Below are 57,671 nucleotides of genomic sequence, written 5' to 3'. Positions count from 1 at the left end.
GGAGCGTTCGACCACGGCCGAGGGCGCAATATACACCGGCGGCAGCACAATGGAACCGTCCAATTGATAGTGAAGCGCGCTCTTGCCGAGCAGGTGGCGGTTGGTTTGCAGAAGGGTTTCGACCTTGCCGCAGTCAAACCAGCCATCGACAGGGACCGCGCGCATCCGGCTGCCGCGTTCGACCATCAGCTGCAGGGCGTCGGTCATCTGAATCTCCCCCGCGCTGGTCCGGGCGGAACCAATGACATCCTTCAGGCAGCGGCGCAGAAGCCCGGTTGAGTGGATGCCGTAGAGCCCGACCACCGCCCACTTCGACGGAGGGTCGGCGGGTTTTTCCACCAGACGGGTGATGTAACGGCCATCGGTCTCGATCACGCCGAAGCGGCGCGGGTCATCGACCTCCTTGACGCCGATGGCATCCTCCGGCCCGGTCACGAAGGAGCCCAAATCGACATCGAGGATCGTATCGCCGAGAATGATCAGCACCGGGTCGTCATCGGGCGTGTCCTCGAGCGCGAGGTGCACGGCATACCCCAGGCCGAGCAGTTCGGCCTGCTGGACGAAGCGGACATTCAGATCATAGCGGGTCCGGACATACTCCTCGATCTGGTCGCCGAGGAAGCCGACGACCAGCCGGATGGTACCGAGGCCGTCGACGGCGGCGATGCGATCGAGGATATGACCGAGGATCGGCTTGCCGGCTACTGGCAGCAGCGCCTTCGGAGCGGTGTGTGTGTGCGGGCGGAGGCGGGTGCCGACGCCGGCGGCGGGGATGATCACGTTGGTCATGCGTCTGTCCGACTGGCCCAGTACCGCGGGCCAGTCGGACAGATTGCGCAATTCGCAGACCCATAACAAGCGGATTATGGGTCCGGGCTCATGACCGGTCGGCTACGCCGCTTTGGGACGGGCGACATCCCAGCGGCGCATCAGGTGGCGGACGCCGCCTTCGGTGATCCCCAGATCGCGCGCCGCGGCGCGTTGGTTCCATACGTTGCGTTCCAGCGCCGCCCGCAGGGCCTCGCGCGAGACCCGCGCGCCGACATTGGGCTCATGGATGATGTCAATCTGCTCCAAAAGCCGCATCGCCCACTCGGCAAACTCGGGATCGGAAGGGCGCTCGGCGATCGCCACCAGGCGATGGATAAACGAGCGCAGTTGGCGCACGTTCCCTTCCCAGTGTCCGTTGTAGGCGCGCTCGACCCACAACTGCATGTCCAGACACGAGAGATCCGAGACCGGCACTCCATACTCAACCAGGAAATGACGGATGAGCGGGAGGATGTCGCCGCGCCGTTCACGCAGAGGCAGCAGATGCAACGGCGCGCCGGCCAGGCGAAAGTACAGATCCTGCCGGAATCGTCCGGCGGCCACCGCCGCGCGCAAATTCTCATTGGTCGCCGCGATGAAACGGACATCCAGGGTCAACGGTTCGGTCTGCCCCACCGGACGGATCCGTTGCGAATCGAGCAGCTCGAGAATCTTGGCCTGGAACGGCAGCGGCAGGTTGCCGATCTCGTTGAGGAACACCGTGCCGCCATTGGCCGACTCCATCAGTCCGATCTTGTCGGCCGTCGCGCCGGTGAAGGCGCCCTTGCGATGGCCGAAGACCTCGCTTTCCCAGAGTGATTCCGGGATGCAGGACAAGTCGATCGGCACAAAGGGGCCGTCGCGACGCGGGCTTTGGGCGTGGACATAGCGCGACAACTGGTCCTTGCCGACGCCGGTCTCACCGGTGATCAGGACGGCGATATCGACGCGCGCCAGCCGGTCGGCGAGTTTGAGCGTGTCGCGGGTGCGGCTGTCGGCGCTGATAAACAAGGCGGAGCCGACGGTGTCGGTGGCGCGGGCGCGAATTTCACCCACACGACCCTGCAGGAGATCCTGGGCGGCGCCGCGGGCCTCTTCGATCCAGCGCTCGACGCCGGTTTCGCCGAAGAGCCGTTCGGCCTCGGCCAGGAAGGCGTAGCGCTCGCGGCGGGAAAAGACCGTCGACTGACCGGCGGCCAGGCATGACTTGGCCCACTCCAGCCGCGCGCCGATGGTGCGCAGCAAGTCGACTGACTGCTTAAAGGCGGCGCGGGCCTCGGGATTCTGATCGAGCCGGTGGTGGGCTTCGCCGAGCAGGCGGTAGATCACGCCCTCTTCAAAGCGCTCGCCCACGCGCCGGACGGATTCAAGCGCGCGGTGGCATTCGGCGACCGCTTCGGGGAAATCGCCCTCGGCCAGCCGCACTTCGGCCAGCAATCGGCGGGATTGGCCAACGACCGACTCGTCACGGCTGGGTCCCGATCCGATGGCGATGCCGCGGGCCAACTGTTCGGCCGCCGCCTTGAGGTTGCCTTCCCGCAGTTCCAGTTCGCCCATGTACTCACACCAGGCGCCCTGCTCGCGCAGATGCGGCGAGTCGAAGACCGCGGATTCCAGAGCGCGCAACGCGGCGCGTGCGCCGGTGTGGTCGCCATCCTGAATCCGTACGAAGGCGGTGAGCAGGTCGCTGCGCATGACGTTGAGCGGATCGGACACCTGCGCCAGCGCTTCGCGATTGTCGGTCAGCGTGGCCAGCGCCTTCGGAATCTCGCCGCACAGGGCGAAGGCCTTGCCGAGGTTGTAACGTCCGACCGCGACCCAACGCGGCCGCGCGGCGGTGTCGGCCAGTGCGATACACTGCTCATAGGCGCGCACGGCGTCGGCAAGTTCCGACCGGTCGAAGTGGATGTTACCCAGCCAGTTCAAACTGCGGCAGGCGCCATCGGTGTCGCCGGCGCGCTTGTACGCGTACAGGGCGATGCGCGCGTTCTCCAAGGCCTCGTTGGTCTGGCCAAGGTAGAACTGCGCGATCCCCATGATCAGCGAGCCGCGCGCGTAGAGCGCATGCTCGCTGGAGACGCCAAGAGTTTCCAGAAGCGGTCCGCAGATCTCCAGCGCCCGACGCTGTTCGCCCAGGAATGCCAGGCACTCGCCCTCGATCAGTCGGAGGCGGACAGTGTCCGTCGCCGGATCGCCGCTCGCCTGCGCGAGCGCCGATTGGACGAGGGCCAGGGCGCGTTGATACTGGCGGCCGGTCAGAAACGCTTCGGCGTCATTCGCCAGGTTTGTCATGTGGGCCTCCGCCATTAGCGCGCTCCAGTCTTGGTCGAGGGAAGTTGCTGGGAATGCGACCCGGACAGGTGCTGGCCGGAGAGGTCCAGACGGAAGACATAGGACTGGGACAGTCCCAGGCCAAAACGCAGCACAACAATGCCGGTCGATGCCGTGGGCGCGGACACCGCCGCGGTGAGCCGGCCGGTGTCACCCGCCGGGTGGCCCCGCCGCACGGTGATGGTCTTGCGATTGCGTGCCCAAGCCGCCGGCGCGACCAAAAGCGCGCACAGAAGCGACACGAGCATGACTCGTAGGAGCATCCTGTTCATGGCGTACCTCACTGGATCAGGTGTAATGTCGACGCTGCACCTACCACTGTGCAGACAATGATTTGCGGTATGAAGGGTCCGTAAATTATGGATGCAAGGGTGCCATCATCCAGTAAATGGGCTTTCCCGTTTTTGTCAAGCCTCCGCGGGCGCCCGTGGCGGCTGCCGACGGGCCGGCCGGTGCGTGGAAGAACGCTTGCGGCTGCGTAGCGCTTCGCACGGGGTGCGTAGCACTACGCACTCCGGCGTGGGTTTCTGCGCGCTACGGGTCCGATCCATGGACTCCTCTCGAGAACTGAGCGCAATCCTCTGACTGGCATTCATGCAGTTAGAGGGATTCCCAGCGATCAATCGCAGAATTGTGCATGATGGGTCTTGTTCGGCACGACATTTGTTGATGCGGAACACGGGGAGCCCGTTCCGGGCGTGTCTTCGGGGGAGCGAAACGTTCCCTCACCACCCTGCCGCCGGTCAACTACCACGGACGGTCCCGTCGCCGGCGGCAGGGAAATTCTTTTTTATCCTCAGGTCAATTGCCATATCGTGCACCACCAACGCCGGATGACCGGCAATGGATTGGCAATGGACGCCGCCGCGACAATCATCGAGCGATACTACCACGAACTGTGGAATCAGTGGCGTTGGGACCTCATACCGGCGCTGATCGATCCGGCTCTTGTCTTTCGCGGGTCGCTGGGAACGGACGTCGTCGGTCAGGAAGGGTTCCGTCGGTACATGGAGCAGGTGCGCGCGGCCTTTCCGGACTTCCATAATACGATCGACGAGCTCATCGTTGACAACGACCGGGCGGCTGTCCGGCTGACTTACAGTGGCACGCACAGCGGCCCGATCTTTGGATTTCCGGCAACGGGCCGACCGATTCGATACGCGGGTGCTGCCTTCTTCTCGGTCCAGTCGGGACGAATCACTAAGGGCTGGGTTCTGGGAGATTTGGAGGGGCTGAGGCGGCAGTTGGCAGGACGGTGAAATCCGCCGTAATTGCCTGTCGATAAAAGGGTTGCATGACCAGGTTTTAGACAGGTCTGATTCTCGCCTTTCTTGACTTCACTGGTCAGGCGGGCATACTTGGGCCTCTCGCCGGTATTCACCGACGAGGGGAAGGACGGAAACTCACTTGGAATCCAAGCACATAGGGATACTGACGTCCGGCGGCGATGCCCCGGGGTTAAACGCGGTCATTCGCGCCATTGTGGTCAAGGCCATCAAGCACAATCGCTGGCAGGTTACCGGCATTCTCGACGGCTGGAAGGGACTGCTCAAGGGCGGCTCCACCCGTCCGATCGCACTGCGGGAAGTCTCGGGCATCATTGGTCAGGGCGGGACGATCCTGAAGACCTCGCGCACCAATCCGGTCAAAAAGGAAGGCGGCATCGACCAGGCCAAGCAGACGGTCAAGAGTCTGGGTCTGGATGGGATCATCGCCATCGGTGGCGAGGATACGCAGGGGGTCGCGCATGCCCTGTTCGAGAACGGCATTCCGATCGTCGGCGTGCCCAAGACCATCGACAACGATCTGGCCGGCACTGACTACTGCTTCGGGTTCGACACGGCGGTCAACACGGTCGTGGATGCGATCGATCGCGTGCGCACCACCACCGAATCGCACAAGCGCGTGATGGTGGTTGAGGTGATGGGCCGTCACGCGGGCTGGATCGCCCTGCAAGGGGGAATCGCCGGCGGCGCCGACGCGATTTTGATACCGGAGCGCCCGACGAACATCGATGAGTTGTGCGCGCTCATCACCCGTCGCCATGAGGGCGGCAAGGACTGGTCGATAGTGGTGGCGGCCGAAGGCGCCTCGTTGACCAAAGCCAACGGCAAGGGCGGCGAGGGCAAGCTCGTGACGCAGGACAGCGAAATCGACGAGTTTGGGCATGTGCGTCTCGGCGGTATCGGGCAGGTCCTGGCGCGCGAGATCGAGGCCCGCACCGGCTACGAGACGCGCGAGGTTATCCTCGGCCATGTGCAGCGCGGCGGATCGCCGACGGCTCTGGATCGCTACATGTGCACCCGATTCGGATTGCACGGCGTGCGCCTGATCGAACAGGGCCAGTTCGGGCGCATGGTGACATTCCGCAATAACCAGATCACCTCGGTTCCTCTCGCCGAGGTGGCGGGCAAGACCAGGACAGTGCCACCGGAACTGTTTGAGGAAGCCGCCTATTTCTTCGGATAACGAAAGCGAGGCACGGATGCGCGGTCGGAGAGGGATCCACATCGGGCTGGCGGCGATGGCCGCGATCATCGCGTTACTGGCGTGTCCCGCCGCCGCGTCAGCGCAGCGCCAAGGGGACCGTTTCGGGGTGCGTGTCGGCGCCTGGCCGCAACAGGACATCGCCGGATCGCTCGGATACGTGTATTTCCACGAAGATCCCGACACGCTCTACCGCGCCGCGGTCGAAGAAGACGGACAGATAGCCCCCTTCCTCGAACTCTACGGGCTTTTTAACGTTAAGGGGATCTGGTGGGTCGAGATTGGGGCGGGATTTGCCCAACGTAATGACGTTCAGGTCGATGGGATACAGGAGGAACCGCCGATAACACCGGTGGACCCCAAGGGGGACACATCGCAGGCCAGCAAAATCCTGTTCGGCGACGGCCGTGTCGATTTCATCCCGCTGTTTCTTGGGGCGCGGGCGATCCATGAGTTGGGCACAGCGGCTCATCCGCACAACATCTACGCCCGCGGCGGAATCTCGGTGCTGATTGCCAGCGAACAACCCAGCAACATCCACCCGCGCCTGGGGCGGAGCGTGTATTCCGAGGGAACCAAGGCGGCGCTGGGCTTTCTGATCGGCGCCGGCGGCGAATACTACCTGAGCGGCCGGTTCGGGCTGGTGGGTGACATCGCCTACCGTCTCAGCGATCTGAATTACAGCGACGATGGCAACTTCGATCTGTCGAGCCTGTGGGCGTCGGTGGGCGTGACGCTGCGGGTGCGGTAACAACAAGGAGCGGGTGTGATCAAAATCTCAGGGATCGCGTTGATGACGGCCGTGCTGGCGGCACTGCTTATGGCCGGGCCGCTGGCGGCGCAACCGATGGGCGTACCGAAGGAAGCGCGCCAGGAGCCGACACCGGGCCAGTGGGGCAAGGCGCTGGTCGGCGGGCAACTGGGGCCATGGTTCACCAGCGATCTGGGCAACGAGATCACCGAACCCAACGCCCGTCTCGATGCGTCCAACACCGCCTTCCATCTCGAGTTTTTCTACCAGCCCCACATGACGGGCATTCTCAATCTCGACTTCAGCATCGGCGCGATCAACCGCGGCGATTTGCGGGTGCGGACCGGCGAGGAGGACATCTTCGGCGATGCGACCATCTATCCGCTCAGCGCCGGCATCATCCTCTACCCCATGGCCAAACGGACGCAACAGAAGCTCCAGCCCTCGTTGCGCGCCGGCGGGTCGCTCGTGGTCGGGACCGAGCTGTTTGAGATCAATCTGGCGCGGTCGAATCTGATCGGGTTCGACACCGAATCGCGCACGGCGCTGGGGTACTACTTTGGCGCCGGGGCCAATCTGGTCCTGTCGCCGTCGTTCTGCCTGACCGGGACGGTCAAATATCAACGCGCCAAGTTCGACAAAGAGTTATTCGGTGTCAAAGACTACTCGGGAACCATGGTGCTCATCGGAGCCGCCTACATGTATCGTTAGCCGCGTTGTGGCCCGCGCAGATCGCGGTCGGACCTGCCGCACATCACATCCCAAAAGGAGTCGGAGGAACTATGGCAATCAAAGTGGGGATCAATGGATTCGGACGTATCGGACGGTTGGTGTACCGCGCGGCGATGAACAATCCGCAGATTGACATTGTCGGCATCAACGACATCTGCGACGCCCCGACGATGGCGCACCTGCTCAAGTACGACTCCATCCATCGCCGTCTCGACGTGGCCGTGAAGGCCGACGGTGACGCGCTGGTGGTCGGCGCCAAGCGTATCAAGGTGACCGCCGAAAAGGATCCCACAAAGTTGCCGTGGAAGGAACTGGGCGCCGAGACGGTGCTCGAGTCGACAGGGCTGTTCACCGATCGTGAGAAGGCCGCGGCGCACCTGACCGCCGGCGCCAGGCGCGTGCTCATCTCCGCGCCGGCCAAGAAGGTCGACGGCACCTTCGTGATCGGCGTCAACGACAAGGACTACGATCCCAAAAAGCACATGGTCATTTCGATCGGCTCCTGCACGACCAACTGTCTGGCGCCGGTGGCCAAGGTGCTGGATGCTGAATACGGCATCGTGTCGGGATACATGACCACGGTGCACGCCTACACCAACGACCAGCGCATTCTCGATCTGCCGCACAAGGACCTGCGCCGGGCCCGTGCCGCGGCCATGTCGCTCATCCCCACCTCGACCGGCGCGGCCAAGGCCATCGGCCTGGTCCTGCCGCAGCTGGAAGGCAAACTCGACGGCGTGGCGGTGCGCGCCCCGGTGCCGGATGGGTCGCTGGTTGACTTGACTTGTGTCACCGCCAAACCGGCGACGGCGGAAGGGATCAACGCGGCGATGAAGAAAGCCGCCGAGGGTCCCATGAAGGGCATCCTCTACTACTGCGAGGACCCGATTGTCTCGATGGACATTGTGGGCGATCCGCACTCCTCGATTTTCGACGCCAGGGAGACGCGCGCCAACGGCAATCTGGTCAAGGTGTTCTCGTGGTACGACAACGAGTGGGGCTTCTCCTGCCGTGTGGTGGAGATGCTGGCGCGGATGCACGATTGAGGCGATTGACGATCGGCGATTGGCGATTGAAGAGAGACTGATGAACAAGAAGACCATTGATGACATTATCGGGCAGGTGCGCGGCAAGCGGGTCCTGGTGCGCGTCGATTTCAATGTGCCGATCAAGGACGGCAAAGTCACCGATGACACGCGGCTGGTGGCGGCGCTGCCGACGGTCCGTCGGCTGGTCGACGCCGGGGCACGGGTCATCCTGGTCTCGCATTTGGGGCGTCCCAAGAATGGGCCCGATCCGAAGTATTCCCTCCGCCCGGTCGCCGAGCATTTCAGCCGCCTGATCGGCCGGCCGGTCGGGTTTTCCGAAGATTGCATCGGTCTTAAACCCGAGAACTGCTGCCGCATCCTCAACGACGGCGACATCTGCCTGCTGGAGAATGTCCGTTTCCACGCCGCCGAGGAAAAGAACGACCCCGAGTTTGCGCGTCGTCTGGCCGCCTGCGCCGAAATATACGTGAACGACGCTTTCGGCAGCGCGCATCGGGCGCACGCCTCAACCGAGGGTGTGACCAAGTTCCTCCGCACCGCCGTCGCGGGCTACCTGATGGAAAAGGAACTCGATTATCTGGGACGTCTGCTGACCAATCCGAAGCGGCCACTCGTCGCGATCCTCGGTGGCGCCAAAGTCTCGGGAAAACTCGAGGTGTTGACCAATCTGATGAAGACGGTGGACACGTTTCTCATCGGTGGCGGGATGGCGTTCACCTTCCTCAAGGCGCAGGGCAAACCGGTCGGCAAATCGCTGGTCGAAGAGGACCTGGTGGACACCGCCAAAGGGATTCTCCGCGACGCCGAGAAAGACGGCCGTCGGATCATTCTCCCGTGGGATTGTGTGGTGGCGGCCGACCTGACACCGGAGGCGATGCACCAGATCGTTGCCGTCGAGTCGATTCCTGACGACATGGCCGGATACGACATCGGCCCGCACACGATCAAGGACTTCGACGACGTGCTCAGCCAAGCCGGGACAATCTTTTGGAACGGCCCGATGGGGGTCTTCGAGACGCCCCCATACGATGAAGGCACCAAGGCCGTCGCACAAGCGGTGGCGCATGCCACCGACCGTGGCGCGATCTCCGTGGTCGGCGGTGGCGATTCGGTGGCGGCGGTGCATCAGGCCGGTGTCGCCGAGCACATCTCACACATCTCGACCGGCGGCGGTGCCTCGCTGGAGTTTCTCGAAGGCAAGATCCTGCCCGGAGTGGCGGCGCTCAATGACAAATAGGGCGCGCGGGCCGCACGGCGACAGCGCACGGGCATGACCACATCACGGCGCGCGCCGGAGGCGTAGGCGCCCATCAGGGCTGATATGACCCGGAAACCATTTATCGCCGGCAACTGGAAGATGAACGGGGATGTCCCGACCACGATGCAGTTGTGCGCGGCGCTCCACAAGCGGGAAGCGGGCTGGAAGCATGCCGATGTGGCGATCTTCCCCCCTTATGTGTCGTTATATCCGGCCGCCGACTACCTGCGCGGCAGCCGCATCATGTTGGGGGCGCAGAACATGCATGAGGCGGCCTCGGGAGCGTTCACCGGGGAAATCTCGGCGGGCATGCTGTTGACGGTTGGCTGCCAATTGGTTATCTTGGGACACTCCGAACGGCGGCAGTTGTTCGGCGAGACCGATGCGGGGGTCAATCGCAAGGTCCAGGCGGCGTTGACCGCCGGGCTTGGGCCGATTGTCTGCGTCGGTGAAACTCTGGAAGAACGCGAGTCGGGCCAGACCGAGCAGGTGGTCGAGCGGCAGTTGGCCGGCGGCCTGAAGGACCTGACCGAAGCGCAGATGGAGAAAGTCACGATCGCCTATGAACCAGTGTGGGCGATCGGCACCGGCAAGGTCGCGACGGTGGCCCAGGCCGGCGAAATGCACCGGTTCATCCGCCATTGGCTGGCGCAGCGATTTGGCGCAACCGTGGGTGAGCGTGCACGGATCCAGTATGGCGGCTCGGTGAAGGCGGACAACGCGAAGGGATTGTTGGCGGATCCGGACATTGATGGCGCGCTGGTCGGCGGCGCATCGCTTATCGCCGACGAGTTCGACGCCATCATCCGTGCCGCGGTTTAGAGGATTGCAGAGTCATTCCGAGCGAAGCGAGGAATCTGCTTTTTTGCTTGCCAGTGGGACTGAGGAACAATTGGAGGTCGTGTGTACGGAATCTTCATCGGCATTCATCTTCTGATCTGCGTGGGCTTGATCATTTCGGTCCTGTTGCAGTCGGCCAAGGGCGAGGGTCTCGCCGGCGCCTTCGGGGGCGGCGGGATGACCGGCACGGTCTTCGGCGGCCGTGGAGCGGCGACCTTCCTGGCCAAGGCGACCACGGTGCTGGCGATCTCGTTTTTCGCCTCGGCGCTGGTCCTGTCGTTTCTGAATCCCTCGACCAGCACCGCCACTGGCGGTCTGCAGGGCGAGAGCGCGGTGCAGGAGGCGGCCAGCCAGTTGCCGCCTGTGGCGCCCGCGACGACCACAACCGATCAGACGCAGCCGGCGACGACCCAGCCGACGCCGATTGACCAGTTGAACCCGGAGCAGAATCAGCAGGCGGGTCAGACACAGCAGCAGCCGGCGCAGACGCCGCCGAATCCGACCGATTCGCCGCGATAGGTCTTGTGTGACGCCCGTGGACCTCGATGGGCGGCGGTACACACCACGTGCGCGAGTGGTGGAATTGGCAGACACGCCATCTTGAGGGGGTGGTGGGGCAACCCGTGCGGGTTCAAATCCCGCCTCGCGCACCACAGTAATGCGTTGTGAATCAACTGGTTAGCATCGCGGCGACGACATTTGCTTCGATATCTAAAAAAGAGTCAAACTTCTGCTGAAAGAGTACGAATAAGTAGTTAGCGACTCCGGAGGACTGCCTTACGCGGTTCGTTGGGCCTCGGCCCACCGGGTCTGCTTTTTTTTTGCCCTGTTTGCCGCCTCTGGGGTATTCTCCATATATGTTCCTTCTCTACGTCGACGAATCGGGACGACCTGCCATGGGACAGGGCGAGTACTTCGTCATGGGAGCCGTGGCTGTCTATGAGAACCAGGCATACTACCTTAGTGAGTCTTTCGATCGAGTGCAGGAGAAGTGGTTTCCTGATATGACATCACCGATTGAGTTCCATTCAAGCAACATTCGCGCGGGTCGAGGGACTTGGCGTCAGTTCCAGAGCAAGATGCGCGACGCGATACTGCAAGATTTGTGCCAAGCCATCCTTGATGTGAATCCGAGAGGCCTCATGCTGTTCGGAGTGGCGATGCACAAATCGTCATTTGGCCATGATGATCCAGTCGAGAAGTCTTTTCATGAGCTCTGTGGGCACTTCGACGCCTTCTTGAATCGGACAAATGCGCCTGTGGGCGCCGAAAAAGATCAAAGACGCGACCGAAATCGAGGTCTGATGGTCTTGGACTCGCAACGGTACACTGGGCACCTGGACAAACTGCTTTTGGAATACCGACGAAAAGGGACCAAGTTCGGAAGAGTAAAGAACTACGCTGACGCCCCAGCGTTTGCGGACTCGAAGACTACCCGCCTACTCCAAGCCGCGGACCTAGTCTCCTATGCGGTTTATCGAAGATACGAGGAAGGGGACGCTAAACTGCTTGACAAGCTCCTCCCTCGTTTCGACCAAGATCAGGACAAGATCCACGGACTCATGCATCTTGTGTCAAAGTGGCGTGAATGTCTCTGTCCAGCTTGTATGAGCAGGAAACTAACTTAGCAAATTTCGTAGTTGTGTTTCCTACCACGATCGATTCAGAGGTTGAGTCGCTCCTATGCCGGAGGCCTATTTCTCGACGGCCCTTGTCGTGCGATGATCCGCCCTTGAACAAGTATCATGACCGCCACAAAAGTGATTGACAGGGCCTTCGGGCCCTCTTCTTTGTATGGCAATGATTGATTCTGCTGGAGTACCTGAAGAGAATGCTCCTCAACAACCCACCGGGAAACGATGCCGTCGCCCATCATGGATGACGGTTTGGACTGCCATAGCCGCTGTTGCGGCGGTATTCGCCGCGGTAGCCGCATACCTTGTGCTGTGCAAGCCCACCATGTCGTCGCGCGAAGGCCAAGCCACTATCGGAGTCCAATTGGATAGATTCGGCCGGCTGTTGGACAGCATCGAACAAGCGTACCCGGACAGTATTGCGACTGCGAACAAGCGAGCAGGCGCTCAAGGTCTTCTTCCGACCGGTACGAGGGCGGAACTTGAGCGAAAAGCAGCATTGGAACCGCTCGCCGACTCAATCTCGGTGAGATGGCACGACATTGATGACCGCATCCGGACTGTGATGGCAGCGATGGACGAAGCCGTTGATTCGCTTGAACCAGTTGCCGAGTTCAGAGATCTGTTCTACCGAAGACATGACTTGAAGATACGCAAGGATTCACTCCTGGAAGCCCTGAGCCGCTCGATCCGTACGGCAAGATGAGTCCCACCAGGATAGTTCTCGTTAGCGCGATGGACCTGACTTTCGACTTCGCCCGCTGTCCCTGGCCATCTGATGACCCGCTTATGCTCGATTACCACGATTGTGAGTGGGGCGTGCCGGTGCATGATGACCGCAGGTTGTTCGAGTTCCTGACTCTCGAAGTGGCGCAGGCGGGGTTGTCGTGGCGGACAGTGCTCTACAAGCGCGAGAACTACCGCCGGGCCTTCGATGGGTTCGATCCGGAGAAGATTGCGCGTTACAACAAGCACAATGTCGAGTCGCTGATGAAAAACGAGGGCATCATCCGCAACCGGCTGAAAATCGAGGCGACGATCTCCAACGCGCGGGCGTTCCTGAAGACGGTCGAAGAGTTCGGCCGTTTCGACGCCTATATCTGGCGCTTTACCGACGGCCGTCCGATCGTCAACCGCTGGAAGACCACCAAGCAGATTCCGGCGTCAACACCTATCTCGGATGCCATGTCCAAGGACCTCAAGGCGCGCGGATTCCGGTTTGTCGGCACAACGATCATGTACGCGCACATGCAGGCAACGGGGATGGTCAACGACCACTTGGTGAGTTGTTTCCGGCACGCGGAGTGTCAGATCGACCCCCGGTAGGGGCGTATTGCATACGCCCCTTGCCGCGATGTGAGATCGGGCGTATGCAATACGCCCCTACATTGGTGATGAGATGATGCAGCAGAGCAGTGCCAACCCACAATTGCTTCGTCTTCGGGTCTCGGTCTTCCTCGCGGTGAGTCTGGATGGATTCATCGCGCGCGCCGACGGAGGGATCGACTGGCTGATGCGGTATGAGGACCCGGGCAACGAGGACTACGGGTTCAAGGACTTCTTCGACACGGTCGACGCGATCGTCATGGGCCGTAACACCTACGATCTGGCGTTGTCGTTCGACACCTGGCTTTATGGCGACACGCGGATGATCGTGCTCACGCACCGTCCCGTGACATCAAAACACAATGAGACGGCCTATGCGGGATCGCTGACCGACCTGGTCGAGACGCTGGGACGCGAAGGAGTGCGGCGCATCTACCTCGACGGCGGCCAGACGGTGCGTCAGGGGCTGGCCGCGGGCCTGGTCGACGACATGACGCTCACGCTGATTCCCACGCTGCTCGGCCAGGGCATCCCCCTCTTCGGCGCGGATGTCCCGGAAAGCCGATGGACGCTTGTGGGCACGAAAAGTTACGCGAACGGATTGGTGCAGGTGCGGTATGAGCGGGCGGGGTTAGCTTAGTCTAGGCATCTGTACCGGTATCGAGGTTCTGAGAGGAAATCTTCTTGCGGTAACGATTGATCGCCGCGAATACACGACGACGCCGGTTTTCGTCGTGGCAACTAGCTGCGCACTCTATGATCCCGCGCGACGTGATCAGTAACGCAGCGGCGGTCTTTGCGTCATCCGCTCGATCATCGTCGAGTCGGTAGTCGGCACGTATTCTCGCACTGTGCAGGTCCGCAAGCTGCTTCGCCGCTGTGCGTAACTCCGTGTCCCCGCAGTTGTGGAGTAGATTTCGGATTGTGCCGTGCGCTCCCGAATTCGCCACGACGGGTATATTGATGCTATTCAGGAATCTCGAACATGAATGAAACGCCCCATAGTAGCCTCTGCTGACAGCGCTTCTTATCGCCGCAGGAAGAGGTTTCTTCGCTAGGTCCTCGCCTAGCTTCTGAAATTCGGTTGGCTCCAAGTGATTCGACTCACACAATATTAAAGGATAGGCGGATGTAATCACACTTTGGCCACGATACTTCGCGTGTCCATTCAGAACTATACTCTTTGTGCGCGAGCGCGACATCTGTAACTTCGCCCATTGTCGTAAAGGAATGCAGAATCCAGACTTCGGCACTTTCTGGATCTGCTTCCATCGTGAAGTGCTCACTCCACACATTCTGAAAGTGTTTTCGCACAAGTGACTTGGAAAGCGCTATCTCGCCCCACAATCTACGAACCCCGACATAAGCGGCCACCCTGGCCGGCAGCTCTTGGCTTTGACTAATTGGCTGCAGGTCCGCCGTGATTGCACTCATCGTCACAATTGAGTCGTGGATCCGGAGGCTAGACAAGTCAAACAAGTCCTCATAGGAGGTCGCCTGTAGCGCATCGTTGTAAGCCGCCAGTATTCCAGGCTCTGAGTCGGGCGAGCGCAGTCCCGCTGAAGAGGTGCTGACAATCACACTGCGCGAATTAAGGGCTGGATGCCAGCCAAGCGAGTGAATTTGCACTCGGCTGGCCCGCTGCCGATCCGGAGTGGAAGGAGTGGTCTCACTTGTGTGGATTCTGTCCTTCATCGTCTTTCCTCCAAGTGAGTGGAAACAAGTGGAACTAGTTCTGAGAAGAGCACAAAGTCCGTAATGATCGCATCAATTCTTGATCTATCTTTATCCAACCCGATGGTCTCCAGATTTAAATTACAGGCGAACCTCGTACTCTGCTTCCGATTGAGTTGGAGTCTGAGACTCTTGTGGTCATTCAACTGCCAACGAAGGTCATTTTCGACAAGTACTGCGTTGCTCGTGCTTAAGAATCCCACTGTAGCTGAGAATAGCACTGGCGTATGAAAACTTGGTGAGAGACGTCCGAACTCCTGCATGGCTGATTGGACACTGAATTGCTCTGGTGAGCCCACATCGACATTGAAGTTCACATTCAATCCGACTCGATCCAATGGCGTATATCCCAGTACTTTTAAGTACCTCGCGCCCACTTCGAGGAATGGTGGAGGTTGGAGGTCCCTTGGGCGATCCAAACGAATTTGAAATTTAGTCAGATCGACATAGAACTGTAACTCTCCGAAACTTATCTGAGACGCTACTGGTGCGGTTTGTCCCTCTGGTTCGAATGGAGTTTGAAGTCCGCAGACGTCCTTTAGGAAGTGCGGCGTAAGAATTGCGGGATTGAATCGCCCCACACAGACCACTGATGCGAAGTTGAGTTCTATGGTTTTCCTCCTTGCCGCACGTCTACAGTAAAATATACCGTTCACAGCAATAGGTTCCAACCCCGCAGGTTCCAAATCCACAGAAGCAATACACCCGGCAATGGCCGTACCCCCATGGGCACCAAGACCTTACGGCGACTCAGAACGACATCAACAGCGAGCCCGTGCTTCCAAGTATTCCACCAGCCTCGCCATGCTGATGCGCTCCTGCTCCATCGAGTCACGATCCCGGATCGTCACGGTCTGGTCTTCGAGGGTCTGGGAGTCGACGGTGACGCAGAACGGGGTGCCGACCTCGTCCATGCGGCGGTAGCGGCGGCCGACCGCGCCCTTGTCGTCGTAGAAGACCTTGAATTTCGTGCGCAGGTCCTCGGTGATCCTCATGGCGATTTCGGGCATGCCGTCGCGGTTGACCAACGGGAAGATCGCCGCCTTGATCGGCGCGATGCGAGGGTCTAAAGAAATCACCACCCGCTTCTCCCCTTTCACCTCTTCCTCCTTGTAGCCGTCCACGAGGCAGACCAACGTGGTGCGGTCGGCGCCGGCCGAGGTCTCGATGATGTAGGGGATATAGCGCTCGCGGGTTTCCTCGTCGAAGTAGGACAGATCAACGCCCGAGGCCTCCTTGTGACGGCCGAGGTCGAAGTCGGTGCGGTTGTGGATGCCCTCGAATTCCTTCCAGCCGAAGGGGAACTCGTATTCGATGTCGTAGGCGTCCTTGGCATAGTGCGCCAGTTCACCGGGGCCATGCTGGTGGAAGCGCAGTTTCTCGCGGCGGATGCCGAGATCGAGGTAGAATTTCAGCCGTTCTTCCTTCCAATACTCAAACCACTTCTGGTCGTCCCTGGGGTCGATGAAGTACTGCATTTCCATCTGCTCGAACTCGCGCGAGCGGAAAATGAAGTTTCCGGGCGAAATCTCATTCCGGAAGGCCTTGCCGATCTGCGCGATGCCGAACGGCGGTTTGCGGCGCATCGGGCCCATGACGTTGAGAAAGTTGACGTAGATGCCCTGCGCGGTCTCGGGACGCAGATACACGACCGCGGCCTCCTCCTCGACCGGCCCCATGAAGGTCTTGAACATCAGATTGAAGTTGCGCGGCTCGGTGAACTTGCCCTCGGCGTGGCACTTGGCGGCCTTGCGCCCCTTGTAGGCCGGGCTGCCGCACTCGGCCTCGTCGATCTGGTCGAGCCGGAAGCGCGCCTTGCACTCTTTGCAATCGACCAGCGGATCGGTGAAGCCGGCGACATGGCCGGAGGTGACCCAGACCTGCGGATGCATGAGGATGGCGGCATCGATCCCCTCGATGTCATCGCGGCGATGGGTCATCGTCTTCCACCAGTGGTCCTTGATGTTGCGTTTGAGTTCGACCCCCAGCGGGCCGAAATCCCAGCAGGAGTTGAGGCCTCCGTAGATTTCGGAGGACTGGAAGACAAAGCCCCTGCGCTTGCAGAGGGAGACGATCTTTTCCATCAAGGGGTCGGCTTTCGGTGATGCCACAGGTCCTCCGGGGTGTCGGTAGAATACCAGAAAATTATTGCCTCAATCCCGAGCAATGCATGCAGGTACAAGCCTGCTCAACCAGGTCACTTCGTTGTGCGTGCCATCAATTGGAGTGTGCGCATCGTGTCATCAGCAAAGTACGCGCTGACCGCCCGGCTCTGCTTCGCGATCTCTCTCAAGATGTCTCGAAAATCCCAGAGCAGGATCCCACTTCTTGCTGCGGATTGATCCACCCCATCCGTCCAACCCCAGGTCACGATTACCCTCTGGTACTGTCCCGGCTGAAAACCGTACTCGGCGAGCGCTGCAACCACGTTTCTATCCTCAAACTTATACTCAATGAAGTAACCGAGCGTGCGTCGTTGCCCGGCCTTTTGGACCCTCTGCTTTAACAACTCCACCGAGAATGGTTTATCGGTTAGTCCTGAGTAGGACTTCGAAATCGATACTCCGCTTTCGATGTGGTACCGCGACATCCTGCCATTGGCTCTCGGATCAATTGCCAATAAGTCGATTTCCTTCTGTCCCTTGCATTTGATGTTCGGAATTGTAAACCACCCCTTTACGTATCGAACGTATGCCTCTACGATCTTCTCAGTCGTTTCCATCGTTCTTTCGCGAGCCCTGACCAAGGTCAGGGCCACCCATCGCTCAGGATGACAATTAGTGGAAAGTCGTCTATACCGCGCCCATGCGTCGGGCAAAATCGAGCGACTTGATTCGGGTGCCGCCCAGATGGTACCGGGCGAAATCCTCGACCGCCGCGGCGATGTCGTTCAGCGCGCCATTCTCCAATGCGGGCTCGCTTTGTTCTAATATCGGCTTATTCTGGCGGCGGCGCAACTCGGCCAGCGCGGCCGGGCCGAGGCGATGGGGACGGGCCTCTTCGGCGCGGCCTTCACGGCAATCGCGGCAGATGACCCGCCCGGCGGCCGCATCGAAGACCACCGTCTGGTCCGGCGCGGGCTCGCGGCCGCAGGTGGTGCAGCGGTCGAGTTCGGGACGGAACCCCAGGCAATCCAGGGCCCCGAGCAGATAGCCCCAATACTGCCGCGCCAGAGCGTCATCGGGCAGACGGGCCAATGAGATCAACGCGGCGCGCGAGAGGTCATACAATGCGGGGTCGCGTTCCTCGTAGCTGTGACGGTAGAGAAACTCGACCACGCCGAAGGCGTATCCCGCCTGCGCCAGCGAGGCGGTCAATGGCACCCAGGGCACAATCGCCCGGCAGGAGGACAGAAGGTAGATCTGCTCCTTGGGCTTCTTGTAGACCACGCACTCGGAGATGGCCAATGGCTCCAGGTGCCCCCAGAACTGCGACTTGGGCCGGAACGCTCCCTTGGCGATGACCGAAATCCGTCCCCAGGCGCGGGTGTAAAGCACCGCGATCTTGGAGGTCTCGGAGAATTTCTGAACGGTCAGGCAGATCGCTTCGGTGACTTCGGGGGCGGGCATTGCGCGCGGGCTCGCGGTGAGGACATCGCCGGCTACTTCTTTGTGTGCGCCGGACGCGGGACCAGTTCATAGACGGTCTCGCCGGGGCGCGAGAGTTTGAATTCGCTGCGGGCCACCTGCTCGATGAACAATGTGTCGGTCTCCAGCAGGCGTTTGCGGGTGTCGAGATCGACGACTTCGGCGGCCAGCGCCAGTTCCTCGGCCCGCAGTTGGTCGTGCAATTGGTGCAGCGACCGTAGACGGAGCAACCCAAGGTCGCCCGAGATCAGAAAATACAGGAACGCCGCCATCGCCGTGGCGGCAAAAGCGACCTTCGCCTTGGCCGACCACTTGTTTTCCGCCGGGCGCGGCAGACTGGAATAGGTGTACTCGCGGATCGTGACATAGCTGGCGCGACGGGCGTGCTTTTTGCGGTTAAACAGCCAAGCCATCCCTGCCCCCTGAAGGTGCGTTGTGACGGGTTGCGCCGCGGCCGCCGGTTCCCTGTTCCGGCGGCCGCGGCCCCGAATTCCTACATCTGACGAAACGCGGCGCGTCCGAGATAGACCGCGCGGCTGCCCAGTTGCTCCTCGATGCGGAGCAATTGATTGTACTTGGCGATCCGGTCGGTGCGGCAGGCCGAGCCGGTCTTGATCTGTCCGCATCCGGTGGCGACCACCAGATCGGCGATCGTCGTATCTTCGGTCTCCCCCGAGCGGTGCGAGACGACCGACGCATACCCGGCGCGTGTGGCCAATGCGATGGTATCGAGTGTTTCGGTCAGCGTGCCAATCTGATTCAACTTGATCAGAATGGCATTGGCGCAGCCGGTCTCGATGCCGCGGCGCAGCCGTTTCGGGTTGGTCACGAACAGGTCGTCGCCAACCAGTTGCAGTTCGCCGCCGAGCCGCTCGGTGACCAGTTGCCAGCCCTCCCAGTCATCCTCAGCGAAGCCGTCCTCGAGGGAGATGATCGGGTAGCGCGAGACCCAGTCGGCCCAGAAGTCGGCCAGTTCAGCCGGCGACAGCGAGCGTCCCTCGCCTTTCAGCTCGTAGCGACTGCTCTTCTTGTCGAAGATCTCGGACGCGGCGGGATCGAGCGCGAAGACGATGTCCTCGCCGGCGGTGTAGCCGGCGCGGTCGACCGCTTCCATCAGCACCGCGAGCGCCTCCTCGTTCGACTTCAGATCGGGGGCGAAACCGCCCTCATCGCCGACAGCGGTCGACAGTTTTTTTTGGCTGAGCACGCGCTTGAGGGCATGGAAGACTTCGACCCCGGCGCGGAGTCCCTCGCTGAACCGTTCGAAGCCGACCGGAACGACCATGAACTCCTGAAAATCGACGTTGTTGTCGGCGTGTTTGCCGCCGTTGAGAACGTTCATCATCGGCACCGGCAGGATCTTCGCGTTGGGCCCGCCGAGGTAGGCGTAGAGGGGCAGTCCGGCGGAGTCCGCCGCTGCCTTGGCCACCGCCAGCGACACGCCAAGCAGGGCATTGGCGCCCAGTTTGGACTTGTCGGGGGTGCCATCGAGTTCGATCAGAAACGCGTCGATGTCCGCCTGATTGAGGGCATCGAGACCCGACTCGGTCAGTTCGGGGCCGATGGTCTCATTGACCGCCTCGACCGCGCGCAATACGCCCTTGCCGTTGTAGCGGTCCTCGTCGCCGTCGCGCAGTTCCAATGCCTCGTGCGCGCCGGTCGACGCGCCCGACGGCACGGCGGCGCGTCCGATGGAGCCATCTTCCAGTCCGATGTCCACCTCAACGGTCGGGTTGCCGCGACTGTCGAGGATTTCGCGTGCGATGCAAAGATCGATAGCCGGCATGTCCCACCTGTGCGGAAGGTTTCCCTGCCCCCGCTCCCGGGTAGGACGGCAAGATTGGGGAGGACCGGCAAAGCGTCAATGATTTTCGCGGGAATGTGACACCCCGGGCGGGAATCGGCTTCGCGGCGCGTGGCGGATAAAGCAGACTCCTCGCTGCGCTCGGAGTGACAGACTGGTGTGGGATGGGTCCTGGGTGCCCTGCAGCGGCGACTACAGGAGTTGTTTGCGGCGGCGGACAAACCACTCGATCGAGAGCGCGGCGATGAAGATGGTGAGGATCAGCCAGTGATTGCCCAGCGCCAGCTCGAGTTTGCGTTCCCGTTCGACCGGCGTCAGATCGAGCGAGTCGAGCACGGCAGGGCGCTCATCCTCGGAATAGTACCGCCCGCCCGATTCACGGGCAATGGCGCGCAGAGTTCCCTCATCCAGCGACGCGAACCGTTGCTCCAGACCATAGGGTTCGATACGGAACATCCCGCCCGACAGCGGCAGGGTCTGGTCTTCGACCTTGGCGACGCCGTCGTAGCGATAGGTCCCCGGCGGCAGGGCGCTCACCTGGCCCTGAAATCGGTCACCGGCGCCGGGATTGAGAACCAAACGGACGGTGTCGCGTCCTTCTTCCGACCAGATACGGGCCGAGACTTCGGCGCGGTCGATGAAACGGTAGGCCTCGTCGTAGACCAGTCCATCGAGATTGATCGGCTCGCCGGCGTGATAGACATCCAAGTCGGTGCGCACCGCCAGTCGGTCGGCATCATCGGTGAGGGTCAGCCAGCGCAGGGCATTGCCCCAGAAATGCTCGTACTCTTCGGGCGCCAATCCGGAGGCGGCATTCTCCATCGCCCAGCGCCAGAGCGGCGCGCCGGCCACGATCAGCGCGCGGCCGCGCTTGAGCGGGCGGGTGAAGACGACCGGGGCGTCGCGTCCGGGAGACACGGCGGCGCGGACAAGGACATCGGCATCAGCGGGCAGGGTGTCAAAGAGGACAAGACTCGACCAAGGCGGACGCGTGGTCCACTGCCGGCGCGTGTCCTCCCAGGTGTTGGCGGGATCGAGACGAACCAGCGGGTGATTCTGGCGTGTGGCCATCGGATCCGATGAAAACTCGCCCATCGGGAACGCCAGCCCGCCCTGAACGAATTCGAGGGGCGGTGGCAACGCATAGGTGCCACGCGAGAACTGGTCGTTGAGCAGGATAATCGTGCCCTTGGTCGACTGCGACATGGCCTCGACATGCGGCGCCCAGTCGCGCGCCAGTTGGTCGCGCGTGGGATGCAGCAGGATGGCGATATCGATTGACTGCCACTCCGAGCCGGTGGGGATCGAGCCCTTGCCCGAGGGGCCGGCGATGTACTCGATCAGTTCGACCCGCTCCTGACGCGACAGCCAGCGGCGCAGCGCGCCATACTCCCAATCGAGCCGGAATCCGACGAGGAAAACTCGCAACTTCCCCTTCATCGCATTGATGAAGGCAGTCTTGCCGGCGGCGGGGATCACCTGGCCATCGGGGCCCAGCAGTTCGACGCGCAGATCGTGCATGCCGGGTGTGTCGTATTGACCGGTCAAGGTCAGTGGCAGACGCTGCCCCGGCCCGGCGAGGGTCGCCTGCTTCTGCTCGAGGGTCCGTCCCCGTGACGACATCCGCACGGTTACGTTTCCGGGGACGCTTCCGCCCTGCAGATCGACGGCGACTTCGAAGGCTTTGCCGGTGAAAACGACCTCCGGCGCGGTCAGCGCAGCCACCTGCGCCTGCGCCGCGCCCGGCGCGCCGAAGCCGACGCTGACGATCGGATATCCCAGACGGGCGGCGACGCTGGCCGGATCGATACCGCGATTGGAGGCGCCATCGCTGAGCAACACGGCGGCGCGGGGCGCTGTTTCGCCGGCCGGACGGCGTCGCAGTTGCTCGAGCGCGTCGCCGATCGCGGTGGCTGTCCCCAGCGAATCGGGCAGCGGGTCGGCGGGATCGCGCAACTGGTCGTCAAAGTAAAGCGACACGATTTCGGCGCGGTCCGCCAACGGGCCGGTGAGGTGTTCCTTTAAGTACCTGGCAGCGCGGGACAACCGATCGGCATCGGCGTCATCGCGCTGCGCCATGCTGGCGGAACGGTCGAAGAGGACGACGATCTCCTGTCGGTCCTGTTCGACGCGGATGGCCGACCAGAGCGCCTCGGCCAGCGCCAGAAAGAGCGCCAGCGCGGCGATGATTCGCAACGCCAGAAGCGGCGACTTCACCGGCCAGCGCAGCGGCGGCATCGTGCGCCGATAATAGAGCCACGCCGCGGCCATCGCCAACAACAGCACGAAGAGCCCCCACACCCAGTACGAGGCGGTGAAGCTGAGCATGGCGAGGAGTGGGTTCATGGAGGCGGTCGGCGGTCTGGACAGCGGGATTCTACACACCAGCGGCGGTTGCGACGACGCAATTTCCCGGGCCGGGGTGATGCGATCTACGATTGGCGGCTGACGGAATGGTTCACGACCTCGATCAGGGCGCGTTTGTAGGCCGAATCGGCCAGGTCGGCGATCTGCTCCAGCGCCAGATTGCGGAAGTTCTCGGCCTTGGCCTGGGCGTAGGCGAAGCCACCGCGCGCGCGGACAAAGTCAACCACTTCGCCGATGCCGTTGTCGGATCCTCCGGTGAGGACCCGGGCGATGTCGCGGCGCTCGGAGTCCTGCGCGTCGCGCAGGGCATAGATGAGCGGCAAGGTGACCTTGCCCGCCTTCAAGTCGTTGCCGGTGGGTTTGCCGGTCCGGGCGGTGTCGCCCCAGTAATCCAACAGGTCATCGGCGATCTGGAATCCCAGCCCGACGTACTCGCCGAACGAGCGAAAGCGCTCGCCCCACTGCTCGTTGCCGTGTGTCAGGGCGCCGGCCTCGCAGGCGGCGGAAAACAGCGAGGCGGTCTTGTCGCCGATAATGCGCAGATAGATCGCCTCGGTGGCGGCGATGTTGCCGGTTTCCTGCAACTGCAGCAGTTCGCCGACCGCGACGCGTTCGGTCGCCAGCGAAATGGTGCGCAGGATGCGGGGGTTGCCGGTGTCGACCATGACGCGGAAGGCCTTGGCGAAAAGGTGATCGCCCATCAGCACCGCGGCCAGATTGCCCCAAATGCGGTTGGCCGAGGGGCGTCCCCGCCGCTGGTCGGCGTTGTCGTTGACATCGTCGTGGAGGAGCGTGGCGGTATGGATCAGTTCGATTGCCACCGCCCCTTCGATGGTCACCTGGCGATCGGGAGTGTGGACATAGGAAGAGAGCAGATACATGGCCGGACGGATTCGCTTGCCCGGCGAGGCGAGCACATGGGCCGCCATCGCGCCGATCAGGCCGGCATGTCCCCCCAATTCCTCGGCGAACCGCTTTTCGAACTCCTCGAGTCCGCCCGAGATCAGAGTCAGCGTGTCAGCAAGCCCCTTATCCATGATTCCGCCAGACTTGCATTTAATCCACTGGCGCGATGCCAGTCAACGGAAAAGGCCCTTCGCGCCGAGAGGACGAGCGCGCACTCCATCCGATGGCGGATGAGCATCCGAACGCGCGTCAAAGGACACTCACACGGCGATTTTGACAGCGAACAATCGGCGGCGGCGCCCCCTTCGATCACATGTGAACTATTTCACCAGCAACTCCCGCGCCGGGAAGAGATGCGAACTCCTCCGACAGCGCGGTCCGGGGCATCAATCTGTCGCCAAGCGCCTGCGGCGTTCAGCTAACACCGGCCAAGTCGGCTGTTCGCTGCGGACCAACATCCGACTGACACTGGAGAAGACCTACGACATCGAGGATGAAGAAAACCGTCTGGTCATGGGCGTGGTTACCGCGTTTTAGAGGCCTGCCCGTTTACGCACGATGCGCGTCGGGGTCTCCCCTGACGCGCATCCGCGTTCTCAATGCATCCTGGCCGATCTCAATCGCAGGGATTGCAGAAATGCGTCTCCGGCGGGAAGGCGCGGAAGACGACATCAATCATGCGGACGGCGTCGATTGCGTTGGTGGCGCCGGAGCAGTCGACATCGGTGTTTGCCAACGGACAGCCGTTTGTCAATGTAACCGGGCGTCCGCGGTAAGCGACATCGATCAACATCACCACGTCAGCGGCATCGAGCACGCCATCGCAACGAGGATCACCGGCGCAGGCGCAGGCACAACGCTCGGGGTAGGAAGTGTGTCGGACATTGTATTCGTAGCCGATGCCCAACTTAAAGACGACGCCGTTGGAGGTTTCCGGGGTCATCGTGCCGACGCCCATAAGCGGCTGGCTGAATGTCGCGACGATTCGCGCCGGGATCACGGCGTACCGCTGGGCGCCCGAAAGGGCCTTGGTCTTGGTCGTCGTCGTGCCCACAAGACTGGCGCCCTGGAATTCGGAGCCGTCCATGCGGATTGAGGCGACGGCGCTGACGGCCACAGCGGCTACCAACAGGGCCGCGCCGACCGCGCCCAGCGAGCGTCGGGCCACCGTCCGCGGAGAGAACTTCGTGTCGATTGTGTTCATCACAAGGACTCCGGGGTGGCCTACTTGGGTTCGCTCATATCGTATTCGAGAACCTGCCGTGACGGTCCGGGATTGGCGACATTGTCGCCCTGCACATCCAACAGGCGCGCGGAGGCGGGAATGGTGGGATCGCCGACGGCGGCCGCGTTGATGATCGGGCCATAGGCGCGCGGGAGATAGGTCGCGGTGATCACCGGATTCCAAATCGACTTCGTGCCCTGGTTGCTGCCGTTGACGGCCTCGAGACGGAACAGGTAAGTGCCCGCCGTGGCCTTGTAGTAAGTGCGGCGTATCGAGATCGGCCACCAGGTGTTGGCCACGGCCGCCGAGGCGCCGAATCCGACGCGCTGGTAGTGGTTGATGTCGATTGATCCGCCGGCGGTCTCATCGATCTGGAAATCGAAGTAGTTCGGGTCGTTGACGTTGGTTCCGGCGAAGCGCGACTGGCCGTTGGCTTCAACAACGATATATCCCGGCGCGGGAATGCTCAGGGTGCAGACGACGACATCGCTGACGGAGAACATCGGCGTGACGTCGACATCCCCGGCGCGCAAGCCCTGCGCCAGACCGGGTTCATCGAGAATCTCGTCGTTGGAGATGGCATCATCGGGCACTTGCACTGAGGCATCACCAGCCGCGTCGGGCGCCAAGGTGATCGCATTGGCGTCGCCCTCAATGACCACCGTGCCAAGGATCGCGCCGCCGGAGGCCTGATCGACTGTCCCGACGCGGTAGGCGTAGGCGACGCTGCCGATCTTGCCGCGCGGCACATACGGGTCGGCGTTTTCGACCAATTGGATTTCCAACCAGCGATCGGGGCCGGAGAAGACCGATTCCGGCACCGGGGCGCTCAAGCCGAGGAAGGTGTTGAAGAGACCGTTCTCGGTCGGCAACGTCTGCGTTTCCTCCCACAGCGCGGTGCCGCCGGTGGCGGCATCAAAGATGCGGAATGTCAGATTGTAGACACCGTCGGGCACGACTCCTTCAACCGAATCCAGCAGGATGCCCTGGAAGTTGAGGCGCTTGGGAACCTCGGCGCGGGCCGTCGAACCGGCGGCCACGACGACCAGCACCACGGCCAGTAGCAACTTGCGCATACACATGGGGCACACTCCTCGCAGAGTCCGGACTGGCTCTGTTGGGTTGACAACGGCGAAGTACACAGAACGCTTGAGCAAGCGTGGTACGGGACAACGGATAAAAGTAATCGACTATCCAAGGCCGGCACAAGGGCTATCTGGAACAAAAATCGCGCCCCCGTGGCGTTTTGGGGATTGGGACCGGATTTGGGACAGCGGCCGGGTTTGGAAGTGAGAGGGAAAGCCATTAGATTGACCTCCATGGCCGAGCCGACACATATCGGGCGATTCGAGATCCAGAGCGAATTGGGACGGGGAGCCATGGGAGTGGTTTACCGGGCGGTGGACCCGCACCTGGGACGTCCTGTGGCGCTCAAGGTCCTCTCCCCCGGCCTGGCCGCGGATGCCGACATGGTGGCCCGGTTCAACTCCGAGGCGCGCAACGCTTCCCACCTGCTGCACCAGAACATCGCGACGGTCTTCGAGGCCGGTCCTTCGGATGTCGGCTGGTACGTGGCCTTCGAGTTGGTTCAGGGGCAGACACTGCGCGGAATCCTCGCCGGCGGTCAATTGCCGTTGCCGCGGGCCACGAATTTCCTCCTCCAGATCGCCGATGGACTGGCGGCCGCCGGGAAGGCCGGGATCGTCCACCGCGACCTCAAGCCGGAAAACATCATGGTGACCCATGATGACGTCGTGAAAATCACCGACTTCGGGCTGGCGAAGAAGATGGGCGATCCGGGGCGAACCCGGGCGGGGACCATCCTCGGCACCGCCTACTACATGGCCCCGGAGCAGGCGCGCGGCGGCGATGTCGATGGACGCGCCGACTGGTTCTCGCTGGGCGTGATTGCCTATGAGATGCTGACCGGGCAGCGTCCCTTTGACGGCTTTCACGAAATGGCGGTGCTCTATGCCATCGTGAACGATGACCCGGCGCCGGTGACATCGTTGCGCGCCGACCTGCCGGAGGGGTTGGTCGAGGCGGTCGGGCGGATGATGCAGAAAGACCCGGCCTCCCGGCTGACCGATCTGCCCACGCTGCGGACGTTGATCGCCACACCGGCGGGCACCTCCAACGCCGCGGGCATCTCCGCGGTGCGCTCAGCGCCGGCGGCGCCCGAGCTGTCGGTGCTCGTGGTCCTCCCCCTCGAAAACAAGTCTCCCGATCCGGAATTCGCGTTCTATGCCGAAGGCTTCGCCGAAGACATCGGCGCGACGTTGAGCCGCTCGCAACGCTTCAAGGTCCTGCCGCACGACCGCGTGTTGGCGGGCAGGCCATCGAGCGGATCCTCCGATGATTGGGGACGGGCGCTGGGGGCGAATTACGTGGTCTCCGGCAGTCTCTTCCGCGCCGGCGATCAATTGAAAATCCGCCTCTATCTGCGCGATCTGCGTTCCGACCATCAGGAGTGGTCGGAATCATTCTCCGGGCGCACCGACGACATCTTCAAGTTTCAAGAGGAAGTCGCGCAGAAGGTTGCCTCGGCGCTGACCGGAGGCGCGGCGGTGGCATCGGTGGCCATGGTCGGCGGCACGCGCAACGCCGAGGCCTACGACTACTACCTGAAAGGCCGCGACTATCATCGCCGCGGCGGCCAGGAGAACATCACTTTCGCCATCGACATGTTCAATCGGGCGCTGGAAATCGATCCGAAATACGCGCAAGCGAATGCGGCGCTGGCGGAATCATACACGCAGATGTACGTCATGTACTACGATCGCGACCAGCGCTGGCTGAAGAAGGCCGAAACGGTCGCCAAGACGGCGCTGATGATTGACCCCAACCTGCCGGAGGCCCATCGCGCGCTGGGGCGGATCATGATGGAGTACGGCCGCAACGAGGAGGCCATCGAGGCCTTCCAGACCGCCATCCGGCAGAAGCCGGATTTTCATGATGCCTACCGCACTCTCGCGTGGATCTACCAGGGCATGCACCGCTACGAAGACTCGATTGACTGGGGCATGAAATCGCTGCGCATGAAGCCGATGGACCGCGAGACGTACCTGCTTTTGGGGCTGAACTACCTCGATTTGCGCGACTGGGACAAGGCGCGCCATCATTTCGAGCGCGCAATCGAGCTGTCGCCCGACTACGGCCGCGCCTACCTGCATCTGGGCAATGTGCACCAGAAACTGGGCTTCCTCGAGGAGGCGGTCCGCCAGTACCGCACGGCGATGAAGTACCTGACGGATGTCAACATCTACCTCGATCTGGGCTGGGCGCTGCTGTTGCGGGGCGACCACGCCGGCGCGCGGGAGTCGTACAATACCCTGATCACGCTGGGCAAAGTCGAGTTCCTCGCTTTCTATTATCTGGGCCTCCTCGACGCGCTCGACGGCGCGACCGAGCGGGCGATGGCGCGTTTCGAGTCGACCGTGTCAATGTGCCGCAAGCAACTGTCGGGCGATCCTGACAATCCCTACTGCGTGGTGACGCTGGCGCAGGCGCTGGCCCGGCTGGGCACGCGCGACGAGGCAGTGGCCCAGGAGTCGCGCGTGGGCCAGCTGGAGGGCGGCAATGGCGCCATCACGCTGGAGCGCGCCCGGGTGTACGCCATCCTCGGCGAAGCGGTTCGTGCGCGCGAGCTGCTGACACTGGCCCTCTCGCAGCCGATGGGGCCATCCGACTTTGAAGTTTCGGTGGATCCCCACTTTGCCGGCATGCAATCGCCCGCGCCATCATCGTCGATGACCCAACAATAGCGAACGCCGACGGCCCCGATGGCACGGGGCCGTCCGGCGGGTGGACCGTCGCGGCGGTCCGCAATCAGTTCGGCTTGGAGGCCGTGGTGGCGGTGGCGGTCGACGACTTGGTCAACTGCGCCAGCGTCTTCGAAGTGTTCTCGTCGGCCTTTTTGGCGGTTCCAGCCAGATCGGCGCTGGCCAGCTTTTCGCAGGCCTCCGAGCAGCACGCATACTTCTTTCCGCCCTGGGTGACATAGGGCGTGCTGGCGGTCGGCATAAATGCCTTGCCGCATCCGCAGACGGCGATGAAATTGGCGGCCAACGCCATCTTCTGGGACTCATCCGCCTTGGCCGCGGTCGTGGTGGCGGCGGTCTTGGCGGCCTGATCTGCCGGCTTGGTGTCGCCGGCAATCACGCCCAGCGTCCCGAACGAGAGAAGTACGGCGGCGATGGTCGCGAATGTGATGAGACGACGTGCCATCGAGCTCCTCCTTCGTGCGAATGGTTGAACTCTCCGACCCCCGCGCGGGGGCCGCTTCCGATTCAGGGCATTGCACACTTCCGCGCGCAGAGAGTTCCGTAGAATTTTGACCAACGGTGGCGAGAGTGCGGCCTCCGGGCAGTGGGAGCCGGAATAGACGGCTACGCGCGGGCAGGGACCGGCGCCGATGCCGTTGTCGGACAACGCTTGAGGAAGACGGTAAACGTCGTGCCCTCGCCTTTGCGGGTCTCAACCAGAATCCGCCCGCCGCAATTGTCGACCAGGCGCTTGACCACGGCCAACCCCAGGCCGGTGCCGTTGGTCTTGGTCGACACGAAGGGTTCATAGAGCCGGGCGAGAACCTGATCGGGGATACCGGCGCCTTCATCGCAGACGGCGATGGCGGTCCAATCGCCCTCGGGCAGGATGCCGTCGGGACGATCACGGCGGGTGACGGTGTGATTGCGGATCCGGACCACAACGCGGCGGAGACCGCGCGACGATTCAAGGCCATTGAAGACCAAGTTGAGGAGAATCTGCTTGAGATGGTCGGGATCGGCTTCGACCATCACCGTGCGGTCGGCGATCTCCGCGTCCAATTCGATCGGGCCGATGCCCATCTGCTGAAAGCGGCGCCGGGTGATCTCGAACACTTCATCGAGCGCGGTGGCGACGCACACGCGACCGGTGACGACCGGCGAGATGCGCGCATACAGCAGAAAGTCGCTGAGGATCTTGTTGAGACGCGCCGATTCCTTCACGATCAGGTCCAGCAGTTGCGCATTCTCCCCGGAGACATCGAGGTCATTGCGCAACACTTCGACCGAGCCGGAGATTGCCGCCAACGGATTGCGGATCTCATGCGCGATGCCGGCGGAGAGTTCGCCGATGGCCGCCAGACGGTCCTGCCGGCGCATCTTCGCCTCGATCTCCTTCACCTCGGTCAAGTCGGCGAAGACCGCGATGACGCCGCGCGAACGGCCGTTGGCGCCGGAAAGCAGCGAGGTCGAGATGCCCACCGGCAGGGTCTTCCCGTCCGGACGATGGATCGTCAGCTCGGAGCGGCAGTCCATCTGTTGCGTGGCCAGCACCCAGTCCAAGCGCTCGGCCAGTTCCGGGTGGGCGACACCCAACACTTCACGCAGGTGGCGTCCGCGGATTTTCTTTTCGGGGATGCCGAGGATCTCTTCGGCGGCGCGATTGAAGTAGACGATGTGCCCGCCCAGATCGAGCGTGAGCACACCGGAGCGCAGGTGCTTGAGAATGTCTCCGGTTTCCAACTTGGCGATCTTGAGCGCTTCGGACGTGTGCGCCAACGCCTCGTCTTTGGAGTAGAGTCGCTCGGCGAGGTACCCGCCGGCGAAGGCGCAAAGGAAAAAGACGCAGAGGCGCAGGAAGATGGTGTAGAAGTCCTCATCCGACAATTGCCCCAGCGCGCCCCAGAACTCCGGCGACCACAGTTGGCGGGCGTGACGCCCGGCTTCAATCCAGACCGCGGTGAAGAATGCCCCTGAGGCGATGCTCGCCACCAGCAGCGTGCCGACCAGACGGTACGACAACGCCGCCGAGATGATTGTCATCAGGTACAGCGAGTTGTACGGCGAACGCATGCCGCCGGTGAAGTATACGATCATGGAGATGACCACCAGTTCCGCGGCCACCTGCAATCCCAAAATGTTCGAGGAAAGAAACGGCACGCGGAACCGGCGGCCCAACAGCACCAGGGCGACCGCGGCGGCGGTAAGCGCCGCGTAAACCCAGAGCGCGGTCTGCAGCGAAGGGGACACCGACAGGTGAGGCCAGGCGAGCGCGGCGGTGACCGCGCAGGTCACGACGCGGGTGGCCAGAATCCAGGCCGGACGTGCGCCCTGATGTTGGCGGCGGGAGTAAATCAGCATGCGCGTAATGCCCCGGCAGACCAACGGCGGCGCTCGCCGCAAAGGCGCGCGCCGCCGTCGGTTCGGATGGTCGCCACCTACTTGATCTTGCCGATGATGTCGAACATCGGCAGGTACATGGCGATCAGGATGCCGCCAATCACCACGCCCATGAAGACGATGATGACCGGCTCGATAATCGATGTCAGCGCGCTGACCGCGGCATCGACTTCCTCATCATAGAAGTCCGCAATCTTTGAGAGCATTTCGTCGAGACCGCCGGTCTTCTCACCGACCGAGATCATCTGGGTCACCATTGGCGGGAATACGCCGGTGTCGCGCAGCGGCCCGGTGATCGTGTCGCCTTCGGCGATCGACACCACCGACTTGCGGATCGCATCCGAGATGACCCGGTTGCCCGCGGTCTTGGCCGTGATCTCGAGCGCGTCGAGAATCGAGACACCCGAGGAGAGCAGCGTGCCGAGCGTGCGGGTGAAACGCGAGATGGCGCTCTTGCGGATGAGCGTCCCGATCAGCGGCGCGCGCAGCATCATCTTGTCGAAGCGCAAACGTCCCTTGTCGGTCTTGACCCAGTAGCGGAAGGCGACGGCGCCGGCAATCAGGCCGCCGAAGATGAACAGGATGTTGCTGCGGAGAAACTCGGAAATACCGAGCACCACCTGGGTGGGCTTCGGCAGTTCGGCGCCGAGTCCGGAGAACATCTTGGCGAACACCGGCACGATGTAGGTCAGCATGGCGAAGGTGACGCCGACCGCGACGATGACGATGACGGTCGGGTAGACCATCGCGCCGCGCACCTTGCGGATCAGGGCGTCGGCCTTTTCGCGGTAGTTGGCCAGACGAACCAGGATGGTGTCCAGCGCGCCGCCGATTTCGCCCGCCTCGACCATGTTCACATAGAGGTCGTCGAAGACCTTCTTGTGCTTGCCGAGCGCCTCGGCCAGCGTCGAGCCGGACGAGACCGAATCCTTCACCTGGGCGATGATCTTGCGCAGCTCGGCCGACTCCATCTGCTTGGACAGAATGTCGAGGCACTGGACCATCGGCAGACCGGCGCCGATCATGGTGGCGAATTGCCGGGTAAAGCGGGAGATGTGAATTTTCTTGATCCCCGTGCCGAGCTTGATGTGGATCTCGGAGGATTTGCGGTTGACGGTATCGACCGCAATCTTCTTCTGCCGCAACAGGCGGTCGAGTTCCGCCTTGTTGCGGGCCTTCAGTTGCCCCGCCACGGCGGTTCCGGCGGCCGTCTTTCCTTTGTACTCAAACAGAGGCACGTTCCCCTCCTAACCCGGCGCGCGCGCGGACCGAACCGGATTCCTTGGCGCGCGCGATGATGTCGTCGAGCTCCTGCGGATTCGACGACCGCGCGACCGCGTCACCGTAGGTGATCTTCCGCTGGAGGTACGCCTCCGCCAGCGACTGGTTCATGGTCCGCATGCCGTACTTCTGACCGGCCTGAATCAAACTGTAGATCTGGTGAATCTTGTCGTCGCGAATGGTGGCGCGGATGGCCGGCGTGCAGATCAGGATCTCCATCGCCAGGACGCGCCCGCCGCCGATCTTCGGGATCAGCTGCTGGGAGACGATCGCCTGCAGCACGAACGAAAGCGCCACGCGCACCTGCTCCTGCTGGTTGACCGGGAAGACGTCGATGATGCGGTTGATCGACTCGGCCGCCGAGTTGGTATGCAGGGTCGCGAACGCGAGGTGACCGGTCTCCGAAATGCTGAGCGCCGCCTCGACGGTTTCGAGGTCGCGCATCTCGCCGACGAGCACGACGTCGGGGTCCTCGCGCAGAGCGTATTTGAGCGCCGAGGCGAAGGACATCGTGTCGGTGTTGACTTCGCGCTGATTGACGATCGACGACTGATGCCGATGGAGGTACTCGATCGGGTCCTCCACGGTGATGATGTGCGAGAAGTGTTCACGGTTGATCTTGTCGATCAACGCGGCCAGTGTGGTCGATTTGCCCGATCCGGTCGGTCCGGTGATCAGCACCAATCCGCGCGGCAGATCGGCCAGTTCGGCCACGACTTTCGGGATCCCCAGGTCGTCGAAGGTGGGGATGCTGAAGGGGATCTGGCGGATGGCGATGGCCACGTTGCCGCGCTGGACAAACACGTTGCAGCGGAATCGGCTGAGATTCTCGATCCCGAACGACAGGTCGAGTTCCCAGGTTTCCTCGAAGCGCTTGCGCTGCTTCTCGTTCATGATGCTGTACGCCAGTTTCTTGGTCTGCTCGGGCGTCAGGACGTCGGCGTCCAAGCTCTGCAGACGACCATCGATGCGCAAACGCGGCGGCGAGCCGACCGTCAGGTGCAGGTCGGAGGCGCGGCGTTCGGCCATGAGCTCCAGCAATTCCCGCAGGGTCATCATAGTCAGTATTCTCTCTGTCTCCGGCGGCGCCGACCGCCCATCGGCACCTCTTTACGAGTATCGGCCGGGCCCGGGGTCTTCTTGACGGCGATTACGCCGACTCGGCCAGAACCTGCTCGAGCGGGATTTCGCCCTTTTTCATCTTTTCAATGGCCGCCATGCGCAGGGTCTGCATCCCTTCGGCGATGGCCTGCTGGCGGATTTCTTCCGAGCTGGCGCCGTCGAGGATCATGCGCTCGATCTTGCCGGAAATGGGCATGACCTCGAAAATACCGGTGCGTCCGGCCAGGCCGGTGTTGCCGCACTCGCCGCAGCCGCGCCCGACGAAGATCCGCAGCCCCTTGGCTTCCTCTTCGGTCATGTTGAGCGCCGCCAGGTGCTCGGGCTCGACCGGGATCTCCTCGCGGCAGGCGCTGCAGATCTTGCGCGTCATGCGTTGTGCCATGATCAACTTGGTGGCGGAGGCCACCAGGTAGGCCGGCACACCCATATCGACGAGACGATGGATGGTGGAGGCCGAGTCGTTGGTGTGCAGGGTTGAGAACACCAGATGTCCGGTGAGGGCCGCGCGGATGGCGATTTCCGCCGTTTCGCCGTCGCGAATTTCACCGACCATCACGATGTCCGGATCCTGACGCAGGAACGAACGCAGGGCCGCGGCGAAGGTCAGCCCGATGTCGGAGCGGACGAGCACCTGATTGATCCCCTCGAAGTTGAACTCGACCGGGTCCTCGGCGGTCATGATGTTGACATCGGGGCTGTTCAGAGTCTTCAGCGCCGAGTACAAGGTCGTCGTTTTTCCCGACCCGGTCGGGCCGGTGACGAGGATCATGCCGTACGGCAACTCGATCGCCCGCCGGAAGTTGTTCAGGGCGACCTCGGGGAATCCCAGCTTGGTCAGGTCGGTGCGCAGCGCCTCGGGGTCGAGGATACGCATCACGACTTTTTCGCCAAAGATGGTGGGCAGGACCGAGACGCGCAGGTCGATGGCGCGGTTGCGCATCTTAACTTTGATGCGGCCGTCCTGCGGCAGCCGGCGCTCGGAGATGTCCAGATCGGCCATGATCTTGATGCGCGAAACGATGGCGGCCCGGTACTTGAACGGCAGCGGCGGCGTCTCGCGCAACTGGCCATCGACGCGGTAACGCACTCGCAGCATCTTTTCGTAGGTCTCGATGTGAATATCCGACGCGCCGCGGGTGATGGCGTCCATGATGATCTTGTCGACCAGGCGGACCAGCGGTTTGTCCTGCACCTGGGACTGCAGGTCCAGATCGTTGACCTGATCCTCGGTGTCGATGACTTCGAGTTCGCTGCCCTCCTCGAGCCCCTTGATCAGGTCGTTGATGCCGGCGGCATCGGCGTAGTACTGCTCGATGGCGCGGGCGATGGCGCGCTCGGGCGAGATGACCGGCTGGATCGAGCAGCCGGTGATGAACTTGATGGCGTCGAGAACGTAGATGTTGTGCGGATCGGAAATGGCCACGACGAGCGTCTTGTTGACGCGTGAGACCGCGATGACGTTGAAGCGCCGGGCGATGTCCAACGGGATGAGGTTGACCACTTCGGGATCCAGCTCAACATCGGACAGACGCAGCGCGCCGATGTTGAGCTGACGACCGATAAAGTGGGTCAGCTCATCCTCGTCGGCGATGGCGCCGATACGGACGAGAATGTCGGAAAACTTCTCGTTGGTCTCGCGCTGCTGCTTGACGGCGGCCTCGAGTTGCTCGGGGGTGATCCGCCCCGCCTGCACCAGCATGTGTCCCAGTTCCTGCGACACGTCAGTCACCGTCCGTGGTCGTTGGAGTCATCGTGGTGGGCCGGCGGTCGGCCGGCCAAGCTCTCAATCTGTGCGTTCCCCGTCCCTGCGGGATCTCGCGCTCCTACTCCGTGAACATGCTGTCAATGCGCTCGTCGGCACTGGCGGTGAAATCCGCCGACAGGTCCGCCTGCGCATTGGCGGCCATCGTGGTCAGTTCCTTGAGCCGGTCGGCCGTCTCCTTCGCGTACAAACGCACCATGCCGATCGTTGTGCGGTCATCGAAGACGATCGCCAGGATGCAGCGGTCGCCGACCAGGCAGATGTGAATGTGGTCGCGCACACCCTGGTGGAAGAGCACGGAGAACTCCGGTTCGCCCACCAGCCGGGCGATTTCGCGGGTCGAGGCGAAACTGCCCGCCATCAGGGCCGCCAGCGCGGTGGTGTCCAGCGACTGGGTGAATCCCTGGCGCGTGATGAGATGGCCGTCCTTGTCCGCCAGGATGGCGCACTTGGCCTCGGCCTTTTTCAGCAGGCGCAACATGGCCGCGTTGATGCGGTCGATCTGCTCTTCATATAGGACAAAGGTTCCCGACGACATCCAAGACCTCCTCTAACGTCCAAACAGCCAGCCAAACAGACGATCGAACAGTGAACGATGACGGTGGCGAATACGCATGCTCTTCTGGGCCGTGATAATCGGAGGGACCGTGCGCGGTACAGGCGCCGGCGCAACGTCCGTGCCCACCCGAATTGGGCCGGACACGCTGGCCGCGACCGCGGGCGTCGCGGGTTCCGGTTGCACGGCGACGGTTGGCTCTTGCACTGCCACCGTCGGCAGCTCCACGCGGCCGGTCTTCCAGGCGTCCGCGGGCGCCGATTTCCGCAGCCGCGACACCGGGCCGGAGGACGCCAGCACATCGATGGACGGCTCCGGCGGCGTCACCAGCCCTTCGGAACGGGGCGCCGGGGCCGACTGGCCCGAGGTGCGACGCTTGGTATCTTCCAGCACGAGCTTCGTGATGCGCTTCATCGTGTCGAAGACACCCAGACCCTTGACCGCGCTGGCCTCCGTGTAGGGACGACCGTCGGGGTTAAGGGTCTTTTCCAATTCCTCGATGGTGGCGATGTCCGGCAGGTCGCGCTTGTTGTATTGGAAGACGACCGGGATCGTCGCCGGGTCGATATCGTTTTCGCGCAGGTTCTCAAACATGTTGGCCAGGGATTCGATATTCTCGTCCATCTTGGCCTTCTGCGAATCGGCGACGAAGACGATGCCGTCGACGCCGCGCAGCACCAGTTTGCGGGTGGCATTGTAGAACACCTGCCCGGGGACGGTGTACAGCTGGAACTTGGTCGAGAACCCTCCGATGTCGCCCACATGAATGGGCAGGAAGTCGAAGTAGAGGGTCCGGTCGGCCTCGGTGGCCAGACTGATCAGGTCGCCGCGGGACTTGGCCGGGACGCGGTCGTGCACGTACTGCAGATTGGTCGTCTTGCCCGACAGGCCGGGGCCATAATAGACAATCTTGCAACTGATCTCGCGGAACGCGTAGTTGATGGAAACCATAACTCCTTCGTCTCTCCGCCCCCCGTGGGTGGGTGGCCGGCTCCAGTTAGAGGCGCGACAGGGCGCCGATCGTGTTCCGGATCTCCAGGCGCACCAAACCGATATTGACACGCGGTTCGGTGGTGACCACCAGCGTGCCGATGCCGGCATCGGTCAGGAAGATCTTCTGATTGTCGGCTTCGACGGTGATCTGGGCGAAGTCGTGTCCGCCGAGTTCGGACATCGAGCGGCGCACGGTGGCCGCGATCGAGGAGGCCAGTGCGCCGAGGGTGTCGTCGTCGGTCTTTTCGTCGAGATCGGCGGCGATGACGATCCCGTCATGGCCGACCAGCATGCTGCCGGTCACGCCCATGGTCTTGTTGAGTTCCGCCAACTGTTCATGCATATTCGGCCTCCCCGGCAGCGACCAATCGGCCGCGTTCCGCCTGCAAGTGTCGGTCAATCATCTCCCGCGCACGGGTAATGCGCACATTGATCAATTCATCGGTGTCAGGCTCGGTGAGGACACCCAGCCAGAGATCACGGACCGCCTCCACGACCAGGCGTCCGCGGTCGGTGCAGATTTCCACGCGATCCGGATGACAGGAATCGCCGCCGGCCGACAGCCGACGCTGGTGGAACTCCATCATCTCCACGCTGACCGGCGCCCAGAAATCGGCGTCGCCGGTGTATTGCTGCCGCTGCCAGACGGCCAGCGGCAGACCTTCGTTGTCAACGATCCAGCAGAGGCGCACGCCGGAATACTCGCCGACGTAAGAGACCGCATCGTCGAAACTGGGCTCGTGCGTCAATCCGGCGCCCGCCATTGCCACCCGCGACGCCGAGGCGCGGGCCGGCGACGCGGTGACGGCCGCGGGTGCCGTGAACGTCGAGTGGACCGTAGCGGGCCGCGCGACGCGTGGCGCCGGGCGCACCGACATCAACTGTTCCCAGAGCGGGCTGGTCACAATCGGCGCGATCAACACCTGCGGAATTAGCGCCAGCGGATACGACCACATCAGTTCCGGCACCGTCTGACCCAAGGGCAGGCCATGCGTCCCGCCGACCGCGCATCCGGAAGCCGCGCCTACAAGCAGGCGCGTCACCACGGTGAATCCGGCGGCGACGACTCGGGTGGAAACGCCCATCCGATCCGTGGCGATGCTGAAGACGGCGATGTAGAAGGCCCACTCGAGCAATCCCACGGCCGGATTGAGATCCAGCGCGGGAAACCCGAACCGCCGCGGGTAGACCAGGACGGGGAGCAGGATCAGTCCCACAACGTATAAGCCCGTCCGCCGCAACACCGGCGTGATTGAACGATCGCGTGCATGCATTCGTGTCATGGTCGTCCTCACTGGATCGTCTCCGTGGGATGAAGGCGTTCGGCGCCGTCCAGCGCCTGTTGCCGCATGGCGCCAAAGGCGAATCCGCGCTCACCCGCCAGTCCGATGACGCAGCCGGCCATCCGGCGGCACCACCATTCGCGTTCGGCCTGTTCCACCCGCAGTTCGCAGAGGGGACCGCGGCCCTGCGCGCGGCATTCGGCGTCCACCGTCGCGAAGAGGGTTGCGCATACGCCCACCACATCCACGCCGTCGAGTCCCCTTCCGTGCTCGGCGATGACGGAGAAGGGCATCGTCTCGCCCTCCGACAGCGCGATGGCAAAGGCCTTGAGCACATGCGGACGGGCCGCCAGTTGCGCCGCCCACGTCGACCAATCGAACGATTCGGGCGTCGCCGTATTGGCGAGCGTGGCTGCGACGGTCTGGTCCCCGCGCACGTGTTGATCCGGCTCGGCCGCGCGCACGGGCGCGGCGGTGACGTCGCGCAATTGCAGGAACAGTTCGCGGAGTGCCGGATTGCCGCGATCGGTGGAGCGCAGGCGCTCCAGAATGGCGCTGGCCCCGGGAACATCGCGCATGCCGATGCGGATTTCGGCTTCGAGGTACTCCGAGGCGCGGGTGACTCCCTCGGCCGCCTCACATCGTTTCAACGATTGCAGAGCGGCGGCATGCATGCCCTGGTGGAGGAATAGCTTGGCCATCACCAGGTGCGCGGGGCCATAGTCGGGGTGGTGCTTCAGGCCGCCCTTGCAGACCGCGAAGGCCCGTCCGAACTCACCGCGTTTGCGGTACGCTTCGGCCAGTGCGGCAAACACCTGTGAATGCGGATTATCCGCCAGGATGGCCAGGCACTTCTCGATGCGTTCGTCCAATTGCGCCACGCTGAGCATGCTTGCCCTCATCTGATATAGCCCGTCACAGCTCCGCCCCGATGCCCTGGCGGGGATGTCGGCCATAGGACACTAATTGATATCGACTTGGACGGCGATGGACTTAACCCTGGCGGCAGCGGCAAAAGCGGTGAATTCCCGTGCGCCGGCCCCGGGAGGTTGAAAACCCATGTTCGCGGTGTGGGAAGAATCCCACAGCCGGAGAAATCGCGTCCCTCCGGCTGCGGGGCATCGTGGATTACGCCATGATCTTGCGCAGTTGATTGATGCCGACGAAGAGCAACAGCAACGACACCACACGCAGGGCATCGACCCAGATCGTCGTCAACGGCACGAATCCCATTTGCCCGGCGAAGAGCATCGCCTGACCGGCGGCAAAGACCAACAGTCCGACAAAGATCCAGATCCAGCCCTGAGCGACACGTCCGCCGCGAATCGCCGTATGCAACTTCAACGCCGCCAGCACACAGCCCAACGCCACCAGCAAGGCGACCGCCTGCAGGACCATCGACCCCTGCGAGACGCCGGCCGCCGTGGTTTCACCGGCCGTGTCGGCCAGCGCAGACGCGCAGGCGGTCAGCAGGCCGGAGATTGTCAACAACATGAGGCGCAACTGCTTCATGGCATCATCTCCCCTTCAGAACTGCGAAGAATTCATTGTGGAGGTCATACTTATCGCCCAGCGCGCGTTTCTGCGCCAGCAGGACCGCTAAGTCCTTCTTAATGGTTTCCGCCACGCGCCCACGGACCGGGTCGCCAAGTGTGTCGCGCACGACCCCCATCCCCTCGCGCACCAGCGCCTGCGCGGTGGAGACGGCGCGGTGGAGACGAATCGGGGCGGGAATTCGGGCCACGCACTCGCGGAAGGTCTCGGCGGCGTTGTTGCCCTCGGAATCAAGCAGCGGCGCAGCCAGTTCCCAGGGATCGTCATAGCAGGCGGCGGGCAATCGGAAGTACAGACGGTCGCCGGCGGCGCCGAGGAATTCACGCAGCGTCGCATGCACCGTCGCCAGCGCGTGCGCGTACAACTTGAAGACAAACGCGGTCAGTTCCTGTTCGTCGGCTTTCTGCTTGGCCGCTCCGGCGACCTCGGGACAGGGCTCGACCAGATGCGACGTCAGCAGCTTGTGCAACGACTTGGAGGCGGCGTATTCGCCGTAGGATGAGGTCGCCACGATCTCCGCCACCGAGCGATGGCCGTTGACCGCCGAGAGCACATCGACATCTTCCGCCGACAGGACGATCTCAGGATCCTTCAGCAGCGGCGAGGGAACCAGCCGCAGCACGGTCTCTTCGGCCGGCAGGGTGTTGGCGATGCCGGAGTACTCATCGAAGCGCCGGGCGCCTTCCATCATCACCGACAGCGTGTTCAGCTCGACGAGAATCTGCGTGCCTTCGGGCTTCTCCCCTTCGTTGAAGTGGAAGTCGCCATCCGTCCACCCAAAGACACCGTAGACAACCTCCTCGACCTGCATGCGCAGAGCGTTGGTGACTTCGTCGCGCTTGAGCAGATTGAGTTCGACCAGGATCTGCCCGAGGCGGCGTCCGGTCGATCGCTGACGCTTGAGCGCCTTGTCCAGATCTTCGACGCTGATCAGCCCCTTGCGGAGCAGCACCTGGCCGAGACGGTCTTCGTCGGTGGGCGGGTCGGAAGCGGCGGCGATGATGTCACCGGAGCGGAAGAAGATCTTCTTGCCGCGGTGCGGGCGCTGGAGGACCAACGCGCCCGTGCGGCGCCCGGTGGAGATCAACTGCAGCACGTCGCCGAAACTGACCGTCTTGAGATTGCCTGCGAAGCTCATCTGGCGCTCCTGCCCAAAGGATTCCCTGGCCCGCGGTATCCTCCGGGGGCCTTTCATCTTATCGGGGCATTTCCGGTAGACCTTTATCCCGCCGGCGGCGGGTTTTTCGCGACGGTCGGATGGATGATCGGGCCGGTGGGGCCGCATTCGATGGTGATGCCGCCATGCGCGCCGGACTGGTAGATCGGCAATTGTGGAAATCGCAATTGCCAGAATGACAATGCCTCGTCCGGGTCGCGTGGGTGAAAGGTCGATCCGTAAAGGATGAGCGACGATGGCCGGCAGGCGTCGACCGCCGCGCGGATCCAGGCCGGCGCTGCGGCGGCGGGCACAATCAGGATCAGCGGTTCGGCCGAATACGAAGGCATCTCCCACGGCAGCCGCAAATCGCGGGGCGGAACATCGCGGAACATCAGAATCGTGCCTTGTGCCGAAGACCAACGATCGGCCCAGACTCGTCGCTGCCCTGTCGTGTCCACCCCAGCCGACAGGAAGCGTGTCCAGCGCGGACCTTCCCGGTCGGTCGCCGCGCCGACCGCCGGGGCCCAGCGAGCATCCCGCCGCCAAGGCAGCCACGAGGCGGCATCGTCCTGTCCGACGGTGTAGCGAAGGAACGGCTCAACGACCCACTGGCGCAGATCATCATCGAGTCCGGGATCATCGACCAAGCCGGTGACTTGGCCTGCGGCGTCGGCAATGATGGCCACACGCCGTCCTCCGGTATCCAGCAGGGAGATGGTGGGCGTTGCCGTTTGAGAGGTGAGCAGTCGGTGGATCGACAGGCCAAGGAGGAGCAGGACGGCATAGTACGCCAACGGACGGAACCAGCGGTAGCGATGACGCAGATTGAACAACAGGACCGTCGCCAGGAGCAGATGAAGCATCACCCAGATCGACGGCGACGGCCACGACAGCACTGCCAACGGCAGCGCGGCGAAATACTGCGCGACCGCCACGGCCAGTTTCAGCAGATGACCGATGGCCCAGGCCAGAAGACCGGCCACAGTCGCCGACAACGGCGAAATCGCCAGGAGCAGAAGCCCCAACTGCGCCGTGAAACCGGCCAGCGGCACCATGATCAGATTGGAAACGACACCGGCGATCGGCACGGTACCAAAGTGCCACGCCGACACCGGCGCGGTGGCGACGGTGGCCGCCACCGAGGCCACGACGAACAAAGTCGCCGTATACGCCCACTTGCGCCGCCAGAAACCATGCAGGCGCGGTTCGACTGTCGCCACGGCGATCAGGATGCCGATCACCGCCGCAAACGAGAGTTGGAATCCGGGACGAAACAGGTGCGCCGGAGCCACAATCAAGATCAAGAGCGCCGCCGCCCCAACCGCGTTGAGCGCCGCAACGGGACGCCACAGCAATTGCCCGATCAGTATGAAGCCGACCATCAACGAGGCGCGCACAACGGAGGGCTCGTTGCGGGTCAGAAAGCTGAAGAGCAGGATGACGGTCAGGGCCAGCAGAGTGCGCGGCCAGCGCGGCACCGCCAGCCAGTACATCGGCAGGAGGATCATCCCCACCACCAGCCAGACGTTCGCGCCGGAAACCGCCAGAAGATGCGAGGTTCCCGACTCGCGAAACACATCATAGACCGGCTTGGGCAGGCGGTCGGTGTCGCCCAGGAGCAATCCCGTCAGAAGCGCATCGGCGTCGGGGTCAAGACGCTCGGCAAAGACGGCGCGGATCCAGCGGCGGAGCGGATCGACAATATTGGTCAACGACCAATTGTGCTGCTGCGCCCAGTGGGTCAGCGGAGTTTCCGGACGGATCGTGGCGTCAAACCCCTGCCGGTGGAGATAATCGGCGTAGTCAAAGCCGCCGGGATTGCGACGGATGGAGGGCGCGAAGATCTGCCCATCAAAACGCAGGTAGTCGCCATAGCGTATGCCCTGAAGCGACGAGATCGAGGTCAAGAGAACCCGTCCGGACACCGGGATGTTGCCGGAACGGCCGCGCACGCCGACCAAGTCCAGCGGCACACGCCAGCCGCTGGTCTTTTGAAATGGGGTGCCATCGACGCGCGCGAAGATTTCAACGCGGCGATGGGCCGACATCAATTCCAGCAGGGCGGGCGAGGGACGTCCGGCGTTTTCCGCTGCAATACGCCAGCACCCCAGCGACACCAACGCCGCCAGCGTCGCCAGCGCGGCGAGCACACGCAGTCCGGGGCGCGCGGAACCGGAGAGCCAAAGCGCGAGTGGAAAGAACGCGAGCGCCAGCCACAGGAGATGGATCGGGGCGACATCGAGCGTGTCGCCGATGAATACACCGATCGCCACCGCGGCGGCCGCCAACAGCGCCGGGTGCCGCGCGCCGCGCACGGCAATCCAATCACGGCGGGGTGAAGTGGTAGAGAGCTCCGTCGCCATCACGCAAAACGCGCATCAGGGGCGCGCGATCTTATGGTGTGCTGGACTTGCGCAGACTGCCCAAGTTGCGATATCCGGCCAGCCAGGTGGCGCCAAGATACAGAACCGCGGCGACGGCCACCATCGCCAGCGCCTGCCCCACCACGCCGAACGGCATAAACGACAGCCAGGCATTCGACCAGAGGTAATAGCCGGCGCCGACGGACAGAGCGGCGATCACGGCGAAGACCAACGCATGCCCGGCGATCGACGCATATCCCATCGCTCCATAGCGGCGCGACGCCACCACCAGGAGGATACTGACCTGAAGGACGGCCGACAGTCCTACCGAGAGCGCCAGTCCGGCATATCCCAAGATGGGGGTCAAGATCGCCATGCCGGCCAGATTGGCGACCACGGCGGCGACGCCGCAGAGCGTGGGCGTGCGGGTGTCCTTGTGGGCGAAAAACAACGGTGTGCAGGCGCGGATGGCGGCCATCGCCGGCAGACCAAGCGCATAGAACGCCAACGCCCGCGCGGTGTGCGCGGTGGCGTCGGCGCCAAATTCCCCGCGCTCATAGAGCGCGGCGCAGATTGGCCCGCCGAGCGCCACAAACGCCACGGCGGTCGGAACGACCAGATAGAGAACGGTCTGAAGCGCTTGACGGTATGTCTGTCGGGCGCGTGCCTCATCGCCGTCAGCGACATACTTCGACAGACGCGCCAGGCCGACCGTGGACGCGGCGACGGCGAAGACTCCGAGCGGGACAAAGAGGATGCGGAAGGCGAAGTTGAGGTAGGCCACCGGGCCATCGCCCAGTTCCCAGGCGGCGCGAGTGATGGCCAGGATATTGATCTGCACCGCCGCCTGCCCGAGGAGCGCGGGCACCAGCAGGCGTCCGATCTGATGCACCCGCCAGTCACGCCAACCGGCAACCAGTCGCAGACGGTGGTCGAAACCTTCGCGATGGATGACCACCGCCTGCACCGCCCACTGCAGGAAGCCGCCCGCCAGCACACCCCACGCCAGCGCCAGCACGGGCGGATCGACATGCCGCGCAAGCAACACGGCGCAGAGAATCATCCCGACATTGAAGCCGGCGGGCGCCAGCGCCGGAATGCCGAACCGCCCCAGAGCGTTCAACGCGCCCATCAGCACCGCCGCCAGCGAGATGAGCAGCAGGAAGGGGAACATCCAGCGGGCCAGGTGAACCAGAAGCGCGATCTTGCCGGGGGTCTCTTCGGTGCCGCCGGAAAGCAGATGGGCGATCTGCGGAGTGAAAATGATGCCCAGCACGCAAAGGATGGCCAGCGCGGGAACGAAAACGCCGAGCACGCGTCGCAGCAGCTCCATGGCCGCCGGACGCCCCTCCTTGGCGAGTACTTCGGAGAAAGTGGGCACGAAGGCAGCGGAGAAGGCCCCTTCGGCGAGGAAGTCGCGAAGCAGATTGGGGATACGGAAGGCGGCGACGAAGGCATCGGTGACCGCGCCGGCGCCGAAGTAATAAGCGATAACTTGTTCGCGGACAATGCCTAAGACGCGCGAGGCGAAAGTCGCCATCGCCACCACCCGCGTCTGACGTGCAAACCGTCTCCCGGATTGTGTGCCCTCGGCGGCGGAGGTAGCGTCTTTGGCGATTGTCATTTCGGTCCGCATTGGTTATAATCGAGGTCTGTAGGATAGCCGCCCGCACAGGGTTGGCAATGGCTAAAACAATGTACGACTAAGGATTTCCTGTGCCGAGAAAGCATCTGTCCGTTCGCAAGCGTCACCGCCAGAGTCTGGTACGTCGCGCCCGCAACCGCTCGGTCAAATCGGCCGTGCGCGGCGCGGTCAAGTCTGTCCTGACCGCCACCGGTGTCGACGAGAAGAAAGAGTCGCTGAAGACCGCTTCGTCGGTGGTGGACAAAGCCGCCGCGCGCGGCGTGATCCACAAGAACAAGGCGGCGCGCATCAAATCGCGTCTGGCGCGCAAGGTGAACACCGCGAAGTAAACCGCGTGGACATCGATCATCGAAGCCCCGGCCCCGGCCGGGGTTTTTGTTTGGTGGGGTCACCAGACCACATGACGGGCCAGCCGTAAAAGTGACGGACGGGCCCGCAGGGCCTTCTTGATCACATCGATCGGATCGATCGCGGTCACGGTCTGGTCGTTGTAGAGTGCGCCCGTCGCGGCGATCACGGCATCGAGATCGGCATTGGACATGCGCAGGAAGATCTGCCGCGCCCAGAGAAAGTAGCGCATCTGCCGACCGCGCGCCGCCATCCAGCGCTCGGGATACCGCTTAAGAATGGACAGGTCGCCGCGGCCATCGCGCAGAAACTCCACGGCGGTCTCCCCGGCCAAGCGTCCCGACCACAGCGCGTTGGCAATGCCGGCGCCGGTGATCGAGTCGAGAAGACGGGCCGCATCGCCGGTGACCAGCACGTTCTGTTTCAGCATGAACTTGCGTCCGCAGAATTCGGGAATGCCGCCGACCGTTCGTTTCAGAGGCGTCGGAGCGGCGGCGCCGAATCGTCGTTTCATGAACTCACGCAGCATCGGCATCGCCTTGCGCGATCCGGCGACCGCCGGCGCGAGCGCAATGCCGACATTGGCCAGGTCCTCCCCTTTCGGGAACACCCACGCATAACCGCCCGGCGCGATCTCGGTGTCGAAGTAGAACTCCATGCGGGTCGGGTCGAGATCGGGCACGCCGGAGAACAGAAATTGCGCCGCCGAATCGAGACGATCGGTGGGCAAGAGCGTGTCCAGGCCCGCCCAACGAGCCACCATTGATTCGATGCCGTCGGCAGCGATGATGACGGCGCAACCAGCGATGTACGCGCGGCCATTCTCCTGCAAACGAACGCCACGGAAGCGGCCGCCATCGTCGGCAACCAGTCCGGTGGCCTCGGTGTTGGTGACCACGTCGCAGCCGTGCGCGGCGGCGATGTCAACCAGGCCCTGCTCAAAACGGCGGCGCGAGAGCACATAGCCGGCGTCGGGGTGATGCAGGCGCAGTTGCCGGCCCCCGGGAGAGTAGAGCACGCAGCGCTCGATGTCGGCGTCGATCCAGCGACGGTCCACCGGGATGTTGTCGTTGAGACCGCACAGCGAGATGCCCTCGGCGCAGCAGAGCGGCTCGCCGATCACCGCGTGCTTTTCCACCAGCAGGGTGCGCAGTCCGGCGCGCGCGGTGGTGATCGCCGCCAGGCCCCCCGCCGGCCCGGCGCCGACGATCACCACATCATAGTCGCGATCAGATACCGGCATCAGCCAGTGCGCCTCATTCGATGGTCAGCGCCTCGGTGGGGCAGGCGATTACGCAGGCATCGCAGAGCACGCACTCGCTCTGGATGACTTCCAATTCGGTGGCATGGAGGACCAGCGCGTCATAGCCGCAGACGGCCACACAGAGGCCGCACTCGGCGCAGGCCGCTTGATCAAGTTGGAGTTCCTTCGCAGGCATGCCGTTTCCCGCCGCCGGCGGCGGCCGGAAAACACTAACGGAAACGCTCGGCAAAGGCAAGCGGGGGCAAAGCGGCGGGACTATGATTTGGGCGAAAACGGCGGCGACCTGCGGGGGCGCGATCCGGTCTGAATCTGGATGTTCATTTTCAGCGGCGCCATGTCGAGCACGCCGGCGATGGCGCGGTTCTGTTCCGGCGCCACCCAGGACAATTCGAAGGGGATTTTCTCTTTCAGAGCGCGCACGAGGGTCCAGACTTTCAATTCCTCCGAACCAACGGGCATGCGTTGATTCAGATGCTCGATCAAGGCGCCGGCGTCGGTGAGGACTTCGAGGCGCTGACCCTCGAAGGCCTTTGGGTTGTCCTCGACAAACCGCAGGAGCGCCAAGAGTGCGGCGTACTCGCAGACGGTGGCCGTGCCATCCTGGGCCATGCGATATTGCAACCCCCAGTCGGGAATGGCAAACGAGGCGACACCCCGGCCCCGCCGGGCACGGTCGGTCTGATTGTTGGTCCCCCAGATATAACAGCGCATAGCATCAGGCCAACAGTGGCCTGGGAGTAAGTGGGGCAAACCGGATGCCGTTGATCGGAGCGGGGCTGAAATCGCGCCACACCGCCAATGCGCAGAGAACCAACGCGTTACAACGATTGGTCGAGCGCGCCCGTGCGGCGTCCGTTGAACAGGTTGCAGCGCAGTGCAGAATCGCGACGTTCAGCAGATGCCGAGTGTGGCCAGACGGATGATCCCGTCGGCCTCCAGGCGATAGCGCCGCTTCATCGAGACCATCTGGAACCCGACCGACTCGTAGAGCCGCTCGGCGCCGGTGGGGTTCTCGGAGTCGACGGTTAGCTCCACGGCGGCGACACCGCGCTCGGTGAGGGTGCGGATGGAGTGTGTGAGCAGGACGCGACCCAGACCGACGCCGCGATGGCCGCGGCGGATGCCGATGGCGAGGACCTCGCCGATCGTGTCATCCTGTGGCTCGATGCGGCAGAACGCGAATCCGGCGAAGCGGCCATCGGGATGCACCAGCACGATGTCCAGCGCGGGATCGTAGTCGGGATCGGACTCGATGTCGTGGAGGAAGTACTCAATCGTCAGGGGCATGAAACCATAGTGATCCACCCAGGTGTCGTTGAACATGGCGACATACTCGGCGGCGGCCTGTGCTCCGGGGCCGTGGATGTAGGAGTATCCCGGAGGCGGTGGCAATTCGACGGTGGCCGCGGGTTTGTCGAGCCGCATGATGCGGTAGAAGCGGATGGCGCGAAACCCGGCGTCCTCGAGGAACTCCCGCCGCGGCCAATCTTCATCCTTGACCATTTCCACCAGCGCGGCCGGGGCGGCGGTCGTGTCGAGCTCTTCCTGCATGCGCCGCGCCGCCCACAAGAGCAGCGCGCGCGACAACCGTGTCCAGTCGGGCACGTCCGGGGGCACCCGGCAGTCCAGTCGCCCCTGCCGGACACCGGAAACATCGTTGATCGACAGCACCGCATAGCCGCCAATGCGGCCATCGGTGCATTCGCAGACGGCGATGTCGCGGCGCGGGTCGATGCCGGGGATGGTCAGGTCGTAGAGGATACGTTCGGAGGAATAGGGCTCGCCGGTGACCAGCGCGGCGATGCCGGCCAGCGCCGCGGTGTCACCCACCGGATCGTACGGACGCAGGTTCAGGGGTTCCACGTTGTTGGGAACGCGCGCTGTCAGGCGAGCGATTGGGTGAGTCCCTCGATGCGCGAGGCCGCCTCGAGATACTTGCCGGTGGCGGTGGCAAAGATCGTTCCATCGTCGCCGATGAGTTCGCCGGAGGTCTCCAGCAGGCGGCCGCGATCGCCGGTGACCCGTCCGACCAGCCGCAACGAGGTTCCGACCGGGATGGCCTTGCGGAAGCGGACTGTCAATTCCACCGTCATGCAATACCGCTTGCGCGCAAGGACCGCCTTGGCCATGATCTCATCCAGCAGGGTCGAGACCAGCCCGCCATGGAAGATGCCCTTGTACCCCTGGTATCGGCCATCGGCGACATACGCGGCGACGGCCTCGTCGTTGTCGGAGTAAAACGCGATGCGCAGCCCGTGAGGATTCTGATCCCCGCAGACAAAACAACCGCTGTACTTGACGATCTCCTCCACGCGCGCACGATACGCCCGCGCGGGCCGGGGATCAAGGGCAGACGGTGTAAGTGTCCGATTGCGCGAAGCGGCCGGACGCGAGACGCAGATCCACCGTCCCGTCAACAATCGTGCCGCTGAGATCCCAGGCGAAAACAACATCGTAGCCAAGGATGACGTCGAATTCGGTGCGACGAATGCGGCCGCTGACAAGCCCGGAGAGCGTGCCGAGATCCCAGACACCGCCGCTCTTGTCAAACTCGGCGTCGGTGATCGCGATCACCACCGAGTCGCACGGTTGTTCGTTGCAACGTTTGCCAACGGAGTAGGACGCCCGCAAACTGGCGGAGAGAGTGGCCGTCTCTGTGTCCAGATCATCCAGCGTCACTTTGAGCACGCCCTCCCACTCCACCGCCCCGTCGCCGAAACCGTCGATACGACCGTAGATCACCTCATGCACGACACGGGAGGCCTCGATCGGCGACGTGTGAATCAGCACGCCGGTGTCAACCAGTCGTCCCAGATCCCAGAACGCCACATAGCGGGTGGTGTCGATGACCCGGTTGTAGCCGACGCCCCAGCTGGTGTTTTCGTCGACGAAGTTCGAACTGCCATCGCGCCGGCGGGGCGGCATCGAGAAGGGCCACTCGAGGCCGGGGATGGAGCCGGTGTCGGTCTCAAGACGGGCCTTCAAGGCATCATTGATCGCCACACACATCTGTGACAACGCCGAGTCGACCGCCAGCTGTACGGCGGGGTAGCGTTCGGCCTCCAGCGGCGTATCGTCGTTGGCGCCCTTGTCATCCATGCAGCCGGCCATTCCCAGGAGCCCGGCCAACGCCACTGTCAGACTCCAGCCAATCCATGTGCGCGTCGTCATCGTGTTTGACCCTCCGGTTCCGCTATTACTGGCGGGCATTAAGCATATTCCCGGCGAAAAAAACAACCCCGCCCGCGGGACGCGGGCGGGGCCGGAATCTTCGCCGTGGCCGATCAATCGGGGGGATAGCAGACTTGGCCGCTGAAATCCTCGCTGAAATCGCCCGATTCGACATGCAGCGTGGCGTTGCCGCCGCCGGTGAAGGTGATCGAAGCGTCCCAGGAGCCCTCGGCTTCGGCCTCGTTCTCGCCCTGCCGGACGTCGAGCGCCACATTCAGTCCTGCGGAAACCTCGCCGCTGGTGGGACAGAGTTCACCCCGGAATTCGGTCAGTGGGACCACCACCTCATCGTAATCGGCCGTGAAGTCGAAGTCGATTTCGGCTTCGGCGGTGTCGCCGGAAGCCGCTTGCAGCAGGAATCCGACGTCGGCGGCGCCGTCCACCTGCGCCGTGAGGGCGTCCACTTTATTGACCGCGAGCCGGGTCGCGGTCTGCGCGCTCAGCGACAGGTAGTCACCGGCGCCGGCGGACAACGGCGCCGCGGTCCCCGAGAGGCTGCTGGTCAGCTGCATCGCCATCTCGACGCTCATCGTGGTCACCGGATCGGGATCGATCTGCGGATTGCCCTGGCCGTCTTTGAACCGGATCGAGTCGCGCGCGATCACCTGAAACGCGCTTTGCGCGTCGGTACTCGAGATGCTGTAATAGATCTCCCACCACCCTGATACGAAGTTGTAATCCACATACAGCGACTCGACGTCGACGGATGTCGCACCGGCTTTGGCCGGCGGCAGCGCGCGTTTGCCGAGCGTGACCACATCGGAGGTGTCGATGCCGTCCCAGTACTGGCCCGCCATCAGGCCCAGCACATAGCTGGCGATGTCGACGGCGCCGGTCTGGTTTTCGGGATCAAACGAAAAGTACTGCTGGATGATTTCGAACTGTTCCTCCTCGGACAGTTGCGCGGGGCCGGACCCCTTGTCATCGTCGCCGCAACCGAATGCGCAGAGACCGATCCCGAGCGCCAGCGCCATTCCGGCGGCCGGCTGGAGCCATTTGCGCATGCCAGTCTCCTCCTTGGTTATGTCGCTTCATCTCTCCGCTAGCGTCGTGCCAGCAGCTGCGCCATAATGGCGCCCTGCGCCCACATCCGGTTTTCGGCTTCGTCGAAGACCACCGCCTGCTTGCTGTCAAGCACTTCGGCGGTGATCTCCCGCCCGCGCTCGGCGGGCAGACAGTGCATCACGATCGCCGTGGCCTTGGCATGCTTCATCAGGTCCGTGTTGACCTGGAAGGGCCTGAGCAGTCGTTCGCGTTCGTAGGCCAGGTCCTTCTGCCCCATCGATGCCCAGACATCGGTGTAGACGACATCGGCGCCGGCCACCGCCTCCCTGGCCTCGTGGGTGATGGTGATTTTCGAATGCCCCTCCTTGCGCGCCATCTCGACCAGCGCCATGTCGGGCAGCGTCTGCGGCGAAGTGGCCAGGCGCAGGTCCATCGGGATGCGCGCCGCCAACTCGACCCAGGAATTGAACACATTGTTGCCGTCGCCGAGGAAGGCGACGGACAGATTGTCGATGCGGCCCAAATGCTCGCGCGCGGTCAGGATGTCGGCCATGATCTGGCAGGGATGCGACGCGTCGGTGAGGGCGTTGATGACCGGCACGGTCGCATAGCGCGCCAGTTCCTCGACATCCGACTGCTTGAAGGTGCGGATGATGATCATGGCCAGGTAGCGCGACATCACGCGGGCAACATCGGCGATGGTCTCGCGCACGCCGAGCTCGATTTCCCGGTCGGTGATGAACATCGGATGGCCGCCAAAGCGGACGATGCCGGCTTCGAAACTCTGGCGGGTGCGCAGCGAGGGTTTATGGAAGATGCAGCCGACCGTCTGGTCAATCAGCGGGCGCGGCGCGACCTTCCCCTTCTTCCAGGCCAGCGCCCAGTCGAGGGTGGCGCGAATCTCGGCGGTGGAGAAATCGCTGACGCGCAAAAAATCCTTGGCCTTGACCCCCGCGGGCATTCCGGAGGGAGTCTTCGGTTTGGGACGCGCGGCGGCCTTCTTCGGTTTGGCGGACGACTTGGATGTGCGGGCGGGTTTGCGGGCGGTCTTCTTCTTGGCAGGCATAGGGTGTCTCCGAGTTGTTGGGCACGAAACGCGCCGCAAATGTTATACAACGGCGCGCGAGTGATCAAGCCGATTCAAATGTGGGAGTCACTGCCTGCGGAATTGTGGCAGATCAGGAAAGCGGTGGGCACAAAGAGCGTGCCCACCCTACGATTCCAAGACATCGCGAAACGGCTCCTCATCAAGAAACGTCATTCCGTGCGAAGCGAGGAATCTGCCTTTCTTCCGCCTGGGGAACGCGGAAACCCATGCCGCCAGGAAGCGGCGGGCATCGCAACGACATAGGGTCGATTGTGTTGACGGCACCCTACAGAATGTAGCGACTGAGGTCCTCGTCATCGACGATGTCGCGGAGGGCCTTCTGCACATCGCGGCGGTCGAAGACGACCTTGCGGGTCTTCTGAGACGGCGCGCGAAACATCAGATCCTCCAGCAATGTGGTCATGATGGTGTGCAGACGGCGCGCGCCGATGTTTTCCGTGCGCTCGTTGACCAGTTGCGCGGTCTGGGCGACCTCGTCGATCGCTTCCGGGGTGAACTCAACTTCGATCTTCTCGGTGGCCAACAACGCCTTGTACTGCTTGATGAGGGCGTTTTGCGGCTCGGTCAGGATGCGCACGAAGTCGGCGGCGGTCAGCGAGTCGAGTTCGACGCGGATGGGAAAGCGGCCCTGCAGCTCCGGGATCAGGTCGGAGGGTTTGGCGATGTGGAAGGCGCCGGCGGCGATGAAGAGGATGTGGTCGGTCTTCACCATGCCGTAGCGGGTCATGATGCTGGTTCCTTCGATGATCGGCAGGATGTCGCGCTGGACCCCTTCGCGCGAGACATCGGGGCCGCTGGAGGACTTTGAGCGGTCGGCGGCAATCTTGTCCAGTTCGTCGATGAAGATGATGCCCGAGTTCTCCACCAGCGAGATCGCCTGCGTCACGCAATCGTCCATGTCGACCAGCTTGTCGATCTCCTCGGCGGCGAGGATGCGCCGGGCATCGGCGACCGACACTTTGCGCCGCTTGGGTTTTTTCGGCATCATCGAGGAGAACATTTCCTGCACGTTGACGCCGAGATCCTCGATCCCGGCCGGCGAGAGCACCTCCACCACCGGGAACCGGGGCGCGGACGCCTCCAGCTCGACCTGCTTGTCGTCGAGGAGATTCTGCTGCAACTGGGCGCGCAGCTTTTCGCGGGTGCGTTCCCATTTGGCCAGCGCGTCGTGATCGGGCGCCTCGGCGGCGCCTTGACGGGCGGTGCGCCGCGGCAGGGGCGGCAGGAGCAGATCGAGGACGCGTTCATCGGCCAGGGCCGACGCCTTCTCGGCGACCTTGCCGGCGCGTTCGCGCTTGACCATCGCCACCGACAGATCGATCAGGTCGCGCACCATCGACTCGACATCGCGTCCGACATAGCCGACCTCGGTGTACTTCGAGGCCTCCACCTTCAGGAAGGGCGCTCCCGCCAGCGCGGCCAGGCGTCGGGCAATCTCGGTTTTGCCGACGCCGGTGGGGCCGATCATGATGATGTTGTTGGGCATGATCTCGTCGCGCAGCGGTCCCTGCACCCGTTGGCGGCGCCAGCGGTTGCGCAACGCGATCGCCACCGCGCGTTTGCCGCGGTCCTGGCCGACGATGTAGCGGTCCAGCTCGGCGACGATCTGCTGCGGGGTCAATTCGGCCTGGAGATTGACCTCGGACGAATCGGGACTGCCACTGATGTAGACGGGATCGGACATGGGATGGCTCAGAGCACCTCGACGGTGATGTCCTTGTTGGTGAAGATACAGATGTCGGCGGTGATTTCCAGCGCGGTGCGCACGATCTGATCAGGCGGCAGTTTGGAGTGGCGCACCAGCGCCCGCGCCGCCGACAGGGCAAAGGGCGCGCCCGAGCCGATCGCGATGATGCCGTCATCGGGCTCGATCACATCGCCGTTGCCGGAGATGATGAGCCCATGTTCGGCATCGATGACCGCCAGCATCGCCTCGAGACGGCGCAGGTACTTGTCCAAGCGCCAGTCTTTGGCCAGTTCGACCGCGGCGCGCGGCAGGTTGCCATTGAAATCCTCGAGTTTCATCTCGAAGCGCTCAAAGAGCGTGAAGGCATCGGCCGAGGCGCCGGCAAATCCGGCAAGGATCGGCCAGTCGCCCAGACGGCGCACCTTCTGGGCGGTGTGCTTCATGATCGTGTCATCGAAGGTGACCTGGCCGTCGCCGCCCATGGCCGTCTGCCCGCGCAGGGTCATGCCAAGCACGGTTGTCGAACGCCACTGGTGATCGCGCATCATCGTTCAGCCCGCCTTTTCGCCGGGAAAGTGTTTGCGGTAGACCTCCGCCAACCGGTGCGGAGTGGTGTGGGTGTAAATCTGCGTGGTCGACACGCTCTGGTGCCCGAGCAATTGCTGCAGCGAAAGCAGATCGGCGCCGCGGTCCAGCAGATGGGTGGCGCAGGTGTGGCGCAATCGATGCGGCGAGGTGTGGCCGCCGGTGGCGCGGGCGAATGAGTCGGCGATGATGTTGGCCACGGCGCGGGTGGTGAGCCGTCCCTCGCGGCGATTGACGAAGACCGGTTTGCCCGGCGCGGCCGCGGCGACGGGGCCGGCGGCGGCCAGCATCTTCAGCGTCGCCTGCACCCGCGCGCCCAGAGGCGCCATCCGTTCGCGGCGACGTTTGCCGTAGAGGCGCACGAGGCCGTCCTCGAATTGCAGATCGCTCCAGTTCAATCCGACGACCTCGGCCACGCGCGCGCCGGTGGCGTACATGAACTCGACCAACGCACGGTCGCGCACTTCCCAGCGTGTCCCAGTCGGCAGCGCCGCCAGCCAGCGCTCCATCTGCGACTCACCGACAAAGCGCGGCAACGACGGCGCGAACTTGACCGAGGGCACCCGTTCGGCCCAGTCGGCCTCCGTCGCGCCCTGCCGGTACAGAAAGGAGAGAAACGAGCGCAGCACCGCCGCGGAGCGGGCAATCGAGCGATTCGACAGCCCGTCGGCGGCCAGCGATGCGAGGTGATTCTGGAACCGCTGCGGCGAGAAGGCGCGCTCGCCGGGTGGCGTGTCGCCGAGTTTCTGCGAGCGGAGAAAACGAGACAACTCACGCTCGTAGGCCAAAACGGTCAAGGGCGAGTAGCGACGCGCCCCCGCCAGATCCGTCATGAACCGTCCCGCCCACACCGACAAAGTGTCCGCCATGCCCCCATCCCCGCGTTCGCGCGGCCGCCGGTCCACGGATGGCGGACACGGCAAGACTCGACAAACGCGACGGCACAAGGTATCACAGCGGCGGTTTCGACGCAACCGCAGGGGATTGACAGAACGGTGCCGCCGCGCGTTGCCGGATCCCCGGCGCGCGCCACCGCCGCACGGTAGGCCCGCGTCGATTGCAGGCGATTGCCCTGATCACCAATGCAACCAGGCCCCGAGCGTCACCGCTCGGGGCCTGCTCCTCACTGAGGAGAGATTCTGTCGGATCAATCAGGCTTCGACTGGCTCGGGTTGTTCCACAGCCGTTTCGGCCATGACCACATGCTTGCAGACCGGGCAGAGGAAATGCTCGCCCTTGGCCTTGGTCGATTTGGCCAGCATGAACGGCGAGTGGCATTGCGGGCACTCGCGCGGCACCGGCCGGTCCCAGACGGCATACTTGCAGTTCGGGTAATTCGAGCATGAATAGAAGGGCCGTCCGAAGCGGGTGCGCCGCGGCACCAGTTCGCCGTTGCAGCCGTCCTCAGGGCACTTGACGCCGGTCGGAATCGGCTTGGTGTTCTTGCAGGTCGGATAGGCCGAGCAGGCAAGGAAACGTCCGAAACGTCCGCTCTTGATCACCATCGGCGCGCCGCACTTTTCGCAGACCTGGTCGGTCGGCTCGGCGGCTGCGGCCTCCTTGCGATCGGGATCGCTGGTGTAGCGGCACTTCGGATAGGCCGAGCAGGCAATGAACTTGCCGGAACGTGACCAGCGCACGATCAACTGCGATCCGCATTCGGGGCAGGGATCGGGCAGGACTTCGCGGTGCGACTGTTTGATCTCGGCAACGCGCTCGGACGCGTGCGCCAGGGAGCCGGACAGGGGACCATAAAAGGCGTGCATGATCTCGGTCCAGGTTTCAGTCCCTTCCTCGATGCGGTCGAGTTCCAGTTCCATTTCGGCGGTGAACTCGACATTGAACATCTCGGGGAAGGCGTCGACCAGAATCGCATTGACCGTCTCGCCCAGCCCGGTCGGATACAGACGGCGCTCCTCCAGCTTGACATAGTTGCGCGCCAGGATGGTGGAGATGATCTGGGCGTAGGTCGACGGACGGCCGATGCCGTTGGCCTCAAGTTCCTTGACCAGCGAGGCCTCGGTGTAGCGCGCCGGCGGTTTGGTCCAGTGCTGCTCGGGGAGCACATCGACCATGACCAGCGGGTCGTGTTCCGCCAGCTTGGGCAGGGCCACGACCTTCTTGCCGTTGCCGTTGCCATTGCCGTTTTCCTCGGCGACATCCTCGTAGACTTTGAGGAATCCGGGGAAGACCACCTTTTCGGCGCCGGTTTTCAGTGTGTAGCGATGTCCCTTCTTTGACTTGGGATCGGCGACCGCGGCGGTGATGTCAACCGAGGTGCGCTCGATTTCGGCCGGTGCCATTTGTGAGGCGACGAAGCGGTTCCAGATCAGCGTGTAGAGCTTCAACTGATCGGCGCTCAGGTACTTCTTGACCGTGGCCGGCGGCAGGTCGAAGTAGGTCGGACGGATCGCTTCGTGGGCGTCCTGGGTCCGCTTCTTGGACGTGTAGACCGGCGGGGTTTCCGGGCAGTAATCCTTGCCGTACTCGCTGACGATGAACTCGCGCGCGGCCTGTTGGGCTTCCTGCGCCACGCGGGTCGAATCGGTGCGCATGTAGGTAATGAGACCGACCGCGCCCTTGTCGCCGACTTCGACGCCCTCATAGAGCGCTTGGGCGACCGACATGGTCTTTTTGGGCGAGAAGCGGATCCGTGCCGCGGCATCCTGCTGGAGCGTGGAGGTCACATACGGCGGGTAGGGCTGTCGCTTGCGGTCGGTGGTCTTGACCGCAGCCACGCTGTAGTCGGCTTCGCGCAATTCCGCTTCGATGCGCCGGGCGGTGGCGCCTTCAAGGATGTCGAGCTTTTCGCCGTCGCGCTCGGCGACCACGGCCGTAAAGCTGGCCTTGGCCTTGTCACCCTTCTTGTACAATTCGACGCCGATCGACCAGTATTCCTGCGGCACGAAGGCGCGGATCTCGGCCTCGCGCTCGCAGACCAGACGCAACGCGACCGATTGGACCCGACCGGCCGACAATCCACGGCAGACCGTCTTCCAGAGGAAGGGGCTGATCTGGTAGCCGACCAGCCGGTCGAGGACACGGCGGGCCTGCTGGGCATCGACTTTGTTCTGGTCGATGGAGCCCGCGTTCTTCAGCGCCTCAATCACGGCGCTCTTGGTGATCTCATTAAATGTAGCACGGCGTAGTTTGGCCTTCGAGCCCTTGAGAATGCCGGCTACATGCCACGCAATGGCCTCTCCCTCGCGATCAGGATCGGGAGCGAGATAGATGACGTCGGCCTTCTTGGCCGCCTCTTTTAAGGTCTTGATTACCTTCTCTTTACCTTCGATTTGTTCGTATTCGGGCCGGAAGTCGTTTTCCACATCGACGCCCAGACGGCTGCTCGGCAAGTCAACTATGTGCCCCATCGTGGCGGCCACATCATAGTTCGCCCCGAGGAATTTCTTGAGCGTCTTTGTCTTGGTCGGCGACTCGACGATTACTAAGTTCTTGGCCATATTAACCTTACGTTTGTGTTGGCTGTCCTGACCCGCCCGGTTCCAACGTCTCCGTATCCGATTCTGTTCCCCAGCCGGGTCAGATTGTAGGCCGGGAGAGGATACGATTTGGGTTATCGGGTCATTAGGTATTGGGTTTAGCCAACAGCCAAAAAGCGATACAGTTTCTCCCGGCGTCGGGGCAAAAGGGCCGCCAATCTGTCCTGTCGCGACCGGGTTTGACAAGCGAAATCGACCGGCGGATCCATCCCGCCGGTCG

Annotated in this window: 52 protein-coding genes, 1 tRNA gene and 1 pseudogene (1 of these 54 running past the window's edge); 15 read left to right on the top strand and 39 right to left on the bottom strand. The window is 63.1% G+C overall.

The genetic code is table 11. From position 1 onward, the window contains the following. The 3 genes from VNN55_06560 to VNN55_06550 all read right to left on the bottom strand — a co-directional run. Positions 1-789 carry the 5' portion of a sugar phosphate nucleotidyltransferase gene (locus VNN55_06560; protein ID HWO57210.1) on the bottom strand. It extends 195 nt beyond the left edge of the window, so 789 of the gene's 984 nt are visible here — the first part of the coding sequence; the start codon lies at positions 787-789; its stop codon lies beyond the left edge, outside the window. Positions 790-891: 102 nt separating this feature from the next. Beyond that, the gene (locus VNN55_06555) at positions 892-3,102 is read right to left on the bottom strand and encodes a sigma 54-interacting transcriptional regulator (protein ID HWO57209.1); all 2,211 of its coding nucleotides are present in this window, start codon (positions 3,100-3,102) and stop codon (positions 892-894) included. A gap of 14 nt (positions 3,103-3,116) precedes the next feature. After that, positions 3,117-3,413 (bottom strand): hypothetical protein, encoded by a 297-nt coding sequence (locus tag VNN55_06550; GenBank protein ID HWO57208.1) that lies wholly within the window; start codon positions 3,411-3,413, stop codon positions 3,117-3,119. A gap of 375 nt (positions 3,414-3,788) precedes the next feature. Between VNN55_06550 and VNN55_06545 the strand changes: the two genes are divergently transcribed. From VNN55_06545 to VNN55_06490, 12 genes are all read left to right on the top strand, one after another. Then, positions 3,789-4,400: an ester cyclase gene (locus VNN55_06545; GenBank protein ID HWO57207.1), complete on the top strand. Its 612-nt coding sequence runs from the start codon at positions 3,789-3,791 to the stop codon at positions 4,398-4,400. Positions 4,401-4,548: 148 nt separating this feature from the next. Then, complete coding sequence (locus VNN55_06540; protein HWO57206.1) at positions 4,549-5,610, top strand: ATP-dependent 6-phosphofructokinase; 1,062 nt, start codon at positions 4,549-4,551, stop codon at positions 5,608-5,610. Between the two features lie 16 nt (positions 5,611-5,626). Continuing rightward, on the top strand, positions 5,627-6,379 hold the full coding sequence (locus VNN55_06535; GenBank protein ID HWO57205.1) for a hypothetical protein: 753 nt from the start codon (positions 5,627-5,629) through the stop codon (positions 6,377-6,379). Positions 6,380-6,394: 15 nt separating this feature from the next. After that, positions 6,395-7,090 (top strand): hypothetical protein, encoded by a 696-nt coding sequence (locus tag VNN55_06530; protein HWO57204.1) that lies wholly within the window; start codon positions 6,395-6,397, stop codon positions 7,088-7,090. A gap of 71 nt (positions 7,091-7,161) precedes the next feature. After that, a complete protein-coding gene (gap, locus tag VNN55_06525; GenBank protein ID HWO57203.1) occupies positions 7,162-8,157 on the top strand; it encodes a type I glyceraldehyde-3-phosphate dehydrogenase in 996 nt (331 codons plus the stop codon). A 40-nt stretch (positions 8,158-8,197) separates the two neighbouring features. Next, complete coding sequence (locus VNN55_06520) at positions 8,198-9,397, top strand: phosphoglycerate kinase (GenBank protein ID HWO57202.1); 1,200 nt, start codon at positions 8,198-8,200, stop codon at positions 9,395-9,397. A gap of 84 nt (positions 9,398-9,481) precedes the next feature. Continuing rightward, entirely contained in the window at positions 9,482-10,240 is a 759-nt protein-coding gene (gene tpiA, locus VNN55_06515; protein HWO57201.1) for a triose-phosphate isomerase, read from the top strand. 81 nt (positions 10,241-10,321) lie between these two features. Beyond that, entirely contained in the window at positions 10,322-10,777 is a 456-nt protein-coding gene (gene secG, locus VNN55_06510; GenBank protein ID HWO57200.1) for a preprotein translocase subunit SecG, read from the top strand. A 49-nt stretch (positions 10,778-10,826) separates the two neighbouring features. Beyond that, positions 10,827-10,911: transfer RNA gene (locus tag VNN55_06505), tRNA-Leu, on the top strand. 1,366 nt (positions 10,912-12,277) lie between these two features. Further along, positions 12,278-12,598: a hypothetical protein gene (locus tag VNN55_06500; protein ID HWO57199.1), complete on the top strand. Its 321-nt coding sequence runs from the start codon at positions 12,278-12,280 to the stop codon at positions 12,596-12,598. 29 nt (positions 12,599-12,627) lie between these two features. Beyond that, entirely contained in the window at positions 12,628-13,218 is a 591-nt protein-coding gene (locus tag VNN55_06495) for a DNA-3-methyladenine glycosylase I (protein ID HWO57198.1), read from the top strand. A gap of 76 nt (positions 13,219-13,294) precedes the next feature. Further along, entirely contained in the window at positions 13,295-13,858 is a 564-nt protein-coding gene (locus VNN55_06490) for a dihydrofolate reductase family protein (protein ID HWO57197.1), read from the top strand. Between the two features lie 464 nt (positions 13,859-14,322). Here the strand turns inward: VNN55_06490 and VNN55_06485 are convergent, their stop codons facing one another. From VNN55_06485 to VNN55_06450, 8 genes are all read right to left on the bottom strand, one after another. Continuing rightward, complete coding sequence (locus tag VNN55_06485) at positions 14,323-14,913, bottom strand: hypothetical protein (protein HWO57196.1); 591 nt, start codon at positions 14,911-14,913, stop codon at positions 14,323-14,325. 800 nt (positions 14,914-15,713) lie between these two features. Next, positions 15,714-17,036, bottom strand: a complete 1,323-nt coding sequence (locus tag VNN55_06480) for a glycine--tRNA ligase (protein HWO57195.1) — start codon at positions 17,034-17,036, stop codon at positions 15,714-15,716. A 113-nt stretch (positions 17,037-17,149) separates the two neighbouring features. Then, the gene (locus tag VNN55_06475) at positions 17,150-17,710 is read right to left on the bottom strand and encodes a hypothetical protein (GenBank protein HWO57194.1); all 561 of its coding nucleotides are present in this window, start codon (positions 17,708-17,710) and stop codon (positions 17,150-17,152) included. A gap of 34 nt (positions 17,711-17,744) precedes the next feature. Further along, positions 17,745-18,521, bottom strand: a complete 777-nt coding sequence (gene recO / locus VNN55_06470; GenBank protein ID HWO57193.1) for a DNA repair protein RecO — start codon at positions 18,519-18,521, stop codon at positions 17,745-17,747. A 32-nt stretch (positions 18,522-18,553) separates the two neighbouring features. After that, entirely contained in the window at positions 18,554-18,952 is a 399-nt protein-coding gene (locus VNN55_06465) for a septum formation initiator family protein (GenBank protein ID HWO57192.1), read from the bottom strand. A gap of 80 nt (positions 18,953-19,032) precedes the next feature. Next, the gene (gene eno / locus VNN55_06460; GenBank protein ID HWO57191.1) at positions 19,033-20,325 is read right to left on the bottom strand and encodes a phosphopyruvate hydratase; all 1,293 of its coding nucleotides are present in this window, start codon (positions 20,323-20,325) and stop codon (positions 19,033-19,035) included. A 210-nt stretch (positions 20,326-20,535) separates the two neighbouring features. Next, a complete protein-coding gene (locus VNN55_06455) occupies positions 20,536-22,689 on the bottom strand; it encodes a hypothetical protein (protein ID HWO57190.1) in 2,154 nt (717 codons plus the stop codon). Between the two features lie 86 nt (positions 22,690-22,775). After that, on the bottom strand, positions 22,776-23,747 hold the full coding sequence (locus VNN55_06450; protein ID HWO57189.1) for a polyprenyl synthetase family protein: 972 nt from the start codon (positions 23,745-23,747) through the stop codon (positions 22,776-22,778). Positions 23,748-23,931: 184 nt separating this feature from the next. Here VNN55_06450 and VNN55_06445 point away from each other — a divergent pair, with 184 nt between their 5' ends. Continuing rightward, a complete protein-coding gene (locus VNN55_06445) occupies positions 23,932-24,153 on the top strand; it encodes a hypothetical protein (protein ID HWO57188.1) in 222 nt (73 codons plus the stop codon). Positions 24,154-24,232: 79 nt separating this feature from the next. Here the strand turns inward: VNN55_06445 and VNN55_06440 are convergent, their stop codons facing one another. Further along, on the bottom strand, positions 24,233-24,820 hold the full coding sequence (locus tag VNN55_06440; protein HWO57187.1) for a hypothetical protein: 588 nt from the start codon (positions 24,818-24,820) through the stop codon (positions 24,233-24,235). Between the two features lie 20 nt (positions 24,821-24,840). Further along, positions 24,841-25,923, bottom strand: a complete 1,083-nt coding sequence (locus VNN55_06435; GenBank protein HWO57186.1) for a hypothetical protein — start codon at positions 25,921-25,923, stop codon at positions 24,841-24,843. Between the two features lie 237 nt (positions 25,924-26,160). Here VNN55_06435 and VNN55_06430 point away from each other — a divergent pair, with 237 nt between their 5' ends. Continuing rightward, positions 26,161-28,605 carry a protein kinase gene (locus VNN55_06430; GenBank protein ID HWO57185.1) on the top strand — a complete coding sequence of 815 codons (2,445 nt, stop codon included), beginning with the start codon at positions 26,161-26,163 and terminating at the stop codon, positions 28,603-28,605. A 64-nt stretch (positions 28,606-28,669) separates the two neighbouring features. On the opposite strand, the gene VNN55_06425 is transcribed toward VNN55_06430, so the two are convergent. From VNN55_06425 to murJ, 14 genes and pseudogenes are all read right to left on the bottom strand, one after another. Beyond that, positions 28,670-29,068 carry a hypothetical protein gene (locus VNN55_06425; protein ID HWO57184.1) on the bottom strand — a complete coding sequence of 133 codons (399 nt, stop codon included), beginning with the start codon at positions 29,066-29,068 and terminating at the stop codon, positions 28,670-28,672. Positions 29,069-29,229: 161 nt separating this feature from the next. Next, positions 29,230-30,966 (bottom strand): ATP-binding protein, encoded by a 1,737-nt coding sequence (locus tag VNN55_06420; GenBank protein ID HWO57183.1) that lies wholly within the window; start codon positions 30,964-30,966, stop codon positions 29,230-29,232. Between the two features lie 77 nt (positions 30,967-31,043). Continuing rightward, entirely contained in the window at positions 31,044-32,243 is a 1,200-nt protein-coding gene (locus tag VNN55_06415; protein ID HWO57182.1) for a type II secretion system F family protein, read from the bottom strand. Beyond that, on the bottom strand, positions 32,230-33,345 hold the full coding sequence (locus VNN55_06410) for a type IV pilus twitching motility protein PilT (GenBank protein HWO57181.1): 1,116 nt from the start codon (positions 33,343-33,345) through the stop codon (positions 32,230-32,232). Before VNN55_06410 ends, VNN55_06415 begins: the two co-directional genes overlap by 14 nt. A gap of 91 nt (positions 33,346-33,436) precedes the next feature. After that, complete coding sequence (gene pilB, locus VNN55_06405; protein ID HWO57180.1) at positions 33,437-35,128, bottom strand: type IV-A pilus assembly ATPase PilB; 1,692 nt, start codon at positions 35,126-35,128, stop codon at positions 33,437-33,439. Between the two features lie 103 nt (positions 35,129-35,231). After that, entirely contained in the window at positions 35,232-35,708 is a 477-nt protein-coding gene (locus VNN55_06400; protein ID HWO57179.1) for a roadblock/LC7 domain-containing protein, read from the bottom strand. Positions 35,709-36,098: 390 nt separating this feature from the next. Then, positions 36,099-36,677: pseudogene (locus tag VNN55_06395) on the bottom strand (GTPase domain-containing protein). A gap of 46 nt (positions 36,678-36,723) precedes the next feature. Further along, entirely contained in the window at positions 36,724-37,062 is a 339-nt protein-coding gene (locus VNN55_06390; protein ID HWO57178.1) for a roadblock/LC7 domain-containing protein, read from the bottom strand. After that, entirely contained in the window at positions 37,055-37,936 is an 882-nt protein-coding gene (locus VNN55_06385) for a hypothetical protein (protein ID HWO57177.1), read from the bottom strand. The genes VNN55_06390 and VNN55_06385 overlap by 8 nt, the downstream gene beginning before the upstream one ends. Positions 37,937-38,010: 74 nt before the next feature. Next, positions 38,011-38,892, bottom strand: a complete 882-nt coding sequence (locus tag VNN55_06380; protein ID HWO57176.1) for a hypothetical protein — start codon at positions 38,890-38,892, stop codon at positions 38,011-38,013. Positions 38,893-39,130: 238 nt separating this feature from the next. Next, positions 39,131-39,514, bottom strand: a complete 384-nt coding sequence (locus tag VNN55_06375) for a hypothetical protein (protein ID HWO57175.1) — start codon at positions 39,512-39,514, stop codon at positions 39,131-39,133. A gap of 4 nt (positions 39,515-39,518) precedes the next feature. Further along, entirely contained in the window at positions 39,519-40,694 is a 1,176-nt protein-coding gene (locus VNN55_06370) for a DUF4388 domain-containing protein (GenBank protein ID HWO57174.1), read from the bottom strand. A gap of 83 nt (positions 40,695-40,777) precedes the next feature. After that, positions 40,778-43,078, bottom strand: a complete 2,301-nt coding sequence (locus VNN55_06365) for a ComEC/Rec2 family competence protein (GenBank protein HWO57173.1) — start codon at positions 43,076-43,078, stop codon at positions 40,778-40,780. A gap of 31 nt (positions 43,079-43,109) precedes the next feature. Next, entirely contained in the window at positions 43,110-44,702 is a 1,593-nt protein-coding gene (gene murJ, locus VNN55_06360; GenBank protein ID HWO57172.1) for a murein biosynthesis integral membrane protein MurJ, read from the bottom strand. Between the two features lie 92 nt (positions 44,703-44,794). On the opposite strand from murJ, the gene rpsT reads away from it, so the two are divergent. Further along, entirely contained in the window at positions 44,795-45,052 is a 258-nt protein-coding gene (gene rpsT, locus VNN55_06355; GenBank protein ID HWO57171.1) for a 30S ribosomal protein S20, read from the top strand. Between the two features lie 59 nt (positions 45,053-45,111). On the opposite strand, the gene VNN55_06350 is transcribed toward rpsT, so the two are convergent. The 12 genes from VNN55_06350 to topA all read right to left on the bottom strand — a co-directional run bounded on the left by VNN55_06350 (position 45,112) and on the right by topA (position 57,412). Next, a complete protein-coding gene (locus VNN55_06350; GenBank protein HWO57170.1) occupies positions 45,112-46,314 on the bottom strand; it encodes an NAD(P)/FAD-dependent oxidoreductase in 1,203 nt (400 codons plus the stop codon). 13 nt (positions 46,315-46,327) lie between these two features. Then, the gene (locus VNN55_06345) at positions 46,328-46,510 is read right to left on the bottom strand and encodes a 4Fe-4S binding protein (protein ID HWO57169.1); all 183 of its coding nucleotides are present in this window, start codon (positions 46,508-46,510) and stop codon (positions 46,328-46,330) included. Positions 46,511-46,590: 80 nt separating this feature from the next. Then, positions 46,591-47,046, bottom strand: coding sequence for a hypothetical protein (locus tag VNN55_06340; protein HWO57168.1), 456 nt, complete (start codon positions 47,044-47,046; stop codon positions 46,591-46,593). 180 nt (positions 47,047-47,226) lie between these two features. Beyond that, positions 47,227-48,198: a GNAT family N-acetyltransferase gene (locus tag VNN55_06335; protein ID HWO57167.1), complete on the bottom strand. Its 972-nt coding sequence runs from the start codon at positions 48,196-48,198 to the stop codon at positions 47,227-47,229. A 20-nt stretch (positions 48,199-48,218) separates the two neighbouring features. Continuing rightward, on the bottom strand, positions 48,219-48,647 hold the full coding sequence (locus VNN55_06330) for a PaaI family thioesterase (protein ID HWO57166.1): 429 nt from the start codon (positions 48,645-48,647) through the stop codon (positions 48,219-48,221). Between the two features lie 31 nt (positions 48,648-48,678). Beyond that, the gene (locus VNN55_06325; GenBank protein ID HWO57165.1) at positions 48,679-49,506 is read right to left on the bottom strand and encodes a hypothetical protein; all 828 of its coding nucleotides are present in this window, start codon (positions 49,504-49,506) and stop codon (positions 48,679-48,681) included. 113 nt (positions 49,507-49,619) lie between these two features. Beyond that, complete coding sequence (locus tag VNN55_06320) at positions 49,620-50,570, bottom strand: hypothetical protein (protein ID HWO57164.1); 951 nt, start codon at positions 50,568-50,570, stop codon at positions 49,620-49,622. A 38-nt stretch (positions 50,571-50,608) separates the two neighbouring features. Next, a complete protein-coding gene (argF, locus tag VNN55_06315) occupies positions 50,609-51,637 on the bottom strand; it encodes an ornithine carbamoyltransferase (GenBank protein HWO57163.1) in 1,029 nt (342 codons plus the stop codon). A gap of 307 nt (positions 51,638-51,944) precedes the next feature. Beyond that, positions 51,945-53,363 carry an ATP-dependent protease ATPase subunit HslU gene (hslU, locus tag VNN55_06310; GenBank protein HWO57162.1) on the bottom strand — a complete coding sequence of 473 codons (1,419 nt, stop codon included), beginning with the start codon at positions 53,361-53,363 and terminating at the stop codon, positions 51,945-51,947. A gap of 8 nt (positions 53,364-53,371) precedes the next feature. Beyond that, the gene (gene hslV / locus VNN55_06305) at positions 53,372-53,911 is read right to left on the bottom strand and encodes an ATP-dependent protease subunit HslV (GenBank protein HWO57161.1); all 540 of its coding nucleotides are present in this window, start codon (positions 53,909-53,911) and stop codon (positions 53,372-53,374) included. Between the two features lie 6 nt (positions 53,912-53,917). Further along, complete coding sequence (locus tag VNN55_06300) at positions 53,918-54,820, bottom strand: tyrosine-type recombinase/integrase (protein HWO57160.1); 903 nt, start codon at positions 54,818-54,820, stop codon at positions 53,918-53,920. 282 nt (positions 54,821-55,102) lie between these two features. Beyond that, entirely contained in the window at positions 55,103-57,412 is a 2,310-nt protein-coding gene (gene topA / locus VNN55_06295) for a type I DNA topoisomerase (protein ID HWO57159.1), read from the bottom strand. Between the last annotated feature and the right edge of the window lie 259 nt (positions 57,413-57,671).

Source organism: bacterium (assembly GCA_035559435.1).
In the GTDB taxonomy this organism is placed as follows: domain Bacteria; phylum Zixibacteria; class MSB-5A5; order WJJR01; family WJJR01; genus JACQFV01.
The sequence above is the reverse complement of the archived record's forward strand: the minus strand, read 5'-3'. Positions and strand labels throughout refer to the sequence as shown.

What these genes read in the sequence shown, in the direction of transcription:
- VNN55_06555 (HWO57209.1), bottom strand. Translation starts at nt 3,102, where the DNA reads ATGACAAACCTGGCGAATGACGCCGAAGCGTTTCTGACCGGCCGCCAG.
- VNN55_06550 (HWO57208.1), bottom strand. Translation starts at nt 3,413, where the DNA reads ATGAACAGGATGCTCCTACGAGTCATGCTCGTGTCGCTTCTGTGCGCG.
- VNN55_06535 (HWO57205.1), top strand. Translation starts at nt 5,627, where the DNA reads ATGCGCGGTCGGAGAGGGATCCACATCGGGCTGGCGGCGATGGCCGCG.
- gap (HWO57203.1), top strand. Translation starts at nt 7,162, where the DNA reads ATGGCAATCAAAGTGGGGATCAATGGATTCGGACGTATCGGACGGTTG.
- VNN55_06520 (HWO57202.1), top strand. Translation starts at nt 8,198, where the DNA reads ATGAACAAGAAGACCATTGATGACATTATCGGGCAGGTGCGCGGCAAG.
- tpiA (HWO57201.1), top strand. Translation starts at nt 9,482, where the DNA reads ATGACCCGGAAACCATTTATCGCCGGCAACTGGAAGATGAACGGGGAT.
- VNN55_06495 (HWO57198.1), top strand. Translation starts at nt 12,628, where the DNA reads ATGGACCTGACTTTCGACTTCGCCCGCTGTCCCTGGCCATCTGATGAC.
- VNN55_06490 (HWO57197.1), top strand. Translation starts at nt 13,295, where the DNA reads ATGCAGCAGAGCAGTGCCAACCCACAATTGCTTCGTCTTCGGGTCTCG.
- VNN55_06485 (HWO57196.1), bottom strand. Translation starts at nt 14,913, where the DNA reads ATGAAGGACAGAATCCACACAAGTGAGACCACTCCTTCCACTCCGGAT.
- VNN55_06480 (HWO57195.1), bottom strand. Translation starts at nt 17,036, where the DNA reads ATGGAAAAGATCGTCTCCCTCTGCAAGCGCAGGGGCTTTGTCTTCCAG.
- recO (HWO57193.1), bottom strand. Translation starts at nt 18,521, where the DNA reads ATGCCCGCCCCCGAAGTCACCGAAGCGATCTGCCTGACCGTTCAGAAA.
- VNN55_06465 (HWO57192.1), bottom strand. Translation starts at nt 18,952, where the DNA reads ATGGCTTGGCTGTTTAACCGCAAAAAGCACGCCCGTCGCGCCAGCTAT.
- eno (HWO57191.1), bottom strand. Translation starts at nt 20,325, where the DNA reads ATGCCGGCTATCGATCTTTGCATCGCACGCGAAATCCTCGACAGTCGC.
- VNN55_06455 (HWO57190.1), bottom strand. Translation starts at nt 22,689, where the DNA reads ATGAACCCACTCCTCGCCATGCTCAGCTTCACCGCCTCGTACTGGGTG.
- VNN55_06450 (HWO57189.1), bottom strand. Translation starts at nt 23,747, where the DNA reads ATGGATAAGGGGCTTGCTGACACGCTGACTCTGATCTCGGGCGGACTC.
- VNN55_06440 (HWO57187.1), bottom strand. Translation starts at nt 24,820, where the DNA reads ATGAACACAATCGACACGAAGTTCTCTCCGCGGACGGTGGCCCGACGC.
- VNN55_06435 (HWO57186.1), bottom strand. Translation starts at nt 25,923, where the DNA reads ATGTGTATGCGCAAGTTGCTACTGGCCGTGGTGCTGGTCGTCGTGGCC.
- VNN55_06430 (HWO57185.1), top strand. Translation starts at nt 26,161, where the DNA reads ATGGCCGAGCCGACACATATCGGGCGATTCGAGATCCAGAGCGAATTG.
- VNN55_06425 (HWO57184.1), bottom strand. Translation starts at nt 29,068, where the DNA reads ATGGCACGTCGTCTCATCACATTCGCGACCATCGCCGCCGTACTTCTC.
- VNN55_06420 (HWO57183.1), bottom strand. Translation starts at nt 30,966, where the DNA reads ATGCTGATTTACTCCCGCCGCCAACATCAGGGCGCACGTCCGGCCTGG.
- VNN55_06410 (HWO57181.1), bottom strand. Translation starts at nt 33,345, where the DNA reads ATGATGACCCTGCGGGAATTGCTGGAGCTCATGGCCGAACGCCGCGCC.
- VNN55_06400 (HWO57179.1), bottom strand. Translation starts at nt 35,708, where the DNA reads ATGTCGTCGGGAACCTTTGTCCTATATGAAGAGCAGATCGACCGCATC.
- VNN55_06390 (HWO57178.1), bottom strand. Translation starts at nt 37,062, where the DNA reads ATGCATGAACAGTTGGCGGAACTCAACAAGACCATGGGCGTGACCGGC.
- VNN55_06380 (HWO57176.1), bottom strand. Translation starts at nt 38,892, where the DNA reads ATGCTCAGCGTGGCGCAATTGGACGAACGCATCGAGAAGTGCCTGGCC.
- VNN55_06375 (HWO57175.1), bottom strand. Translation starts at nt 39,514, where the DNA reads ATGAAGCAGTTGCGCCTCATGTTGTTGACAATCTCCGGCCTGCTGACC.
- VNN55_06370 (HWO57174.1), bottom strand. Translation starts at nt 40,694, where the DNA reads ATGAGCTTCGCAGGCAATCTCAAGACGGTCAGTTTCGGCGACGTGCTG.
- VNN55_06365 (HWO57173.1), bottom strand. Translation starts at nt 43,078, where the DNA reads ATGGCGACGGAGCTCTCTACCACTTCACCCCGCCGTGATTGGATTGCC.
- murJ (HWO57172.1), bottom strand. Translation starts at nt 44,702, where the DNA reads ATGACAATCGCCAAAGACGCTACCTCCGCCGCCGAGGGCACACAATCC.
- VNN55_06350 (HWO57170.1), bottom strand. Translation starts at nt 46,314, where the DNA reads ATGCCGGTATCTGATCGCGACTATGATGTGGTGATCGTCGGCGCCGGG.
- VNN55_06345 (HWO57169.1), bottom strand. Translation starts at nt 46,510, where the DNA reads ATGCCTGCGAAGGAACTCCAACTTGATCAAGCGGCCTGCGCCGAGTGC.
- VNN55_06340 (HWO57168.1), bottom strand. Translation starts at nt 47,046, where the DNA reads ATGCGCTGTTATATCTGGGGGACCAACAATCAGACCGACCGTGCCCGG.
- VNN55_06325 (HWO57165.1), bottom strand. Translation starts at nt 49,506, where the DNA reads ATGACGACGCGCACATGGATTGGCTGGAGTCTGACAGTGGCGTTGGCC.
- VNN55_06320 (HWO57164.1), bottom strand. Translation starts at nt 50,570, where the DNA reads ATGCGCAAATGGCTCCAGCCGGCCGCCGGAATGGCGCTGGCGCTCGGG.
- argF (HWO57163.1), bottom strand. Translation starts at nt 51,637, where the DNA reads ATGCCTGCCAAGAAGAAGACCGCCCGCAAACCCGCCCGCACATCCAAG.
- hslU (HWO57162.1), bottom strand. Translation starts at nt 53,363, where the DNA reads ATGTCCGATCCCGTCTACATCAGTGGCAGTCCCGATTCGTCCGAGGTC.
- hslV (HWO57161.1), bottom strand. Translation starts at nt 53,911, where the DNA reads ATGCGCGATCACCAGTGGCGTTCGACAACCGTGCTTGGCATGACCCTG.
- VNN55_06300 (HWO57160.1), bottom strand. Translation starts at nt 54,820, where the DNA reads ATGGCGGACACTTTGTCGGTGTGGGCGGGACGGTTCATGACGGATCTG.
- topA (HWO57159.1), bottom strand. Translation starts at nt 57,412, where the DNA reads ATGGCCAAGAACTTAGTAATCGTCGAGTCGCCGACCAAGACAAAGACG.